Consider the following 42,537-nt stretch of genomic DNA (forward strand, 5'->3'; position numbering starts at 1 on the left):
CACGTTCACAAGCACAGTATCCACCATCCTTACGGGGGAACCACAGGTGGGGTGGCATTGACAGCGGGCGGCCGCGGCGGCCGCGGCGCTCGGCCGGGGGCTCCTCGGTGGGCGCCTGCTCGGCTTCGGGGGCGCGGGCGGGCCGTTCGTCGCCCGGGCCGTCCGGTCCGCTCGGTCCGGCCGGGGCGCCGGCGGCGGTCGGGGTGCTCCCGGTGTCCTCGGCGACGTCGCCGCTGCTGGGCAGCGGGGGGATGCCCGGCAGCTCGGGCAGGACGGCGCTGTCGGTCTCCTTGGGCCGGTCGGAGCGGCCCTCGGCGGACGCGCGCTCGGCGGCGGCCTTCGCGGCGACCGGGTCCAACGGCAGCTCGACCACGTACGTGGTCCCGGCCTTGCCGGGCAGCTCGTGCGGCTGGAGCACGCCACCGTGGCGCTCGACCACCGCGCGGGCTATCGGCAGGTGGACGGCGCTGCCGCCGATGCCGGGACCGCGGATCTCGACCCGGGCGACCTCGCCGCGCTGGGCGGCGGCCAGGACGACGGTCGGTGGTTCGGCGGGCGTGGCCGGGGTGGGCGGGCCGCCCAGTCCGGGCGTGGTCAGGCCGGGGACGGCCAGACCGGGGGAGGGGGCGACGGGCGGGTCCAGCGAGAGGCCGGTGCCGCTGACGTCGGCGACCAGGTGGGCCAGCGCCTGGGCGAGCCGCCGCTCGTCGGCGATCACCTCGACCGCGGCGGCGTGCACCGAGAAGCGCACCCGGCCGGGGCCGACCAGCTCGCCGGCCTCCTCGACGGCCCGGCGGACCACCTTGTCCAGGCCGACCGGCACCCGCTGCTCGGCCTGGCGCCCGGTCTTGCCGTCCTTCGCGTCCCTGCCCTCGGCCGGCCCGTTCTCGCCGGCCTCGGAGCGCTGGTGTTCGAGCACCCCGTCGATCAGCTTCCCGAACCGGCGGCACTCGTCGGCGAGCCGGCGCAGGGTCCAGTTGGCCTCCGGCCAGAGCTGTCCGGCGGGGTCGGCGGCGAGCCGGTCCAGCCGCTGGTTCAGCGCGCTCAGCGCGCCGCCGAGCTCGCTCTCCAGGACGGCGGTGAGGTGCTCGTTGCGGGCGATCAGGGCGAGTTCGCGGCTGCGGTCGGTGAAGGTCATCACCGCGCCGACCAGCTGGTCGCCGTCCCGGACCGGGGCGGTGGTGAGGTCGACGGTGACCGGGCGGCCGTCCTTGCGCCACAGCACGGTGCCGCGCACCCGGTGCTTGCGCCCGGAGGTCAGGGTGTCCAGCAGTGCGGACTCCTCCAGCGCCAGCGGGGTGCCGTCGGCCCGGGAGTGCTGGATCAGCGGGTGCAGTTCGCGCCCGCCCAGCTCGCTCGCCCGGTACTCCAGGATGTGCGCGGCGGCCGGGTTGACCAGGACGCAGCGGCCTTCGAGGTCCACGCCGAGCACGCCCTCGGCGGCGGCCCGCAGGATCATCTCGGTCTGCTTGTGCTGGCGGCGCAGCTCGGCCTCGACGCCCAGCCGTCCGGAGAGGTCGCGGACCAGCAGCAGGAGCAGGTCGGAGGACGAGGAGGCGCGGGGGCCGTCGCGGTAGGGGTCGTACGGGGAGCGCCCGTAGCCCTCGCCGCCGTCGGTGGCGAAGTCGTTGCCGGAGACCTCGACCGGGAAGGTCGTGCCGTCGGTGCGGTGGGCGGTCATCCGGACCGGGCGGTCGAGGGCGTCGCCGTCGCGGGTGGCCGGGCGCATCGAGCCGGGGATGCGGCTGGGGTCGAACTCGGGCAGCAGGCCGAGCACGCCCATGCCGACCAGCGAGGTGCCCGGCGCCTGCAGCGCCTGGACCGCCGCGCTGTTGGCGTCCACGACGGTGCCGTTGCTGTTCACCAGCAACAACGCGTCGGGCAGGGCGTCGAGTATGGCGTCGAGGCGAGCAGCGCCTCGGATCGGCCTGCTGCTCACGTCGACAGGTCTCCTCGGCTCAGGGCAGCTCCTCCGGAGTCGGCAGTATCTCATTCTTCTTTGCGGCGGGGGCGACCCGCCTAGTAACGTTGGCGGTGGTTGGTGCCGAGCCCCACGGTTGTGGCATCATCACTGACACACGGAACGGGTCCGCTTCGCGCGGGTGCGGTCCATGTGGGGAGGCTTCGCCTAGTCCGGTCTATGGCGCCGCACTGCTAATGCGGTTTCGGGGTTATTCCTGATCGAGGGTTCAAATCCCTCAGCCTCCGCAGCCGGGAGCCCCGTCGACGATCTTGTCGGCGGGGCTCTTCTGCATGTCCGGGGCGTGATCGCCAGCCGGCCCGGAGGGGCCGGATCAATCGATTTCGTCCTACGTCGCAGGTCATGTAATGTTGTCCCCGCAACGCCCCGAGGACAACGTCCACAGGGCGAGCGCTCATAGCTCAACGGATAGAGCACTTGACTACGGATCAAGAGGTTGCAGGTTCGAATCCTGCTGAGCGCACCAAACTCCGCAAGATCGGGTTCGCCCGTTCCTTGCGCTCATAGCTCAACGGATAGAGCACTTGACTACGGATCAAGAGGTTGCAGGTTCGAATCCTGCTGAGCGCACCAGCGAGAAGCCCCCGGCCACCGGCCGGGGGCTTTTCCGTTTTCCCGGCCCCGGCCCCTCCGTGACGCGGGTCACCCCGGGTCGGTGCGGTTGATCATCCGGGACGTCGCCGGCGGCCTCGGTCATGATCCGGGCGATCACGAGGTACGCCTGGTCGGACGCCGGTGTCCGGCGAATCGGCCGGAGTCCCCGGTTCTCGGCCGTTCCGGCGGTCCGGTCGTTCGGGCGGGATCCATCGCCGGCCAATGGGTGGAACACAGCCGTTCGGGTGCATCCCGTTCTGCTGTCGGGAGGGCTGCCGAACGGGTGGGACGCGGCCGGAACGACAGGTGTCGCGGTATGACCGGTCCGGGGTCGTGGTTCCGTTTTGTCGGATCTTGTGCCCGGACTGCCCGCCTCCCCGGCAGCCGACCGTGAAGGAGGGCCGGATGGGCCTACGGTTTCCCCGCACGGCAGCCGCCCTGGCCGTTCTCACGGTCGGAGCGCTGACCGGCTGGAACGCACCGTTCTCGGCCGCGCAGCAGTCCCCTGACGCCTGGTCGGGGGAGCGCCGGGCGGTGCTGCCGTCCGGGCTCGCCGTCCGGTTCGACTTCGCGGCCGCACCCGGTACGGGCGTCAACGCCGGGCCGGGCCAACTGGCGGACCGTTCCGGAGGGGGACATTCCGCAATGGTGTACGCGGACGGAATGTACCCCGGCGACCCGGCCCAGACCTTCGGAATCACCCCCGACCATCCGCAGGCGGACGGTTCCTGGCGCACCGTCGGTACTCTTCGGCTGGGTTTCTCCCGGCCGGTCCGCAATCCCCGGCTGCACCTGAGCGGACTGGCCGCCGTGGCCGCCGGGAAATCCGGCACCACCAGCACCGCGGTCCGGCTCTCCCTCACCGGCGGCGCACCGGCGGCCCCCACCCTGGTCCGCCGCACCGACTGGCCCGGCTGGACGGTCGACGGCGACTCGCTCGCCCCCGACGGGGCCGACGGCTCCTCCGACGGCACGGCCGGCTCCGCCGCCGAAGGCACCCTGGAACTCGCCGGGACGGTCCGCACCGCGGTGTTCCGGATCGAGCAGCGCTGCACCGCCCGGGCGGGTAGCGCCACCGCCCCGCCCGCGCTGCGCCAGGCCTTCACCGTCACGGTGGACGAGGACCTCGGCACCGCGCCGCAGTCCTACGGCAACGCCTCGCACGTGGTCTCCGACCTCTTCCTGGGCGCCGACGCCACCACCCCCTCCCATCGGGACCGGTCCCGGCCCGGCGGCCCCGCGGACGGCGAGCCGATGGTCGAGCTCGACCACGGCGCCGTGCGGCGCGGCAACCCCTTCACCCGCCCCGCCGGCAGTCAGCCGCCGCCCAGGCTCCGGCCCGGCCGCGGTGAGTACCAGGGCGCCGACCCCTCGATCGGCTTCCCCGACGAGGCCGCGGTCGGCCACTACTACCGGCTCAGCGTCCCGGTCGCGGTGGGCGACCAGCCCGCGACCCTGGCCGGCTGGATCGACTTCGACCACAACGGCCGGTTCGAGCCCGCCGAGCGGGTGCAGACCGAGATCCCGGCCGGCGCCGACACCGCGACCCTGGAGTGGACCGTGCCGCCCGGCGCAGCCTCCGGCGAGACCTGGGCCCGGCTGCGGATCGGCCGCGACACCAGCCAGCTCGTCCCCTCCGGCGGCTTCGCCGACTCGGGGCAGGTCTCCGACCAGCGGATCAGGCTCACCGTCGGTGCGGCGCGGCCCGAGATCGCCGAACCGGTCGACGGCACCGTACTGGCCGACGCCCGCCCGCAGGTCCGCGGCGAGGGCGCGGTTCCGGGTGCGTCGGTGGAGGTCCGGGAGGGCGACAGGACGCTGTGCAGGGCCGGGGTCGAGCGCGGCGGCGACTGGTCCTGCCGGCCCGCCGGGGCGCTCGCGGCCGGGGCGCACGGCCTGACCCCGGCGGAGACCACCGGCGGGGGCGTGGTGCTGCGCGGCGAGACCGTCAAGGTCACCGTGAAGACCGCCCCGCCGGCCGCGCCCCTGCTCACCCTCCCCACCCACACCAACGATCCGGCGCTGCGGCTCACCGGCACCGGCGAGGCGGGCAGCACCGTCTCGGTCGGCGACCGGACCACCTCCTCCGACCTGTGCAGCGTTGCTGTCCGGCCGGACGGCGCGTGGTCCTGTCTGCCGGTCGAGAACCTGGCGGACGGCACCCACCGGCTCACCCCGACCGCGGTCGACGCGGCGGGGAACCGGACGGTGGGGCAGCCGGTCGCGCTGGTGGTGGACACCGTGCCGCCGGACAAGCCGGTGCTCGGCTCGCCCGCCCCGGGGGAGGTGCTGCGGGTCAGCCGGCCGAAACTCGCCGGGCGGGCCGAACCGGGGGCGGACGTGCTGGTCACGGCGGCTGCGAGGGCGGGTGCCGGGCCGGGGGACCGTACGGTGCTGTGCGGGGTGACGGCGGCGCTGGACGGGAGCTGGAGCTGCACCGCCAACCGGGACCTGGCGGACGGGGAGCAGTGGCTGACCGTCACGGTGACCGACCCGGCGGGGAACGGAGCCGCGGCGGACCCGGTACGGGTGCGGGTGGCGGCCGCGGTGCCGACCCCGGCGGGGCCCAGCCCGAGTGCCCCGGTTGCGGCGACCGGCGGTTCGGCCCTGCCGTCCCGGCCGGCTCCCGCTTCCACTCCCGCTGCTACGGCGGTGGTTGGGGCGGGCGCGGGTGTGGGTGCGGGCGCGGGTGCGAGTGCGACGGCGTCGGTGGCGTCCTCGCCGAAGCCCTCCGGCCCGACCGAACTCCCGGAGGTCCGGCCCGTTCCGCCGGGGCTGCTGCCGGTCGTCGTCCCGCCGGTGGTGCCGTCCGTGCCCGTTGTACCCGCGGGCTCTGCCCCGTCGCCGCGTAGCGCCGTTTCGCTTCCGGACGCCGCCTCCACCGCCGGGCCCGCCGCGGCCCCCGCTCCGCAGGGCGGGCGTCCGGGCCGGGTGGCCGAGCCCCCGGCGGCCGTGGTGGTGGCGGCCGGTCGGCCCCGCAGGCACGGCCTGCTCGCCGGGGGCTGCTGGTGCTCGCCGGAATCGGGCCGATCGCCCGCCGGGTGTCCGCCCGTGGATCCGGCGTCCGGCGGCGCTGAGCTGCGCCGACCGCCCCGACCATCCGTTGATGTGCCTGCGCGGGCGCCGCGGCCGGGCAGGGCCGTCCGGGTGTCGACGCCCAGCCCGGGCTACTACCCGACCCACTTCGGGCGGCCGTAGCCGCGGAGCACGACCGGGCCCCCGGACAGCGGCGTGCTGTCCGGGGGCCCGGTCGTGTGCTCAGGCGGAGGCCTCGTCCAGCAGCGCGGTCTGCGCAGGGGTGAGCTCCAGCGTCGCGCCGGCCAGCAGCGGGGGCAGCTGGTCGACGGTGCGGGCGCTGGCGATCGGGGCGGCGACGGTCGGGCGGGCGGCGAGCCAGGCCAGGGCGACGCTCGCGGGCTCGACGCCGTGGTCGGCGGCGACCGAGTCCAGGGCGTCCAGGACCTTGGGGCCGCGCGGCTCGGCCAGGTAGCGGGCGGCGCCCTCGGCGCGGGCGCTGTCGACGCCCGTGCCACCCGGGCGGTACTTGCCGGTCAGGAAGCCGGAGGCGAGCGCGTAGTACGGCACGGTGGCGAGGCCGTGCTCGGCGACCACCTCGGCCAGCGGGCCCTCGAAGGTGGCGCGGGACACCAGGTTGTAGTGCGGCTGGACCGCGACGTACTTGGTCAGGCCCTCGCGCTCGGCGAAGGCCAGTGCCTCGGCGAGCCGCTCGGCGGAGATGTTGGAGGCGGCGACCGCCCGGACCTTGCCGGCGCGGACCAGCTCGTCCAGGGCGGTCACGAACTCCTCGACCGGGGTGTCGTCGTCCCGGTGGGTGTAGTACAGGTCGATGTGGTCCACGCCCAGGCGGCGCAGCGAGGCCTCGGCGGCGGCCTTGATGGTGGCCGCGCCCAGGCCGCTCGCCTCGGGGTGCAGGCCGACCTTGGTGGCGATCACGATGTCGTCGCGGTTGCCGCGGGTGCGCAGCCAGTTGCCGATCACCGTCTCGGACTCGCCGCCGGTGTTGCCGGGGGCCCAGGCGGAGTAGAAGTCGGCGGTGTCGACGAAGTTGCCGCCGGCCGCCGCGTAGGCGTCCAGCACGGCGAAGGACTGCTGTTCGTCGGCCGTCCAGCCGAAGACGTTGCCGCCGAGGGAGAGCGGGTGGACGGACAGGTCGGAGGTGCCGAGGCGGACCCGGCTGTGGTTTCCGGTGGTCATGCCCGCAGTCAACCCGCTTGCGCGGCAGTGCATTCCGTCGGTCACGCGGATTTCACGATCCCGTCGTGCCGCTGTCGCACGCCCGGGTGGTCCGTCGGGCGGGAGAGGGGTCCGGGGTGTGCCTGAGGTGGGCGGATTCGTTAGAGTCCGTGCCATGGCTGACAACGACTACGACCCCGCCGGTAGCACCCAGATGTTCCGGGCGTTCGTCGACGAGAGCCCGGCGCGTCAGGCACCGGGTTCCGTCTCCACCTACGGCAGCAGCAGCAAGAGCGGCGGTCGCACCGGCGTGATCGCGCTGGTCGCCGTCGTCGCCCTGGTCGTCCTGGGCGCCGTCGTCTGGCTGGCGGTCAAGTGACCCTCGCGCGGGTGGCTCCGCTCCGAGCCACCCGCGCGACGGGAGAGTCCGTCCTCAGCAGGGCTTGCGCCAGGCGTTGAGGTCGAGCTTCTTCTGCATCGAACTGAAGCCCAGCGCCTTGGTCTTGGCGCAGAACTGGTCCGTGTCGAGCTTGTACTCGACGTGGAAGACCGCCTTGCCCGCCTTGACGAACGGTGCGACGCGGTCGCACTCGTCGAACTGCGAGCACTCCTCGTTGACCGCGAAGTCGAAGTCCGGCAGCAGCGCGGGGATCTGGTCCAGGTCGTTCTTCAGGCCGATGGCCAGGCCGCGGTCGTGCGCGAGCTTCGCCAGCATGCGGTTGTACGCGAGCTGGTCGTCAGGGGTGAGCGGGAAGCCGCTGTTCTGGTTGTAGGCCTCGATGGTGTCCGGCTCGATGGCGTCGAAGCCCTTGCTCCTGCACATGTCGAAGCGGGCTGCCATCAGCGGCTTCAGCTGGTCGAGCTTGCGGATGTCGAACCACTTCTCGCCCTTCCAGCCGGTGTCCGAGCCCTGCAGGGCCTTGGCGAAGGCGGTGGAGTCGGGGCGGAAGTCCTCCCAGGAGCCCGCGTTGATGTAGCAGATCACCTTGCGGCCCTTGGCGTGCAGCGCGGCGACCACCGAGGCGTCGTTCTCGAAGCCGTCGATGTCGTAGACCGGTACGTCCACCGACTGGTCGACGGTGCCGCCGAGCTGCCACTGCCAGGCCAGGCCCGGGGTGGGCTGCCAGCGGGCGCCGGCCGGGGGCTGGGCGGTGCTGCCGGGCGGGGTGGTGGTGCCCGGGGTGCCCGGGGTGCCCGGGGTGTTCGGGGCGGTGGTGGTGCCCGGGGTGCCCGGGGCCGAGGTGGTGCCGGGGGCGCTGGGTGTGCCGGGGGTGGCGGAGCCGTCGCCGGGGGTGCTCGGCGCGGTGGCCGCGGGCGAGTTGCTCGGGGTGCCGTCGGCCGGGTCCTGGTCGTCCTCCGATCCCGAGCTGCTGCACGAGCTGACCAGCAGGGCGGTGACGGTGGCGAAGGCTATGGTGGCCGGCAGCAGCCGGTTACGGCGGTTCACGGTAGTCGAACTCCGGATCGGGTCAGGTCAGTTCAGCGGCGGTGAGACCGTAGGGCAGGGTGCGCCAGGGGTTCTCCCCGGCGCCCGGTACGGCACAGCCGACGCCGGCTCGCCGGGCGGTGATCAGTGCGGCGGCGTCCTGGGCGGACTCGGCCGGGACGTCGTAGACCAGGTGGCAGAAGCGGGAGGCCGCGTGGCGGCCGGTCCACAGCGGCAGGGTCATGGCGCGGTACGCGTCCCAGTCGCCCTCGAAGGTGACCAGCAGGTCGGCGAGGCCGACCTCGGCGTACCCGGGATCGGGGTGCTCGCCGTGGCCGAACACCACGGTGCCGCAGCCGGCCGCCCGGGCGGCCGTCGCGAGCCGTCGGTAGTGCGCCAGCGCGCCGGGGTGGGTGGCGACCTGGTCGAGGTACACGCCGGTGATGCCGTGCCGCTGGCGGTACGTCAGGATGTCGGCGACCACCGCCGCGTGCGGCCTGCGGCCGTAGTCGGTGTCGGCGTAGCCGACCAACGGCAGTCCGGCCGCGCGGAGTTCCTCGGCCGCGTCGGCGAAGACGTGGTCCGGCACCTCGCCGGGACCGTCCGCGAGGTTGAGCACCACGGCGGCGATCCGGGCGGGGTCGGCGGCGGCGACCGCCTGCCAGGCCGCCGGGTCCACCGCGGGGTGGACGTACAGCGGCACCAGCAGGCGGCCGTCGGGGGTGGTCCCGGCGGTCATGCGACCACCGGGGTCGACGCGGGCCCGTCGGTGTCGAGCCACAAGTCGCGCAGGGTGTCGGCGAGGACGGTCTCCGGGTGCCAACCGAGTTCCCGGGCGGCGGCCGACACGTCGGCCTGCTGCCAGGAGACCCCGGCCGAGCGCTCGGAGCCCGCTCCGCTCTCGTCGATCCGGCCGGTGAAGCCGGACGCCGCGACCAGGCCGTCGGCGATCGCCCGGACCGGCTGGGCCCGCCCGGAGGCGAGGTTGAGCACCCGGGGGAGCGGACGGTCGGCGGAGACGGCCAGACCGACCGCCCTGGCGATGTCCCGGGCGTCCACGAAGTCCCGGTAGGCGGAGAGGTCCCCGACCGTGACCACGCCGTCGGCGCCCTCGGGCGCCACCCGGCGCAGCTCGGCCGCCAGCCGGCCGGGCAGCGAGCCCGCCGGGGCGCCCGGGCCGACCGGGTTGAACACCCGCAGCACCACCGCGTCCAGCGGGGAGCCCGCGACCGCGAGGGAGCCGGCCAGCTTGGTCGCGCCGTACACGCCGACCGGGCGGGCGTCGGCCTGCTCGGTCAGGGACTCGCCCTCCGCGCAGACGCCGTACTCGCCGGCCGAACCGATGTGCACCAGCCGGGCCTTCGGGGTGCCCAGGGCGAGGGCCTCGCAGAGCACCGCGGGACCGCGGGCGTTCACCTCGGCGAGCTTGACCGCGCTGCCGGCCACCGCGCCGGCGAAGTTGACCACCACGTCGGGGGCCAGCGCGGCCAGTTCCTCGCCGAGCGGGCCGGCCTGGGCGGTGCCCAGGTCCAGCCGGAGGTCGTGAGCGGGCCGCCGGCCCGCGGTCAGCACGGTGGCCCCGGGCAGCGACCGCAGGACGGCGGAGGCGTGACGGCCCAGGAAGCCGTCGCCGCCGAGCAGCAGGATTCTCACGCGGCCCGTCCGTCGCTCTCGGCGCCCACGGCGGCGGGCTCCTCGGCCGCGTCGTCCGGGGCGGTGCGGGAGGCCGGGACCGGCAGTTCCGCGACGCCCGGCACGGTGGCGGCCGACTCGAAGGGCATCAGGACCGGGCGGATCGACGAGAACTCGGCGTTCGCCCGGTCGTAGTCGTCCGGGCGGCCGATGTCCAGCCAGTAGCCGCCGAAGTCGTAGGCGGCGGGCGGGGTGTCGGCGGCGAGCAGGTCGAGTACCAGCTCGTCGAAGCCCAGCGGGAGGCCCGGGGTGTACTTGGCGAGCGCCGCGCGGGAGACTCCGTACACGCCCATCGAGACCCGGTAGTCGATGCTGGGCTTCTCCTGGAAGCCGGTGATGGTGCCGGAGTCGGTGGTCAGCACGCCGAAGTCGATCTTCACCTGGCGGGCGTAGGTGGCGATGGTCAGCGGGGCGCCGGACGCCTCGTGGTGCTTGAGCACCCCGGCGAAGTCCAGGTCGGTGAGGATGTCGCCGTTCATCACCAGGAAGTGCTCCGGCAGCCGGTCCTGCATGGTGAGCAGCGGACCCATGGTGCCGAGCGGGCTGTCCTCGACGGCGTAGCCGACCCGCAGGCCCCACTGCGAGCCGTTGCCGACGTAGGCGCGGATGATGTGGCCGAGGTGGCCGATGGCCAGGGTGACGGTCTTGAAGCCCGCGGCGGCGAGCTGGCGCATCACGATCTCCAGGATCGCGTGCTGGTCGCCGATCGGGACGAGCGGCTTGGGAAGCGCGGTGGTGTACGGGCGGAGGCGGACGCCCTTACCGCCGGCCAGGATCACTGCGTGCATGGTGTTTCCCCCACGGAAAGGATGTGTAGGACACGAATCCCGGAGACCAGGACGAGCATGATCGTTACGGCGGTCAGACGTTGTAGATGTCGGTCTTGTAGCGCGCCAGGTTGGCCGGGTCGCGGAAGAACTCGATGGTCTGCTCCAGGCCCTGCTCCAGGCTGAACAGCGGGGCCCAGCCGGTGGCCTCGCGCAGCCGGGTGGCGTCCGCGACCAGGCGCATGACCTCGGAGTTGGTCGGACGGATGCGCTGCTCGTCCTCCTTCACCAGCAGGTCGACGCCCATCAGCTTGCCGACCAGGGTGACCAGGTCGCCGACCGAGATCTCGCCGCCGGTGCCGGCGTTGAAGGTCCGGCCGACCACCGTCTCGGCGGGCGCGGTGCCCACCGTGCGGAAGGCGTTGGCGGTGTCCTTGACGAACATGAAGTCGCGGGTCGGGCGCAGGTCGCCGAGGGTGATCTCGGTCTGGCCGGCCGCCACCTGGGCGATCACGGTCGGGATGACGGCGCGCATCGACTGGCGCGGACCGAAGGTGTTGAACGGGCGCAGGGTGACGACCGGGGTCTCGAAGCTGGCGTGGTAGCTGTCGGCCAGTCGGTCCCCGCCGGCCTTGGAGGCGGCGTACGGGGACTGGGTGTTGATCGGGTGGTCCTCGGTGATCGGCACGGTCTGCGCGGTGCCGTAGGTCTCGCTGGTGGAGGTGTGCACCAGACGCGGGATCTCCAGGTGGCGCACCGCCTCCAGCACGTTCAGGGTGCCGGTGACGTTGGTGTCCACGTACGAGTGGGGGGCGCGGTAGGAGTACGGGATCGCGATCAGAGCGGCCAGGTGGTAGACCGCCTCGGTGCCCTTGACCAGGCCGTTGACCGAGCCCGGGTCCCGGACGTCGCCGAGCACGATCTCGACCGAGTCCAGCACCTCCGGGGACAGGGTCTCCAGCCAGCCGAAGGAGGAGAAGGAGTTGTACTGGACCATCGCGCGGACGTGGTGCCCGTCGGCGACCAGGGTCTCGACGAGGTGGGAGCCGATGAAGCCCTCGGCTCCGGTAACCGCGACGCTGCTCATGCGGATTCGCTTTCTCGATTTCGGGAGCGGCCGAACGTCCCGTGACAGTCGGCCGATGGTGTTCTCGGTGGAGGCTGGCACTCAGCGGGGCTGAGGTGTCAGCGGTGTTGGGTGGTGCGGCCGAGCGCGGGCCCGGCGGTGGCGGTGAGGACGAGTGCGGCCGTCCCGCAGCCGATCAGCTGCAGGACGATCGGGTCCGCACCGGTCAGCAGCCCGACGCTCTCGGCGACCGCGGCGGCCAGACAGATGAGGGCGGTGCTCCAGCTGAACCCGAAGGCGTTCAGCAGCAGCGCCAGCCAGAGCGAGCCGCCCAGGAGCAGCATCGCGCCGAGCTGCGGCACGCCGAGCGACGGGGCGCCCGGCCACAGCACGGTCGCGGCGGCGTCCAGCGCGGCCACGGTGGTGAGGTAGATGAACAGGCAGCCGAGCAGGATTCCGCCGGTGCGGCGGGTGAACTGCCCGGTGGTGTGGCTGGTGCGCAGTGCGGCCACGGCCATCGCCCGGTAGCGGAACAGCAGCCACTCGGCGAGGCCGAGACTGAGTGTCAGCGCGATCATGGCGGGGCCGGTCGGGGTGGTCTTCACCTCCGCCACCGCGTGGGCGTGCCCGGGGTGGGCGTGCGCCACGTGGGAGGCGGCGTGCACGGCCTGGTGGATGGTCTCGCCGAGGCCGGCGATCAGCGTGAGCGCGCCGCAGGCCAGTCCGAACAGCAGGTGCGGGACCTCCTGGCGGATCGGCAGCCTGAGCTCCACGCCGTCCCGTTCGCCGCCGCGGGCCGCGACCAGGAGCTCCCGGACGGCCAGGCCGACCGCCAGCGCCACCGAGGCGAGCAGCACCACCGTACGGACCAGCTCCGGGACGTCGACCGCCAGCACCACGCCCGCGCCGACCGAGGCCGGGGCGAGCGCCAGCAGCAGGAACTTCTCCCGTCCGAGCACCAGCAGGGCGGTGGCCGCGGCCAGGTAGCAGGACTGCCCCGCGGCGAACCACAGGGCGCCGAGCGGTCCGCCGACCACGTACGCGGCGGCGGAGGCCAGCAGCGCGCCGATCGGCGCGCCGATCGCCAGGCAGACCGCGGCCTCCCGGCGGCGCAGCCGGCCCAGCCAGCGGTACGCCCGGTGCGCCAGGGCCTGGTTGAAGCCCCAGCTGACCAGCGTGGCGATGGACAGCGCGAGCATGCCCGAGGGAAGCCCGAAGCGCATCCGGGTGGTCGCGAACAGGTTGGCGCCCAGCAGGTAGCCGAGTCCGGGCAGGGCGAACACCAGGCCGCGCACCACGCAGCGCCAGGGGTCGGCCCGCCAGGGGTTGGCGAACTCGGAGCTCGGGCCGGGGTAGCGGCGCTCGACCTTCTCGAACAGCTCCTCGGCGACGGTGAAGGCGTCGGGGCGGCCGTACAGCAGGGCGGCCTGCTCGTCGGAGAGGCCGTCGGACTCCAGGAAGGCCGCGATCTCGTACGGGTGGACGGCGTCGGCGCAGATGTCGCGCAGCCGCTCGGCGAGCTCGTCCAGCGGGTCGTCGGACAGGCCGAGCTGCTCGGCGGGGTCGGGCTCGGCGGGGCGGCGGCGCTTCAGCGGCAGGGTGCGCAGCTGCATCGTCCGCTCGGAACCGCCCTCGTCAGGGACGAGGCGTATCGGACCGCTCATGCGCCCACCTCGCTGCGCTCGGCGGCCGCTTCGCGGGACACGCACCTCTCGATGGCTCGCTCGCTTCGCTCGCTCACGCCGCCCACCTCGCCGCGCTCGGCGGCCGCTTCGCGGGACACGCACCTCTCGATGGCTCGCTCGCTCACGCGCCCACCTCGCTGTGCTGGGGCGGCACGGCGGTCAGCCGCGGTTCCCAGTCCGGGCTGGGGACCTCGTCGGTGACGGCGACCACGCCGCCGGGCATCCAGCGGGCAGTGCCCAGGAGCTCGGTGTAGATGCCCCGGAAGCCGTCGATGTTCTGGCGGAGCGTGAACTGCTCGATGACGCGCAGCCGGGCCCCCTCGCCGAGCCGGGCGCGGCGCGCGGGGTCGCGCAGCAGCTCGATGGCGGCGGCCGCCATCGGCTCGGGCTCGCGCGGCGGGACGACCAGCCCGGTGTCGCCGACCGCCTCGCGCACGCCGCCGACGTCGGTCGAGACGGTCGCGCGGCCGCAGGACATGGCTTCGATCAGGGTGAACGGGAAGCCCTCGCTGATGCTGGAGAGCATGACCACGTTGCCCGCCGCGTACGCGTCGGTGATGTCGGCGACGCGGCCCTCGAAGGCCACCGAGTCGGCTACGCCGAGCTCGGCGGCCAGGGCTATGCAGCCGTCCCGGTACGCCTCGCCGCCCTTGGGGGTGCCCCCGAAGAGCCGCAGCCGCGCCTCGGGGATCTCACGGTGGACGATGGCGAAGGCCCGGATCAGCGTCTCCAGGTCCTTGATCGGGTCGACCCGGCCGGCCCAGCTGAGGGTCGGCGTCTCGGGCTCCGGCCCGGCGGGCGGGAAGGCGGCCGGGTCCACGCCGTTGTAGACGGTGCGGATGTGGGCGGAGGGGGTGCCGCCGCGCTCCTCCCAGCGCCGGTTGTACCGGTTGCCGGGGGTGACCAGCGCGGCCTGGCGGTAGCTCTCCTCGGCGAGCATCCGGTAGAAGCCGAGCAGCAGCGCCTTGACCGGCCAGCGGTACGGGCCGGTGCGGTAGCCGAGGTAGCGCTCGCGCAGGTAGATGCCGTGCTCGGTGAGCAGGAACGGTACGCCGTACTGCTGGGCGGCGATCAGCCCGGGCAGGGTGGCGAGGCCGCCGCTGGCCGCGTGGGCGACGCCGTCGGTGGGCGGGTTGACCGAGAGCGGCCGCAGCGCGTGCTCCAGCAGGTCGGTGGCGTTCAGCGCGTCGTGCAGGGTGGGCCGGGACACCGCGGTGGGCAGGTAGTCGCGGGTCCACACGTGCTGGAGGGTGCGCAGGGCGCGTTCGCTGCGCAGCGCGGGGCTGAGCAGGCCGCGCCGGGCGAGGTCGGCGAAGCCGTACAGCTCGGTGCCGAAGTGGGTGGTGTAGACCGGGTCGAGGATGGAGTGCAGGAAGCGCTCGTACGCGTTGAGGAAGCGCCGCATCTCCTTGCCGCGCGGCGGTCGGGCCTCCGAGGCGGGTCCCCACAGCGGTGCGGTGGTGACCGACCGTACGTTGGCGGGCAGTTCCCAGGCCAGTGGTTCCTGGCCGGTCCCGGTGACGGCGACGATGTCGAAGTCGACGTCCGGCATGCCCTGAACGAGCTGGTCGCACCAGACGCTCACACCGCCGTGCTGGTGCGGGTACGTCCCCTCGGTGAGCAGGGTGACGCGCATCTCCTGTCCCCCCTCCTGTTCTTGCGTCGTTTGTCCGTCCTGGGTGGCCGGAGCGGGAGCCGTGGCGGGGCCGGGCCGGGCGACCGGCCCGACCCCGCCAAGGGGTGTTGCGGGTTACTGCTTGCCGGAGTGCTGGGCGCCCTTGCCCTGGACGGCGGCCTTGCCGGGCACCGGGATTCCGCTGCCGGGCACGAGGGACTTGGCAGCGGGCTTGCGGGTGGTGTCGCCCGGCCCCGCCGGGACGGGGGTGGCGACGCCCTGCGGCACGACCTTCTTGTCCGCCGGCGCCGGTGCCGGGACGGACTTGGCCGCGACGCTCGGCGCGACGGCGGCCGGGGCGGCCGGCGCGGCGGCGGCCGGGAGCTGCAGGGTGACGCTGCTCTGCAGGGAGCCCGGGGACGCCCAGCCCGAGAGCGTACCGGCGTAGGCCGAACCGAAGGCGGCCGTACCGATGGCCATCTTCTGAGCAGTTCCGGTCGGCATGGTGGCCTGGATCTGAACACCGGCCGGCGCGCTGACGGTGACGGTGTTGCCGATCTTGTACGCGGTGACCTGGCCGGAGGCGAGGGCGTTGTTCCACGCCGCGCGCTTCTGGAACTCCTGGCCGATCTCGCGCTCACCGAGGTTCACGATCGGGGTGCTGTCGGCGTAGAGCGAGCGGTAGGTGCCGAGGACCTTCTCCAGCACCGGGTACAGGATGCGGCCCTCGGAGAGGTTCGACTGGTGCACGAAGTGCGGGCGCGGGTCGTTGTTCAGCACGTGGCCGAGGTCGATCCGGGCCTCGAGCGGCACGATGTACGACTGGTAACCGGTGGTGGTGTCCAGCGGCGCGGACAGGCAGGTGGAGTTGGCGTTGTTCTCGCAGACGCCGCTGCCGCCGTTGGCCTTGCTGGTGTAGATCCAGTTGTACTCGTCCGTCTCCTCCTGCGCCGAACCGGCGTTGTAGAAGACGTTCATCGGGTACCGCGGCACGGTCAGCGTGGACGAGCCGACGGCCCGCTGGGCGGGCTCGCGGGAGGCGTCGCTGCCGGTGAACCTGATGCCGTTGGCGGCCAGCGCCGGCGCCAGGTTCGGGTTGTCGCTGGTCTCCTGCGGGGCGGTGAGCAGACCGGAGTGCTCGCCGGTGACGAGCACCTGCGGGTCGACCTTGAGGCCGTTGGCGGTGGCCCAGTCGAAGTTCTGCTTGATCTGGGTGGAGATGGTGTTCTGGTCGGTCCAGACGGTGTTGCCCGAGGCGTCCTTGGTGCACTTCCACGGCACCACGCTGACGTCCTGCACGCAGCCCAGGTAGGGGTGGGTGTAGGTGTGGTTGACCCAGCGGTAGCTGTTCTGGTCGGAGATCATCTGGCTGGCGGTCGGGTCCACCGTGGTCTGGTGGTCGGACTTCCAGTCCTCGCTGCCGCCGCCGTTGAACACCATGTCCAGCGTGAAGTTGTTGGCGGTCTGCCACTGCTTGAGGTACTGCGCGTCCGCCTGGGTCATCCGGATCGGGTTGGCGGTGTCCGGGGTGCCGGGCGGGCAGGTGACGTCACCGGGGGTGCACTTGAGCACGGTGTCCCAGCGGTCGTCGGCCAGGAACACGTCGTCCACGTGGGTGGCGAAGTAGTTGCGGTCGTAGCCGAGGTGGACGCCCTGGGTGATCCAGTCGACCATGCCGCGGGCCAGCAGCCGGTACTGCTGCTGGTACTGGTTGTAGACGAACGTGACGACCAGTTCCTTGCGGCCGTCGTGGGTGTACTCGCCGACCAGCGAGCCGCGGCTGGTCGTGCCCGGTATCGCCGCGTCGACCAGCGGGACGAAGGAGGCACCGGTCGGCAGGTTGGCGAGCGGCGTCGCCAGGTAGCCGTAACTCTCGCTGACGTTGGGGTCGTTGTCCTCGAACGGGACGCTGCCCTTGAGGTACCCGAACGGACCGGAAGTCCCGGCCGTGGTGGTGGCCGCCTGGAATCCGTCGAGGGTGCCGACGAATCCCGGATTCTGGGCGTAGTTCAGTCCGACCGCCGGACTGGCCCACGTGTACGCGTCGATCTGCCGGACGTTGAAAGCGGCTTCGTACGTGGCGATCGCCGTCATCTCGGCGGCGCTGTTGGGGAAGGGGTTTTCGTTGGGCAGCACGATGCCCTGGTACTTGCCCCGGGGGAGCCCGTTCACCGTGTCGCTCAGGAAAGCCGAGTTGATCACGGGACGGTTGGGGTCATTGAGACTGACGACCTTGTACGGCGTGCCCTGGCTCTTCAGCTCGGCGGTGATCGCCGCGACGGACGGACCCCCGTCGTCGATGACCAGGACGGTGAGGTCGATCCTGGGCGGCGTGGTGTCGCCGTGGGCCAGGGTGGTCTGCAGGCCGCTGGCCAGCAGAACTGCCGCTGCGCAGGCGGCAACTCTTCGGGTCGTTTGACCCATGTCTGATCCTCCCCTTGGGCAGGCCCCGCGCTGCTCGGCGCTCGCCTGCCCGTGTAGCTGTTCGCGGGCAGCAGGCTGCCCGGCGCCCATCCTGGTCGAGCGTCGACGGTGCGAGGGACCAATTGGGCGAGAGTGCAGCGAACCTGTTACCAACGTTCATGGTGAAGCCATGGAGGCGCTGATTGTGACCGCAACCGGACCGCCCGCGCAAATAATGAATTGAAAATGAAAAACCGGAAGCCGAGTGCTACAGCTGGTTACCGACTGTGCGGCTCACACGGATCCGTGGGGCACCTACACTGTCGTCGTTGCGCCTGACACTCTTGCACATCATGTCGCTGCAATGGGCAGGTTCATGCAATATCGGGCACCGCTGTGCCATGTGACAGTTCGAATTTGCAATGGAGGCTCGCGGGTGACCGATGGGCGGATCGCATCCGAGCGAATCGGGGACGTACGGAATGCGCTCCCGAAGCCGGGCCGAGCGGTCCTGGTCGGGCGCAGTCTCGGTCTGCGCGGCGCGGTCAACGCTCGCGACCTGGGTGGCTACCGGACGGCCGGGGGGCGGGTGGTGCGCGGTGGCGTCGTCCTGCGCAGTGACGGCCTGAACCGGGTCACCGCCGAGGACGTCGACCCGCTGGGCGCGCTCGGCCTGCGCGCGGTGGTCGACCTGCGCAGCTCCGACGAGATCCGCGAGGCCGGTCCTGACCTGCTGCCGGACGGCGTGACCTCCCACCACCTTCCGTTGCTGGCAACGGACTTCGACATCAACACCACGCTGCGCGGCGCCCTCTCCGACCGCAGCGCGCGCAAGCAGCGCGGCCTGCTCGGCAACGGCCGGGCGGCCGCGATGATGACCGGGCTCTACCGCTGGTTCGTCACCGACCCGGTGGCCCGCGAGCGCTTCGCCGCCCTGCTGCGGCTGCTGGCCGACCCGGGCGGCGTGCCGCTGCTGTTCCACTGCTCGGCCGGCAAGGACCGCACCGGCTGGGCGGCCGCGCTGGTGCTGACCGCCCTGGGCGTGGACCGCGAGACCGTGCTCGCCGACTACCTGCTCACCAACGAGCGCTCCGCCGCCGTGGTCGAACGGGTGCTGGAGGACTTCGGCAGCCGGGGCCTGATGCGCGAGCCCGAGCTCCTCCTGCCGGTCTTCCGGGCCGACCGCGGCTACCTGGACGCGGCCTTCGCGGAGGTCGAGGCCGGCTGGGCCGGCTTCGACGCCTTCTGGCGGGAGGGGCTCGGGCTGGACGAGGAGGTACTGGCCGGACTGCGCGCCAACCTGCTGGACGGCGGGACGGACTAGGGCCTGCCCGGCGGTCAGCCCTCGCTGATCAGCCCCTCCCGGAGCTGGGTGAGCGTCCGGGTGAGCAGCCGGGACACGTGCATCTGGGAGATGCCGATCTCCTCGCCGATCTGGGACTGGGTGAGGTTGCCGAAGAACCGCAGCATGATGATCCGGCGCTCGCGCGGGGGCAGCTTGGCCAGCAGCGGCTTGAGCGACTCCCGGTACTCCACGCCCTCCAGCGCGAGGTCCTCGTAGCCGAGCCGGTCGGCCAGCGGCCCCTCGCTGTCCTCCTCGCCGGGGCTGGAGTCGAGCGAGCTGGCGGTGTAGGCGTTGCCCACCGCGAGGCCCTCGACCACGTCCTCCTCGCTGACCCCGAGGCAGGCGGCCAGCTCGGCGACGGTGGGGGAACGGTCCAGCCGCTGGGACAGGTCGTCCCCGGCCTTGGTGAGTGCCAGCCGCAGCTCCTGGAGCCGGCGCGGCACCCGGACCGACCAGCTGGTGTCCCGGAAGAAGCGCTTGATCTCGCCGACCACGGTCGGCATCGCGAAGGTGGGGAACTCCACCCCGCGCTCCGGGTCGAAGCGGTCGATCGCCTTGATCAGGCCGATGGTGCCGACCTGGACGATGTCCTCCATCGGCTCGTTGCGGCTGCGGAAGCGGGCCGAGGCGTACCGGACCAGCGGCAGGTTGAGCTCGATCAGGGTGTCGCGGACGTAGGTGTGCTCCTCGCTGCCGGGCTCCAGTGTGGCCAGCCGCAGGAACAGCGAGCGGGAGAGTGTCCGGGTGTCCAGCCCGGAGCCGGGCGGTGCCTCGGCGGGCGTCCCCTGGGCGGGTGCCCCCTCGGTGGGCACCCCCGGGCCGACCCGTTGGAGCGGGATCCGGTCCTCGGCGACCGCCGTGCCCTTGGCCTGACCAGCGTGGATCTCCGCAGTGCCCAGCTCTCCGGACATGCACCCACCCCCTTGTGACTGACAGTTGAACGGGGGCCGTCGCACGGAGGTTCCCGGCGGGGGCCCAACCCCCTCCATACCGGAACACGGCCCACGGCAAACCCGAACGTCGCGAGTTGTCACACGGGGGTAACGCGCTGCAACCTCACTCTTCCCAGGAGTTGCCGGTCCGAAGCCTCGTCAGGATCCGGGAGAGCAGCCGGGAGACGTGCATCTGGGACATCCCCAGCTCGGTGCTGATCTGCGACTGGGTGAGGTTGGCGAAGAACCGCAGCATCACGATCCGCCGCTCCCGTTCGGGGAGTTGCACCAGCAGGTGGCGGACCATGTCGCGGTGCTCGACCTCGGCCAGCGCGGAGTCCTCGTAGCCGAGCCGGTCCAGCAGGGCGAGGCCGCCCTCGTGCTCCTGGGCGGCCTCCAGGGAGGCCGCGTTGTAGGCGCGCCCGGCGTCCAGGCAGGCCCGGACGTCCTCCTCGGGGATCCGCAGGCTGGCGGCGATCTCGGGCACCTTGGGGGCCCGCCCGTGCAGTACCGTCAGCTCCTCCATGGCGCCGCTGACCTGCACCCACAGTTCCTGGAGCCGGCGCGGGACGTGCATGGTGCGGACGTTGTCCCGGAAGTAGCGCTTGATCTCGCCGAGGATGGTCGGCAGCGCGTAGGTGGGGAACTGGACGCCCCGGGTCGGGTCGAAGCGGTCGATCGCGTTGATCAGACCGATGGTGCCGACCTGGACGACGTCCTCCATCGGCTCGCTGCGGCTGCGGAAGCGGGTGGCCGCGTAGCGGACCAGCGGGATGTTCACCTCGATCAGCGCGGCCCGGACCCGCTCCCGCTCGGGGGCGTCCGGGGGCAGCTCGGAGAGCCGCTCGAACAGCACCCTGGTGAGCGTCCGGACGTCCACGGCGGGCCGGCCACCGGGGCCGCGAAGCCCGTCCGGGCGGAGCTCGCCGGCCGGGCTGATGATCGCCGCCAGTACCTCGTCCACGGACACGTCACCCCTCCCATAGTCGACAACGGCGGGCCCTGCGGATCGGGTGTCGCTGGCTGGTTCACACCTCGCCATGTCCGGCAAAACCGGTCATAGCATCACAAGGTGGGCGCAGGTCGGGCAAGCACCCGGTGGAGGTGTGTTGGTGGGGTGCCCGAACTCCCCGGCGCCCGCCGGCGAGGCGCCGCACGGGTCGTTCCCGGACAGAGCAGGACGCCCCGCCCGGAGGCCGGGCGGGGCGACGCGGGCCGTCCGGGGGACGGCCGGGCGGGATCAGACCTCGATGTCGGCGATCACCCAGGTCGCGAACTCGCGCCACTGGCCCGCCGCGGCCTGGTGCGCGGGGTGGGTCAGGTACGCCTGGAGGGACTCGCGGTCCTCGACCAGGCTGTTGATCGCGTAGTCGTACGCGATGTCGCGCTCGGTGGTGTTCCAGCCGCACTCCCACTCGCGCAGCTCGGGGATCAACGAGCCGAGTTCGGCGAACGCCTCGGCGCCGGCGAGCGCGCGCTGGTCGTCCTTGGCGACGCCCTCGTTGAGCTTGAAGAGGACGAGGTGGCGGATCACGATGGCCGCTCCTTACTTGATCAGACCGGTCATGAAGGTACCGACCGCCTTGGCCGCGTTCGAGATGCCCTCGAAGCCCAGCTGGACGAGTTCGGCGGACCGGGCCGGTGAGGTGATGATCGAGTAGAGCACGAAGATGAGCAGGAGGACCATGCCGATCTTCTTCGCCTGCGCCATCGTGACCTTCCTCCCTGCGGTGGGCCGCCGTCATCCGGGTCCCCGAGCGGCCCTGCAGGGCAGCTTATCCACCGGACGGGCTATCAAGTGTGCGGCGCGTTGGCCCGGCGGGACGAAGGTCCCCGCGAGTGGGGCCTTTCTCCGGGTGCCCCGCCGTCGGCCCGGCGGCAGGATAGACGGCGTGCCCGGGGTCTGGCAGGAATCCCCGGCATGTGGATCCGGAGTTCCCCGCTGTGGGACCGGCCGTCGCGGCTCCCCCCCGGACGCGGCACCGGTTGTGGGACTCCGCCGGGGGAGCGGTCGGCCCCCCGAGCCGCTCCCCCTCCAGGCTCCGTACGGGCCGGGCCGTGGTGGTCACGGGCCCGGAGTGCGGGGCCCTTTCCGCGTCCGGGGGTGCGCGCAAACGCCGAGGGCCCGTCCGGATCGGACGGGCCCTCGGGCTTTCCAGCGGTAGCGGTGGGATTCGAACCCACGGTGGAGTTGCCCCCACACACGCTTTCGAGGCGTGCTCCTTTGGCCGCTCGGACACGCTACCGAGGGGAACTCTACCGGACGGGTGGCGCGGTCACGAAATCCGTTCCCGGGGGCGGCTCGCCGACGGGAACGGCGGCGTGGTCGGCGGCGGGATCACGGGATCAGCGGTGGGTGTCGAAGAAGGCGCGCAGCTGCTCGCCGCACTCCTCGGCGAGGACGCCCCAGATCACCTCGGGCCGGTGGTTGAGCCGGCGGTCGCGCATCACGTCGAAGAGCGAGCCGGCCGCGCCGGCCTTCTCGTCGAGGGCGCCGTAGACCACCCGGTCGATCCGGGACAGCACGATGGCGCCTGCGCACATCGTGCACGGCTCCAGGGTGACCACCAGGGTGCAGCCGCCGAGCCGCCACTCCCCGGCCTTCCCGGCGGCCTGCCGGATCGCGACCACCTCGGCGTGCGCGGTCGGGTCGCCGACCGCCTCGCGCTCGTTGTGGCCGCGCCCGAGCACCTCGCCGTCCGGGCCCAGGACGAGCGCCCCGACCGGGACGTCCCCGGTGGCCGGCGCCAGGGCGGCCTCGGCGATGGCGAGGCGCATCGGCGCCGCCCAGCGGTCGCGGACCGGGTCGGGGCGGACGGGGGCGGGCAGTGGGGGGACGTACGGGACGGTCAGCGGGGTGGATGCGGGCTGCATGGCATCCAGTGTCGGGCATCCGGTGGTGGACACCGGCCTGACCGGTGCCGCTACCGGACCGCCTCCAGGACCTCGCCGCAGCCCAGCGCCTCGGCGATCTCCTCCAGGGCGTCGCCCGGCACCGCGCCCTCGCCACTGAGGGCGAGCAGTTCGTCGGCGGCCAGGCCGAACTCGGTGAGCAGGTGGGCGTCGCCCAGCGGGCCGACCGGGACGCCGCCGCGGCCGTCCGCGTCCTCGTCGTCCTGCTCCTCGGCCTCGGCCTCCTCGTCCAGCAGGTGGTCCAGGTCGCCGAACTCGCTCTCGCCGGCCTGGTCGACCAGCTCGTCGGTGAGGACGGAGCCGTAGGAGCTGCGGGCGGCGGCGGCGCCGTCCGACACGAAGATCCGCGGGTCGTCCTCACCGTCCACCCGGACGATGGCGAACCAGGAGTCCTCCTGTTCGATGAAGATCAGGACGCTGTCGTCGTCCTGGGCGGAGCCGCGGGCCAGGTCGGCCAGATCGGCCAGGGTTTCGACGTCGTCGAGCTCCGTCTCGCTCACATCCCACCCGTCCTCGGTGCGAGCAAGCACTGCAGCGAAGTACGCCACCAGGGACACTCCCAAGATCATCGGTCTCGGCTGTCGGCGCGCTCGGGCGACGCGAAAATCTGGCCGCCCCCGCGCCAGAGGCGGTCCGCTTGTTCGGACCGTCCCATCGGAATCGTGACAGAAAGCCCGCCCTTGCGGGGGCTGTTCGGCAGCGCGTCTTTGCAGGTCGTGTCGGAAGGGCCGGGCGGCCGGCGGCCGAGCCGGGCCGGGGCCCGCCGACGCCGGTCGAATTTTGGCCCGAACGCCTGTCGGGTCGGTGACGGGCCGGGCCGGGGTCGGATCGCAGGGGTGGGGGAGCCGGGCCGGGCCGGCTCAGATGCGGAAGGTTCGCATCCGCATCGCTTCGCGCATCCGGCGTTCCTTGGTCCGTCGGGGCTGGACCCGCTCCCTCAACTCGCGGGCCTCGGTGAGCTCGCGTAGGAAGACGGCCCGCCGCCTGCGGCGCTCCGACTCGGTCTCCGGGGGGTCCTGCGGCGGGCCGGCGTGAAGGGCCGCCCCGCCGACGGGCTCGTCCGCCGAGCCGTCCCCGGCTTTCGGGTTGCTCGTCATAAGACGTGACATTCCCAGAAGCGCCGGGTTGATACCACAGGAACCGGTTCCGTCCGGACATCCGCCGCTCGTCACGGCGTGTCACCGAAAGGTGACCGCGGCCGGTGGGCGGCCTGGCACGGCGTGTCGTACAGGCGTCCAGGACCGGGCTAACCTCGGTACATGCGTCTCCACGTCGTCGACCACCCCCTGGTCGCCCACAAGCTCTCCACCCTGCGCGACGAGCGCACCGACTCGCCGACCTTCCGTCGCCTGACCGACGAGCTGGTGACCCTCCTCGCCTACGAGGCCACCCGGGACGTCCGCACCGACGAGGTGGAGATCACCACCCCCGTGGCGGTCACGCTCGGCACCCGGCTCAGCTACCCGCGTCCGCTGGTCGTGCCGATCCTGCGGGCCGGTCTCGGCATGCTGGACGGGATGACCCGCCTGCTGCCGACCGCCGAGGTCGGCTTCCTCGGCATGGTGCGCAACGAGGAGACCCTGGAGGCCTCCACGTACGCCACCCGGATGCCCGACGACCTCTCCGGCCGCCAGGTCTACGTGCTGGACCCGATGCTGGCCACCGGCGGCACCCTGGTCGCGGCGATCAGGATGCTGATCGAGCGCGGCGCCACCGACGTCACCGCCGTGGTGCTGCTGGCCGCGCCGGAGGGCGTCGAGGTGATGAAGCGCGAGCTGGCCGACCTGCCGGTCACCGTGGTCACCGCCGCGCTGGACGAGCGGCTGAACGAGAACGGCTACATCGTCCCCGGCCTGGGCGACGCGGGCGACCGGCTGTACGGCACGGCCGGCTGACCTTCCGAACGTCCGAGAGCCCCCGGCCGCGCGGCCGGGGGCTCTGCTCTTCCCCGCCGTGCGGTCAGCAGCTGCCGGTGGCGCTCGGGGTGGGGGAGGGCTTGATGGCCAGGGCGAGGGCGGCGGCCGCCTGGGTCTCGTCCAGTAGGGCGTTGTAGCTGTCGCCGATCACGAAGTCCACGCTGGCGTCGGTGCGGGCGTCGGCGGTGACGGTGGCCCCGGCGATCTGGGAGCTGACCAGCGTGCCGGCGGCGGCGCCGGTCGGGCCGGCGATCACCTGGGCGGTGCCGGGCACCTTCTTGTCCAGTTCGGCGGGCGCGTTGCCGACCTTGCCGATGACGAAGCCGCGCTTCTTGAGCTCGTCGGCGGTCCGCCCGGCCAGGCCGGCCTTGGTGGTGGCGTTGTAGACGTTCACCGTGACGGCCGTGGGCGCGGGTACGGCGTGCGGGTCCAGCGCGGCGGCCGGGGCGCCGGAGGCCGCGGGGGTGCCGGGGGTGGCGCCCGGGGTCGGGGCGGCCAGCGGCTTGCCGGACGGGTCGGCGCAGGCCTGCGCGGAGGCGTTTCCGGTCCTGCCGCGGAAGATGTCGTACAGCTGCACGCCGCCGAGGCCGATCAGGGCCAGGGCGAGCAGGGCCGCGAGCGCGGCGATCACCTTGCGACTCTTCTTCGGGGGCCGGCCAAGCCGCGGGTAGGCGTTGCCGGTGATGCGGTACTGCTTCCCCTTGAGGCCTTGGGGAGTCAACATGCTCACGGTTTGTCTCCCCCTCGTGCCGGGGCGGGGTCGGGATGACGGGCGGCCGGGCAGAGGCGTCCTCCCGGTGCGGGCGGATCCCCTGGTCGCGGCCGTAGTCAGCAGCGTAGTGCCGGACAGCTGGGAAGGTACTAAATGATCATCATCTGGCGTACCCCGGCACCCGAAAGGAGGTACCCGGGTACGCGCGGACCGCCCTCCGCCGGGTGGCGAGGGGGCGGTCCGGGAAGTCGCCGTGCGGCCGTCAGTCCATTTCGAGGACACGGGCGTGCAGCACCTGGCGCTGCTGCAGCGCGGCCCGTACGGCCCGGTGCAGCCCGTCCTCCAGGTAGAGGTCGCCGTGCCACTTCACCACGTGGGCGAAGAGGTCCCCGTAGAAGGTCGAGTCCTCGGCCAGCAGGGTTTCCAGGTCGAGTTGGCCCTTGGTGGTCACCAGCTGGTCGAGCCGCACCGGACGCGGGGCGACGTCAGCCCACTGGCGGGTGCTCGTCCGGCCGTGATCCGGGTACGGCCGCCCATTGCCGATGCGCTTGAAGATCACACGGAAAGCCTACCGTTCGGACGGCGGATGGCCCAGCAGCCGCGGGGGCGCCACGCGCACGGTTGTGGGCTGGGGGTGGGTGATTGCGGCTGTTTGATGGGAAATGTCGTGAACATCGCCCGGTCGCGGCCGGGTTCAGGCCGTGTTTTTGGCGTCTGATCCCGTCCGGTCGCGTGCACCGATGTCCTCCGCCCCGCCCCGCAGACCGTCCGGGAGGTCAGGGGGACGTCTCCGGCCGCTCGGCCGGGTGGCGGCTCGGGCAGGAGATCCCGCGCAGCCTGTTCGGGACGTCCAGTGGCGGCGGTGAGTCAGCTCCCGAGCGCGGCGCCGATCCGGTCGAGGGAGGACAGCCGCATCAGGCCGTAGTGGTAGAACTCGACCTCGGGGACACCGAGGCCGCGCAGCACCCCGATCTTGGCGGCGAGGTTCTCCGGTCCGTCGCAGTCCGCGGCCATCGGGCGAAGGATCACCGCCATCCGCTCCGGCCGGACGCCGTGCAGGGCGAAGGCGGCGAGCTTCTCCCGGACGGCCTCCGGGGTCCCGGCGTAGCCGAGGGTCTCGATCTGGTCGGTGGCCGCGGCGAGGGCGGGCAGGTCGATTCCCGCCAGCCAGCCCCTGCCGGGGCCGCCGCCGTCCATGAAGCTCAGCCGCATGCCGTGGTGGCGGGCGCGTTCGGTGAGTTCGGCGGCGAGCGAGGTGACGGTGGCGGCGGAGGCGTCCACGTAGCCGGCGAAGGCGCCGTCGGCGAGGGCGCTCAGGTCGGCGGGCTCGGCGGCGGCCTCCTGATCGGCCAGGCGGCGGCGCAGTTCGGCCCGGACGGCCTCGGCCACCTGCTCGGCCGGGACGCCCGTGCGGGTGGCGGCGGCGCGGCAGTGCGGGCAGAAGCAGACGCCGAGCAGGGCCTCGGCGGTCGGGCCCAGCTCCTCGAAGTAGCGCTCGTGGTGGTAGCCGTGGCGCAGGCCGTGGAAGTGCAGGGACTCCGCGCGGATCGCGTCCACGCCGTACCGCGCCAGCTCCTCGACCAGGGTCAGCGCGTACTCCCGTACCTCGGGGTGGGCCGGGCAGAGCTCGGTGAGGTGGCGGTCGCCGAAGGCGTTGGCCGGGGCGCAGTCGGGGTGGGCGAAGCCGAGCCGATCGTTGTGGCAGAAGACCGTCCAGGCGTGCAGCCTGAGGCCGCGGCGGCCGGCCTCGGCGGCGGCCTCGGCGAAGGGGTCGCGCGCGCCGATCGCGGTGGACGGGACGGGCGCCAGGCGACGACCCGCCCAGCGGGCCGGGTCGGGGCGGAAGTACGCGGCGCCGGGCTCCAGGTAGCGGATCACCTGGCGGGGGTTGTGCGGGAAGACGTCGCGGGCCTCGTGGTAGACCGAGGCCAGGGTGACGCCGCCGACGCCGGCGCGGTCGGTGAGGTTGCCGAAGAAGGTGTCGGCGCCCTCGTCGAGCAGGTCGGTGGCGAAGGCGAGGACGGACGACTCCACGGTGCGGCTCCGGAGCTGGGGACGGGTGCGTCGTTCACGCTAGCCGGAGGGCCGGTAATGGTCTATACCTGGTGCGCCCGGTCGGGTCACAGGCCCAGGTCGTCCAGCTCCTTGAGTAGGGCGGCGTTGGGGCTGCCCGGGGCGGGAGCCGCGGGGACGGGCTTCGGTGGCTCCTGGTTGCGGAGCCGCGCCGGGTTGCGGAGCAGGTAGGCGGCGGCCAGTCCGCCGATCAGCCCGCCGAGGTGGCCCAGCCAGCTGACGCCGTGGGCGATCGGCAGCACGCCGATCAGGATCGTCCAGTAGACCGCGGCGACGCCGACGCCGACCACCGCGTCCAGCAGGTTGCGGTCGAGGACGCCGCGCAGCACCACGTAGCCGAGGTAGCCGTAGACCATGCCGCTCGCCCCGGCCGTCACGGTGTTCGAGCTCTCCAGCAGCCAGATGGTGAGCCCGCCGGACACCGTGATCACGAGGCTGGCCAGCAGGAACTTCCGCATGCCGCGGTAGGCGGCCAGGAAGCCCAGCACGAACAGCGGCCAGGAGTTGGAGATGATGTGGTCCCAACTGAAGTGCAGGAACGGCATGGTGAACATCTCGGGCAGGTCGTCCACCCGCTCCGGGCGCAGGCCGTACTCCTTGGACAGGTCGTAGTCGTCCAGCCAGTTGACCACCTGGACGGACCAGATGACGGCCTGGATCCCGAGCATGGTGAACAGCGCGCGGCGGGAATCCGAGAACAACTGGGCGAGTTTCGAGGCCATGTCGTCGACTGTAGGGGCGGCCGGATCGGTCGTGCACCCCATTACAGTGATCCGTGTCATTCCGAGCGTGAGAGGTGCACCCCATGAGTGTTCGTCCGCCGTTGCCGTACGAGTTCCTGCCGCGGGTTCCGTCCTTCGAACTGAGCAGCCGGGACATCACCGAAGGCGGCACGCTGGGTCAGGAGTTCATCCACGGCGGCGGCAACCTCTCGCCGCAGCTGTCCTGGTCGGGCCTGCCGGAGGGCACCCGGAGCATCGCCGTCACCTGCTACGACCCGGACGCGCCGACCGGCTCCGGCTGGTGGCACTGGCTGGCCCTCAACCTGCCCGCCGACACCACCGAACTGCCGCGCGGCGCCGGCTCCTCGGACGAGTCCCTGCCGGGCGCGGCCTCCTTCCACGGGCGCAACGACTTCCCGGACAACAAGTACGACGGCGCCGCCCCGCCGCCCGGCGCCCCGCACCGGTACGTGTTCGCGGTGCACGCGCTGGACGTGGAGAAGCTGGACGTCACCGCCGACACCCCGGCCGCCCAGATCGGCTTCAACCTCACCTTCCACACCCTCGGGCGGGCGCTGCTGACGGCCGAGTACGGGGTCTGAGCCTCCTTTCCGCCGGGGCCCGCCGTCCAGAGCGGCCCCCGGCTCAGCCCCCCGGCTCAGCCCCCCGAGGCGCCGCGCGGTCGGCCCGGTCCGCGATCGTGCGCAGGTGCTCGCGCAGCTCCGGCGGCTCGTGCACCTCGAAGTCGCAGTCCAGCATCAGCAGTCCGGCCGCCAGCCACTTCAGCGAGTCGGCCCGGGAGCGCAGACGGCAGCTGTGGTCGTCGATCGGTTCGAGCTCGTAGTCGCCGGTCCAGGGCATCCAGCCGTCGACCTCGGCGGCGGGGCGGTGGACGGTGGCCACCATGGTGTGCGTCGGTGAGTGGCGGCGCAGCCGGCTCGCGACGAACCCGGCGGCGTCCTCGGCCGGGAGCGGGCGCGGGGTGAAGCGGGCGCCGGTGGCGAACGGTTCGGTGATCCGGTCGACCCGGAAGAGCCGCCAGTCGTCCCGGTCCAGGTCGTAGCCGATCAGGTACCAGCGGCGGCCGGTCGAGACGAGCCGCTCGGGCTCGACGTTGCGCCGGGTCTCGGCGCCGTCGCGGGCCCGGTAGGCGAAGCGCAGCCGCTCGTGGTTGGTGACGGCGCCGGCGAGCAGGGTCAGGGCCTCCGGGTCGACGGTCGGGCCGTCCCCGGTGAGCAGCGGCACGGTGGCCGTGTTCAGGGTGCCCACCCGGTGCCGCAGCCGGCCCGGCAGCACCTGGAGCAGCTTGCCGAGTGCCCGTACCGAGGCCTCCTCGATGCCGACCACGGCGTGCCCGGCGGCCGCCCGCAGGCCGACCGCGATGGCCACCGCCTCCTCGTCGTCCAGGAGCAGCGGCGGCATCGCGGTGCCCGCGACCAACCGGTAGCCGCCGACCGCGCCCATGGTGGCCTGCACCGGGTAGCCGAGGTCGCGCAGCCGGTCGATGTCCCGGCGGATGGTGCGCGGGCTGACGCCGAGCCGCTCGGCGAGTTCGCTGCCGGGCCACTCGCGCGGGGTCTGCAGCAGGGACAGCAGGTTCAGCAGCCGGGCCGGCGTGTCACTCATGCCCTCCAGCATGCCGGAGGAACTGGGACAGGGTCTGACCTACATGACCCGTACCGTTCCGGACGTGCAGCAGCGGACGAGTGAGGAGAACGGAATGACTACGGCGGGAGCCGACCGGCGGAGGTGGATCGCGCTGGCGATCGTGATGGTCGCCTCCTTCATGGACCTGGTGGACGTCACCATCGTCAACATCGCCATCCCGAGCATCCAGCAGGACACCGGCGCCTCCTTCAGCGCCATCCAGTGGGTCACCGGCGGCTACGCGCTGGCCTTCGCGATCGGCCTGATCACCGGCGGGCGGCTCGGCGACATCCACGGCCGCAAGCGGCTCTTCCTGATCGGCATCGGCGGCTTCACGCTGGCCTCGGCGCTGTGCGGGCTGGCCTCCGGCCCGGAGATGCTGGTCGCGATGCGGATCCTGCAGGGCGGGACGGCGGCGCTGATGGTGCCGCAGGTGCTGTCGATCATCCACGCGACCTTCCCTGCGGAGGAGCGCGGCAAGGTGTTCGGGATGTTCGGCGCGGTGGTCGGGCTGGGCGCGGTGTCCGGTCCGATGATCGGCGCGCTGCTCACCGAGTGGAACCTGCTGGGCCTCGAGTGGCGGCCGATCTTCCTGATCAACCTGCCCGTCGGCATCGCCGGGCTGCTGCTCGGACGCCGCTTCATCGACGAGTCCAGGGCCGAGCACGCGCTCAAGCTGGACCTGGTCGGCGTGGCGCTGGCCAGCCTCGGCCTGCTGATGCTGATCTACCCGCTGACCCACGGCCGGGAGGCCGGCTGGCCGCTCTGGGGCTACCTGTCGATGGCCGGCAGCCTGCCGGTGTTCGTGCTCTTCGTGGTGTACGAGAAGGCCAAGACGCGGCGGGACGGCTCGCCGCTGGTCGAGCTGTCGCTGTTCCGGGTGAAGAGCTTCGCGGCCGGGATCTGCGTGCAGCTGGCCTTCGGCGTCGCGCTCGGCATCTTCTTCCTGGTCTGGACGCTCTACATGCAGGTCGGCCTCGGCTGGAGCCCGCTCAAGGCGGGTGCCACCGGCATCCCGTTCTCGCTCGCGGTCTCCACGGCGGCCGGGCTCTCGGTGCAGAAGCTGGTGCCGCGGTTCGGGCGCAAGGTGCTCCAGGCGGGCGCGCTGATCATGGCGGTGGGCGTGCTCGTCTACATCGGGGAGGCGCACCGGTACGGGACGGGCATCGCGCCCTGGCAGATGGCGCTGCCGCTGGTGGTGATGGGCCTCGGGATGGGGCTGATCGTCGCGCCGATCACCGACGCGATCCTCTCCGAGGTGCCGCGCCGGCACGCCGGGTCGGCCTCGGGGCTGATCAACACCGTGCAGCAGGTCGGCAACGCGCTCGGGCTCGGGCTGGTGTCGGTGGCCTTCTTCGGGGCGATGGACGACGTGGTCGCGCCGGACGCGCTGGGAACGGCCTTCGGCGGGGCGTTCGTGCACGCGATGTGGTGGGTCGCGGGGGTGCTGCTGGCGGTGTTCCTGCTGATGTTCGCGCTGCCGCGCAAGCGCGGGGTGGCGGTCGAGGCCGGTGCCCCGGACGGCGCGGAGCAGCGGGAGTCCGTCCTGGTGTGACGGCTCCGGGCTTCCGGTCCCGGGTTTTCGGTTCCGGGTTTTCCGATCTCGGGGGGGAGGGCCTCGGTCGCGCTGCGCGGCCGGGGCCCTCGTCGCTCACGGGGAGGGCCGCATCCGCGGGCGGTACGCCTACGCGCTGGTGCCCGCCAGCCGGTAGTCGCGGCCGCTCCCGGCCGGGGCCGGCCGGCGGCTCAACGTGCGCCGGAGACGGCCGCGGTGGCCGTCCGGGTGGTGGTGCGGGGCTTGGCGGCGGCCTTGGCCTCCTTCGCCGCGCGCTTCGTCTCCTGCTTGAACTCCCGTACCAGAGCGAGGGATTCTGGACCGGTGATGTCGGCGACCGAGCGGTGCGCGCCTTCCTCGCCGTAGACTCCGGCGGCCTCGCGCCAGCCCTCGGGCCGTACCCCGTACTGCTTGCCGAGCAGGGCGAGGAAGATCTGCGACTTCTGCTTGCCGAAGCCGGGGAGGGCGTTGAGGCGGCTGAGCAGTTCCTTGCCGGTGCGGGCGTCCTTCCACAGCGCGGCGGCGTCTCCGTCGTACTGCGCGACGAGGAACTGGCACAGCTGCTGCACCCGTTTGGCCATCGCGGCCGGGTAGCGGTGGACGGCCGGTTTCGCGGAGAGCAGGGCGACGAACTCCTCCGGGCTGTAGGTGGCGATCTCGTGGGCGTCCAGGTCGTCCCGGCCGAGGCGCTGGGCGATGGTCAGCGGGCCGGTGAACGCCCATTCCATTGGCACCTGTTGGTCCAGCAGCATGCCGACGAGCGCGGCGAGCGCACTCCGTCCGAGCAGTTCGTCGGCCTCGGGCTGCTGGGCGAGCCGGACGGTGACGTTCATGAGGTGTGGCCTCCTCGGAGTTGACGTCGGTCGGCGCCCAGTCTGGATGACGTGACGTGGACGGACGCGGTCAACACGCCCGTACCTGGGGAAGTCTTGGTGATTCCAGCCCTTGTCAGACAGGCTTTGTTCGTTGGCGGAGCGGTTGTTGGCCGTTTCCCGGCGGCGGTGCGGAAACAATTTTGTCCGCGGCTGTCACATCCGCCTGGTGCTCCGGGTCAGTGCTGTGTCCGACCGGATCCGATCGACTCGGATCGACCAGCCATCGAACGGGGAGTGCTCCAATGTCCGTCGCCCACATCGTCGTCACCGTCCTCGGCGCCCTCATGGTCGGCTTCTCGGCGTACTCGGTCTTCGCCAAGGCCGAGTACGTCGTGGGGCCGCTCGCCGAGTACGGCGTTCCGCGCGCCTGGTGGACCTGGCTCGGCGTCGCCAAGGCGGCCGGGGCGCTCGGCCTGCTGGCCGGCTTCGCCGTCCCGGCCGTCGGCTACGCGGCCGCCGTCGGCATCGTGCTCTACTTCCTCGGCGCCGTGATCACCGTCGCCCGTGCCGGCGCGTACGCCCACATCCCCTTCCCCCTGATCTACCTGGCCCCGGCCGCCGCCTCCCTCACCCTGGGACTCGCGGCCTGACCGGCCTCCCACCGCGGGGGTGGGTCGGTCGTCGGCGCGGGAGTCGGCCTGGAGTTCGACCGGGGGGTCGGGCCGGTGGTTCGAGCAAGTGGGTCATTTCATATGACTGTTTGGGTTGCGGCGGTGGGTCGAGGTGGCTGGGGTCATCCTTTCTCCAATCGACGCGTCCAGAAAGGCTCGCCCGCCGTGACCCAGCCGTTCGAACTGCCGTCCTTCTACGTGCCGCACCCGGCGCGACTCAATCCCCATCTGGACGAGGCGCGGGCCCATTCCTCGGAATGGGCCCGGGAGATGGGGATGTTGGAGGGGTCCGGGATCTGGGAACAGGCGGACCTGGACGCCCACGACTACGGACTGCTCTGCGCCTACACCCATCCCGACGCCTCCGCCGAGGCGCTGTCGCTGGTCACCGACTGGTACGTCTGGGTGTTCTTCTTCGACGACCACTTCCTCGACATGTACAAGCGCACCAACGACCGGCGGGCCGGCAAGGCACACCTCGACCGGCTGCCGTTGTTCATGCCGGCCGACCCGGCCGCTCCGATGCCCGAGCCGGAGAACCCGGTCGAGGCGGGCCTGGCCGACCTGTGGCGCCGAACCGTGCCGGTGATGGGGGAGGACTGGCGGATCCGGTTCGCCGAGAGCACCCGCAACCTGCTCAACGAGTCACTGTGGGAGCTCGCCAACATCGACGCCGGCCGGATCGCCAACCCGGTCGAGTACATCGAGATGCGCCGCAAGGTCGGCGGGGCGCCGTGGTCGGCGCAGCTGGTCGAGTACGCGGCCGGGGCCGAGGTGCCGAAGGAGGTGTCCGGCTCGCGGGCGCTGCGGGTGCTGATGGACGCCTTCTCCGACGGTGTGCACCTGCGCAACGACATCTTCTCGTACCAGCGCGAGGTCGAGGACGAGGGCGAACTGAGCAACGGCATCCTGGTGTTGGAGCGGTTCCTGGAGTGCTCCACCCAGGAGGCCGCCGAGGCGGTCAACGACCTGCTCACCTCGCGGCTGCAGCAGTTCGAGAACACCGTGTTCACCGAACTGCCGGTGCTGTTCGCGGAGACCGGGCTCGACCCGGAGGGCCGGGCCCGGGTGATGGCGTACGTCAAGGGGCTGCAGGACTGGCAGTCCGGCGGGCACGAGTGGCACATGCGGTCCAGCCGTTACATGAACGGCGGTGGATCGGCGGCCGGTTCGGCCGGTGAGGTGGCGCCGGGCTCGGGCGGAGCACTGCCCGGGATGCCCGGGGACGGCAACTGGTGGGACCGGTACGCGATCGGCGGGATCGGGACCTCGGCGCTGGACATCCTGCGCAAGGGGGCCGGGACGGCGCAGGACCCGGCGGCGCCGGCCGTACGGCGGGCGCGGTCGCACGCGCACGTGCCGTTCCAGCCCGTCGGGCCGTCCCGGCTGCCGGAGTTCGAGCTGCCGTTCGCGCTGTCGCTCAGCCCCCACCTGGACGGCGCGCGGGAGCGGGTGGTCGAGTGGGCCGAGCGGGTGGGCCTGCTGGCCGAGCACCCCGGCGTCCCCGGATCGGGCATCTGGGACGCCGAGTCGATGCGCGACTACGACCTGCCGCTCTGCGCGGCCGGCATCCACCCCGACGCCAGTGCCGACCAACTCGACGTCGCCTCGGCCTGGTTGGCCTGGGGCACCTGGGCCGACGACTACTACCCGAGGGTCTTCGGCAGCACGCGCGACCTGGCCGGGGCCAAGGCCGCCAACGCCCGGCTGCCGCTGTTCATGCCGCTGGACGGCGAGCCGGTGCCGGAGCCGGTCAACGCGCTGGAGCGCTCGCTCGCCGACATCTGGGAGCGGACCGTCGACCCGATGACCGTCGAGGCCAGGGGCGCGCTGCGCGAGTCGATCGAGGTGATGACGGCCAGTTGGATCTGGGAGTTGAGCAACCAGATCCAGAACCGTGTCCCGGATCCGGTCGACTACCTGGAGATGCGCCGCTCCACCTTCGGCTCCGAACTCACCACGATGCTCGCCCGGCTCGGCCACGGGAGGACCGTCCCGCCGGAGGTGTACCGGCACGGCTCGATGCGCGCGCTGGAGAACTCCGCGATGGACTACGCGTGCATGATGAACGACGTCTTCTCGTACCAGAAGGAGGTCGAGTACGAGGGCGAGCTGCACAACGCCGTGCTGGTGGTGCAGAACTTCTTCAACTGCGACTACCCGTCGGCGCTGCGGATCGTCGGCGACCTGATGCACTCGCGGCTGGACCAGTTCCGGCACGTCGCGCAGAACGAACTCCCGGTCATGTACGAGGACTTCGCGCTCGGCGCGGAGACCCGGGAGACGCTCGACGGGTACGTGAAGGAGCTGGAGAACTGGCTCGCGGGCATCCTGAGCTGGCACCGGGGCTGCCGCCGGTACCGCCCCGAGGACCTGGAGCGGCACTTCGGCGCCGAGCGGGACCTCGCGGGCGCGGTCCGGGCCCGGGCGGAAGCGGCGGCCGCGACCGGGGCCGGGGCCGGGGTGGGCGTGGGGAGCGGAACGGGCGCGGTGCCGCTCGGCCCGACCGGCCTGGGCACCGCCTCGCTGCGCGCGCCGGTGAGCGGGGCCGTACCGGTGAGCTGAGCCGTACGCCATTGCCGGAGCGGCGCACCCGTGCGGGCCATCCCGCGCGGGTGCGCCGAGCCGTGGCTAGGCTGACCAGTCGGGGGCCGTGCGCGCCTTCCGGCGCGCGTCCGCACCGTCATGGACGAGGGCTGAGAGATGGCTGCGCTACCTGAGGGCACACCCTGTTGGGCCGACGCGATGTTCACCGACCTGGAGGGCGCCAAGGCCTTCTACGGCGACGTCCTGGGCTGGACCTTCGGCGAGAGTTCGTCGGAGTTCGGCAACTACACCCAGGCGTACTCGGACGGCAGGGCCGTCGCAGCGATCGTGCCGCCGATGCCGGGGAGCCAGGCGCAGTCCGCCTGGTGCCTCTACCTGGCCTCGCCGGACGCCGCCGCCACCGCCGAGCGCATCCGGACCCACGGCGGCGAGGTGGTGATGGGGCCGATGCAGGTCGGCGACTTCGGCACCATGGTGATCGCCAGGGACCCGGGCGGGGTGGTGTTCGGCGTCTGGCAGGCCGGGACCCACGAGGGCTTCGAGAAGCAGGACGAGCCCGGGGCGTACAGCTGGGCCGAGATCGTCACCCGCGAACCCGGGAAGGCCGACTCCTTCTTCCCGGCGGTCTTCCCTTACGGCACGCGGAAGATGGACTCCGAGCAGATCGACTACCGGATGTTCCTGGTCGGCGGCCGGCCGGTGCTGGGCCGGATGGGGGCGCAGGGCGACTTCCTGCCGCCCGAGGCGCCCTCGTACGTGAGTGTCTACTTCGCCGTGGACGACGCCGACGCCGCGATCGAGCGGCTGAAGAAGAACGGCGGCGCGGTGTACTTCGGGCCGATGGACAGCCCGTTCGGCCGGTTCGCGGCGGTCGGCGACCAGCAGGGCGCGGCCTTCGGGCTGATCGACCTCGGCCGGAGGGTGGGCGCGCAGCCGCCGACCGCGGACGTCTGACGGGCCGGTGGGGTGGTCCGGGTGCGCTCCTCGAAGGAAGCCCGCGGGAGAGCTCAGGACACCTCAGGACACCTCGACGCCGAGCAACTCGCGCAGCGCCCGGCAGCCGTCCGGGGTGATTTTCAGGGCCCGGCCGGTGCCGATCCGCTCGACCCAGGCGCGGTCCAGTGCGGTGCGGCACAGGGCCGCGCCCAGCGCGCCGCCGAGGTGGCTGCGGCGCTCCGTCCAGTCCAGGCAGCTGCGCACCACCGGGCGCCCGCCCGGGCGGCCGGCGTGCGGCGGCAGTTCGATCGCCTGCGCGGCCAGCCAGTGGTGACCGCGCTCGGTGACGGCGAGCCCGGCGTGGTCGGTGACCAGGCCGTGGTCGAGCAGGGCGTCGGCGAGGGTTACGCCGAGGCGGCCGGCCAGGTGGTCGTAGCAGGTGCGGGCGCGGGCCTCGGCGCTCTGCCGGGTGGCCTCGCCGAGGTTGCGGGGCGCCGACCGCACGGCGGGGGCGGGAGCGTCGCCGGCGGGGGCGTCGGCGGTGGGAGCGGCAGCGGCGCCGGTGGACACGGCGGCCTCGGCCGTGGCCTGGGCGAAGACGGCGAGGTCCTCGATCACGGTCGCCACGGCGGTGGAGGCCAGCCGGACGTACCGGTGCCGCCCCTGCCGTGCCTCGGCCAGCAGCCCGCCCGTGATCAGCCGGGACAGGTGCTCGCTGGCCGTGGATGGCGCGACGCCCGCCGAGCGGGCCAGCTCGCCCGCCGTCCAGGCGCGGCCGTCCAGCAGCGCGCAGCAGAAGGCGGCGCGGGTGGGGTCGGCGAGCAGCGCGGCGAAGGCGGCGAGCGCCGAGCCCCGTGGGTCCACTGTCATGCGTCCATGGTCGGCCATGCCTCCAGGGTCGACCCGGCACTGTTCGGCCGGCGCCGAAACGACCCGGGACCACGATGGCGGCATGAGCGATCCGTGGCCCCAAGACCCGACGTCCCCTGAAGTGACGTCCCCCGAACTGACCTTCTCCCGCTACGAGGACGTGACCGCGGCCCTGGCCGACCCGGCACTGGTCCCGCCGCCCGCGACGCCCGGCCCGTACGGCACGGTGGCCTGGCTGCGCTCCGCCGTCGCCCGGTTCAGCGCGGGCGAGCCGCACGCCTGGCGCCGGGCGCTGGTGCTGGCCGACCTGGAACGGCTGGACCCGGGCGAGCTGCGGGTCCTGGCAGCGGGCGGCTTCGACCCGGACCTGCGGCTGCGGGTGGTGCGGACGCTCGCGCGGGCGCTCGGCCTGGCGGACCCGGAGGCCGTCGCCCGGGACGTGAAGGCGGTGGCCCGGGCGTACTTCGAGCCGGCACCGGACGATCCGGCGGCGGACGCCGCGGTGGCCCGGCTGCTGCCCGCGATGGGCGACGACGACCCGGAGACGGCCGCGAACCGGATCGGGCTGCTCGTCCAGGCCTGCGAGGCCACCGCCACCCTGGTCGAGCACGCCCGGCGCAACGGCGGCGGACCGGCCGCAGCCCTGCGGGACGACCCGCCGATCCGGGCGATGCGCCGCTCCGCCGCCCGGCCTACCGAGGTCGGCGGGACCGTCGTCCCCGCGGGGGTGCAGGTGCTGCTCGACCTCGACGCCGCCCGGGAGCCGGGTCGCGAGCCGCTGGCCTTCGGCGCCCCGCCCCGGCTGTGCCCGGGCCGCTCGCAGGCCCTGGTGATCGCCGAGGGCATCCTGTACGGCTCCTCCGACCCGGCGGACACCTCCCGGCCGCCCGCCGAGGAACCCTGCTCGCAGGCCGAACTGGCCGCCCTGATCCCGCAGATGATCGACCACGTGCTCGCCCTGGCGGCCACCTGGACGGCCTGGGACGGCCGCCCGTTCCTCAACGCCGACGGCCGAACCTACACCCCGCACAAGGCGATCCGCCGGGTCACCGACCATCTCCTCGACCACTGGGCCGAGTTGGAGGCGCGCCTGGCGGGCGAGCCGGCCACCGCCGACCACTGGCACGCCTCCAACGTCACCACCCCGGCCGACCTGGTGCCGTTCACCGTCGCCGACCTGGACGAGGCCCGCAGCCGCCTCACCCGACTCGGCCGGATCTGGTCCCTGCGGGTCGCCGCGCTGCCGGAACGGCAGTTGGACGACTCGCCGGGGGCGGGCTGGAGCTTCCGGCACATCGTCTGCCACGTCGCCCGGTCCGGCTCCTACTACGTGGACTCGGTGGGCCCGATCGGACAGCAGGGCGCAGTATGACCCCGCCCGCCGCGATGAACCGGCCCGCCGCGATGACCCCGTTCGCCGCCCTGCACCACCGCCCCGGCCGTCCGCTGCTGCTCCCGAACGCCTGGGACCACGCCTCGGCCGCCGCCCTCGCCGCCGCCGGCCACCCCGCGATCGGCACCACCAGCCTGGGGGTGGCGGCCGCCGCCGGACTGCCCGACGGCGCCGCCGCCACCCGGGCGGAGACCGTACGGCTGGCCCGGCGGCTGGGCCGCGACGGCTTCCTGCTGAGCGTCGACGCGGAGTCCGGCTTCAGCGACGATCCGGAGGAAGTGGCTGCGCTGGCGGTGGAGTTGGCGGAGGCCGGCGCGGTCGGCATCAACCTGGAGGACGGCCGGCCGGACGGAACCCTGGCGCCGTCCGCCGTCCACGCGGCGAAGGTCGCGGCGGTGAAGGCCGCCGTGCCGGAGCTGTTCGTGAACGCCCGCACCGACGCCTACTGGTGCGGCACCGAGGGCCCCGAGCCGGAGGCCGTACGGCGGCTGGACGCCTACCAGCGCGCGGGCGCGGACGGGGTGTTCGTGCCCGGGCTGGGCGATCCGGCGGTGATCGCCCGGCTGGTCGACGGACTGTCCGTCCCGCTCAACATCCTCTGGTCGCCCGGCGGTCCGGGCCTCGCCGAGCTGGCCGGGCTGGGAGTGGCGCGGGTCAGCCTGGGCTCGCTGCTGTACCGCTCGGCGCTGGCGGCGGCGGTGGAGACGGCCGCCGCCGTGGCCTCGGGCCGGCCGGTCGGTCCGGTGCCGGGTTACGCCGAGGTCCGGGCACTGAGCGGGAGTTGAGGGTCGGGCGGGCCGCGGGCGGTCCGGGTTCAGCGCCCGGGCCACCGCCTCGCCTCGATCCCGTCCAGGATCACGTTGAGGCCGCGGAGGAAGCCGCTGTCCCGGCCGGCCTCGATCTCGTCCGGCACCTGGGTGGTGTACAGCCGGTGCAGTCGCGGGTGCGTCCTGGTGGCTTCGACGACGGCGGGCAGCAGCTGGTCCAGGAACTCCTGCTCACCCCGCCCGCTCCTGCTCAGCGCGCTCAGCCAGGCGGCCTCCACGCTGGCGGTGCCGATGGTGTAGCCCACGACGACGCCCATCACGTCGTTGGCCTCGGCGAGTCCGAAGCCGGCCGCCTCCATCAGGGCCAGCAGGGCCTCGGAGAGCCGCATCCAGTTGGGGCCGAGGTAGACCATCCCGACGTCGCCCATCACGGTGACCATCCAGGGGTGGCGCACGACGGCCGCGCGCATGCCCTCGGTGCACTCGACGATGACCGCACGCCAGACCGCCGGGTCCTCGGCGCCCTCGGCGCGGGCCAGCGGGAGTTCGCCGAAGACGTGGTCGACGACCAGGGCGAGCAGTTCCTCCTTGTTGGCGACGTGGGTGTAGAGCGAGGTCGCGCCGGCGTTGAGGCGGGCGCCGAGCTTGCGCATGCTCAGCGCGTCGATGCCCTCGGCGTCCAGCAGGGCGAAGGCCTCGGCGACGATCTGCTCGCGGCTGAGGGCGGGCTGGGGCCGCCGTTTCTGCGGACGGTTCCACGGCGACGCGATGCCCGGCTGGGTGCCGGTCCGGTGCTCCGGCGGGGTGTCCTCCGACTTGGCCGTCATCAGGCTCTCCATTCCACGTGCCCCCTGGTCGGGTGCGGTCCGTCCAGCATAGGCCCCGGCGCCGCACACCGTACGGCCTTGCGAACAGTGTTCGGTCTCCGTACAGTGTTCGGCGTGGCGCACACCGTTCGGTCGGGGACGGGTGAACGGTGTGCGCCGCGAGGGACTTCCGCGCGGCTCGTCGCCGACGCGAGGACGTGCGCGGGGCCGCGGCCGACGCGCCGAATCACAAGGGGGGATCGCGGTGGACCGTCACCCGCGTCGCTGGCTCATCCTGGTCGTGCTCTGCCTCAGCAGCCTGGTGCTGGTGATCGACAACATGGTGCTCACGGTGTCCGTCCCGCCGATCGCGGAGGACCTCAAGGCCGGGGCACAGGACATCCAGTGGATCATCGACTCGTACATCCTGGTCTTCGCCGGGCTGCTGCTGACCTCGGGAAGCCTGTCCGACCGGTTCGGGCGACGAAAAGTGATGATCATCGGGCTGGCGCTGTTCGGCGCCGCCTCACTGGTCGCGGCGGTCGCCGCCAGTCCCGGTGAGCTGATCGCCGGCCGGGTGCTGATGGGCGTCGGCGGCGCCCTGGTCATGCCGAGCACCCTCTCCATCCTGATCACCGTCTTCGACGACGAGGAGCGGCCCAAGGCGATCGCCGCCTGGAGCGCGGTGGCCATGATCGGCCTGGTCGGCGGCCCGGTGCTGGGCGGCGCGCTGATAGCGCACTTCTGGTGGGGCGCGGTGTTCCTGCTCAACGTGCCGGTCGCGGCGGTGGCCATCGTCGCGGCGGGCGTGCTGATGCCCGAGTCCAAGGGCCCGTGGCGCAAGCCCGACCTGCCCGGCATGCTGCTCTCGATGGTCGGCATGACCGCACTGGTCTGGTCGATCATCGTCCTCCCGCGGGACGGCTTCGCCCACGTCGGCACCCTCGCCTCGATGGCCGTCGCGGTCGCCGCGCTCACCGCCTTCGGCATCCGCCAGGTCCGCACCGACTCGCCGATGGTCCCGCTCAAGCTGTTCCGCAACCGGGTCTTCACCGGTGCGAGCTTCTCCCTCGTGCTGCTCACCTTCGCCACCGGCGGCCTGATGCTGGTGCTCACCCAGTACCTGCAGTTCGTCCTTGAGTTCACCCCCACCGACACCGGCCTGGCCTTCATTCCGCTGGCCGTCGCCTCGCTCGCCTTCAACGTGATCGGCGCCGCGCTCGGCAAGAAGCTCCCGGCGCGGGTGCTGACCGCCGTCGGCATGGTGATCATCGCGGCCGGGTTCGGCCTGCTGGCCACGCTGTCGGTCGGCGACGGCTTCACCAAGGTCGCCCTGGCCATGCTGGTGCTCGGCATCGGCTCCGGCCTCGGCATGCCGGCCGCCGCCAACGCCCTGATGGGGGCGATCCCCGGCGAGCACGCCGGCGTCGGCTCCGCGCTCAACGACACCATCCAGCAGTCCGGCGCCGCGCTCGGCGTGGCCATCCTCGGCACCGTGCTCTCCAGCACCTACACCGGCTCGATGCCCGCGGACGCCCCCGCCTCCGCCCGGCACGCCATCACCGACGCCCTCGCCCTCTCCGCCGGCAGCGGCGACACCGGCCTGGCCCGGGCCGCCCGGGAGGCCTTCAACACCGCCACCTCCACCACCTTCACAGTCAGCGGGATCGCCGTCCTGGCAGCGGCGGTGCTCACCCTGGTGCTGATGCGGGGCACGGCGGCCGCCCAGGCCCCGGCCGAGCCCGCCGAAGCCGCCGAGCCCGCCGTCGAGGCGGTGGTCTGAGCCCCTCCGAAGCGGCCGGTACCCCGCCGGCCGTGACCCCCCACCGGCCCCGGCTGCCCCGCGCAGCCGGGGCCGGCGGGCTTCCCGGGCGCGGGCTTCCGAGGGCCGCGGGCTTTCCCGGGGGCCGCAGGTTTTCAGGGCGCACGCCCCGTCCGGCCCGCGTAGCCTTCGGACCATGTCCACCCACTACGCGGAGCGCCCGTCCCGTTTGCCGGGGGCGGTGCTGTGGACGAAGGGCGGAGGCGGGGCGGCGGCCGACGGTGCAGCGGGCGGGCTGGTGCTGCCGGACGGGTGCATGGACCTGCTGTGGACGGAGGGCCGGCTGCTGATCGCCGGGCCGGACACCCGGGCGTTCCGGCCCGGGCCGGGGCTGGGCGGGCCGTGGGCGGGCGTCCGCTTCCGCCCCGGGGCGGGGCCCGCGCTGCTCGGCGTACCGGCGCACGAACTGCGGGACCGCCGGGTCGAGTTGGCGGACCTGTGGCCCGGCGGCGAGGCGCGGCGGCTGACCGAGCGGATCGACGCGGCACCGGACCCGGCCGCCGCACTGGAGGAACTGGCGCTGCGCCTGGCGGCCGCGGCGCCGCCCGAGGACCCGCTGGTACGGGCGGTGGCCGCTGCACTCGCGGCCGGGCGCGGCGTCGCGGCGACCGGTCGGCGAGCGGGCCGGCGCATTGCGGGAGATGTACCGGCCGCTGGAGGGCGCGATGTCCC

At 73.0% G+C, this 42,537-nt stretch carries 38 protein-coding genes, 4 tRNA genes and 1 pseudogene; 16 read left to right on the plus strand and 27 right to left on the minus strand.

Annotated features, from left to right (window positions below; all coding sequences use genetic code 11):
• The coding region (locus tag HS99_RS29830) for a PAS domain-containing protein (protein WP_141763846.1) at window positions 1–1,939 on the minus strand (1,939 nt) is incomplete at its 3' end.
• A gap of 178 nt (window positions 1,940–2,117) precedes the next feature.
• On the opposite strand from HS99_RS29830, the gene HS99_RS29835 reads away from it, so the two are divergent.
• The 4 genes from HS99_RS29835 to HS99_RS29850 all read left to right on the plus strand — a co-directional run bounded on the left by HS99_RS29835 (window position 2,118) and on the right by HS99_RS29850 (window position 5,773).
• Window positions 2,118–2,208 (plus strand) — tRNA-Ser (locus HS99_RS29835).
• 163 nt (window positions 2,209–2,371) lie between these two features.
• Window positions 2,372–2,447: transfer RNA gene (locus tag HS99_RS29840), tRNA-Arg, on the plus strand.
• Between the two features lie 31 nt (window positions 2,448–2,478).
• Window positions 2,479–2,554 (plus strand) — tRNA-Arg (locus tag HS99_RS29845).
• 426 nt (window positions 2,555–2,980) lie between these two features.
• Window positions 2,981–5,773, plus strand: a complete 2,793-nt coding sequence (locus HS99_RS29850) for an Ig-like domain-containing protein (RefSeq protein WP_030552006.1) — start codon at window positions 2,981–2,983, stop codon at window positions 5,771–5,773.
• A gap of 60 nt (window positions 5,774–5,833) precedes the next feature.
• Here the strand turns inward: HS99_RS29850 and HS99_RS29855 are convergent, their stop codons facing one another.
• Window positions 5,834–6,790, minus strand: coding sequence for an aldo/keto reductase (locus HS99_RS29855; protein WP_030278465.1), 957 nt, complete (start codon window positions 6,788–6,790; stop codon window positions 5,834–5,836).
• Between the two features lie 154 nt (window positions 6,791–6,944).
• Here HS99_RS29855 and HS99_RS29860 point away from each other — a divergent pair, with 154 nt between their 5' ends.
• Complete coding sequence (locus HS99_RS29860) at window positions 6,945–7,148, plus strand: hypothetical protein (RefSeq protein WP_030278467.1); 204 nt, start codon at window positions 6,945–6,947, stop codon at window positions 7,146–7,148.
• Between the two features lie 54 nt (window positions 7,149–7,202).
• Here HS99_RS29860 and HS99_RS29865 read toward each other — a convergent pair whose 3' ends face one another.
• The 9 genes and pseudogenes from HS99_RS29865 to HS99_RS29900 all read right to left on the minus strand — a co-directional run bounded on the left by HS99_RS29865 (window position 7,203) and on the right by HS99_RS29900 (window position 17,444).
• Entirely contained in the window at window positions 7,203–8,216 is a 1,014-nt protein-coding gene (locus HS99_RS29865; protein ID WP_030552004.1) for an endo alpha-1,4 polygalactosaminidase, read from the minus strand.
• Window positions 8,217–8,238: 22 nt separating this feature from the next.
• Window positions 8,239–8,934 carry a spherulation-specific family 4 protein gene (locus HS99_RS29870; RefSeq protein WP_030278471.1) on the minus strand — a complete coding sequence of 232 codons (696 nt, stop codon included), beginning with the start codon at window positions 8,932–8,934 and terminating at the stop codon, window positions 8,239–8,241.
• Window positions 8,931–9,848, minus strand: coding sequence for an NAD-dependent epimerase/dehydratase family protein (locus HS99_RS29875; protein ID WP_046386938.1), 918 nt, complete (start codon window positions 9,846–9,848; stop codon window positions 8,931–8,933). Before HS99_RS29875 ends, HS99_RS29870 begins: the two co-directional genes overlap by 4 nt.
• A 125-nt stretch (window positions 9,849–9,973) precedes the next feature.
• Window positions 9,974–10,675, minus strand: a pseudogene (locus tag HS99_RS29880) (nucleotidyltransferase family protein); the annotation flags it as partial.
• 73 nt (window positions 10,676–10,748) lie between these two features.
• Window positions 10,749–11,741 carry an SDR family NAD(P)-dependent oxidoreductase gene (locus tag HS99_RS29885; protein WP_030278478.1) on the minus strand — a complete coding sequence of 331 codons (993 nt, stop codon included), beginning with the start codon at window positions 11,739–11,741 and terminating at the stop codon, window positions 10,749–10,751.
• 98 nt (window positions 11,742–11,839) lie between these two features.
• Window positions 11,840–13,384: a hypothetical protein gene (locus HS99_RS29890; RefSeq protein WP_030278480.1), complete on the minus strand. Its 1,545-nt coding sequence runs from the start codon at window positions 13,382–13,384 to the stop codon at window positions 11,840–11,842.
• Entirely contained in the window at window positions 13,381–13,530 is a 150-nt protein-coding gene (locus HS99_RS45365) for a hypothetical protein (RefSeq protein WP_157846550.1), read from the minus strand. The genes HS99_RS29890 and HS99_RS45365 overlap by 4 nt, the downstream gene beginning before the upstream one ends.
• Window positions 13,527–15,041, minus strand: a complete 1,515-nt coding sequence (gene pelF / locus HS99_RS29895) for a GT4 family glycosyltransferase PelF (RefSeq protein WP_046386937.1) — start codon at window positions 15,039–15,041, stop codon at window positions 13,527–13,529. Before pelF ends, HS99_RS45365 begins: the two co-directional genes overlap by 4 nt.
• Before the next feature lie 114 nt (window positions 15,042–15,155).
• Entirely contained in the window at window positions 15,156–17,444 is a 2,289-nt protein-coding gene (locus tag HS99_RS29900) for a hypothetical protein (protein WP_063737960.1), read from the minus strand.
• A 415-nt stretch (window positions 17,445–17,859) separates the two neighbouring features.
• Between HS99_RS29900 and HS99_RS29905 the strand changes: the two genes are divergently transcribed.
• Window positions 17,860–18,747: a tyrosine-protein phosphatase gene (locus HS99_RS29905; protein ID WP_050366690.1), complete on the plus strand. Its 888-nt coding sequence runs from the start codon at window positions 17,860–17,862 to the stop codon at window positions 18,745–18,747.
• Between the two features lie 14 nt (window positions 18,748–18,761).
• Here the strand turns inward: HS99_RS29905 and HS99_RS29910 are convergent, their stop codons facing one another.
• The 8 genes from HS99_RS29910 to HS99_RS29940 form a co-directional block, all read right to left on the minus strand.
• Window positions 18,762–19,679, minus strand: coding sequence for an RNA polymerase sigma factor SigF (locus tag HS99_RS29910; protein WP_030278488.1), 918 nt, complete (start codon window positions 19,677–19,679; stop codon window positions 18,762–18,764).
• 145 nt (window positions 19,680–19,824) lie between these two features.
• Window positions 19,825–20,670, minus strand: a complete 846-nt coding sequence (locus tag HS99_RS29915; protein WP_370863317.1) for an RNA polymerase sigma factor SigF — start codon at window positions 20,668–20,670, stop codon at window positions 19,825–19,827.
• A 270-nt stretch (window positions 20,671–20,940) separates the two neighbouring features.
• Window positions 20,941–21,234 (minus strand): Dabb family protein, encoded by a 294-nt coding sequence (locus HS99_RS29920; RefSeq protein WP_030278492.1) that lies wholly within the window; start codon window positions 21,232–21,234, stop codon window positions 20,941–20,943.
• Window positions 21,235–21,246: 12 nt separating this feature from the next.
• Window positions 21,247–21,411, minus strand: a complete 165-nt coding sequence (locus HS99_RS45370) for a hypothetical protein (RefSeq protein ID WP_167344920.1) — start codon at window positions 21,409–21,411, stop codon at window positions 21,247–21,249.
• A 448-nt stretch (window positions 21,412–21,859) separates the two neighbouring features.
• Window positions 21,860–21,946: transfer RNA gene (locus HS99_RS29925), tRNA-Ser, on the minus strand.
• Window positions 21,947–22,046: 100 nt separating this feature from the next.
• Entirely contained in the window at window positions 22,047–22,574 is a 528-nt protein-coding gene (gene tadA, locus HS99_RS29930; RefSeq protein ID WP_078866975.1) for a tRNA adenosine(34) deaminase TadA, read from the minus strand.
• Window positions 22,575–22,624: 50 nt separating this feature from the next.
• Window positions 22,625–23,182, minus strand: coding sequence for a tRNA adenosine deaminase-associated protein (locus HS99_RS29935; RefSeq protein ID WP_030278496.1), 558 nt, complete (start codon window positions 23,180–23,182; stop codon window positions 22,625–22,627).
• A gap of 291 nt (window positions 23,183–23,473) precedes the next feature.
• Entirely contained in the window at window positions 23,474–23,710 is a 237-nt protein-coding gene (locus HS99_RS29940) for a hypothetical protein (protein ID WP_030278498.1), read from the minus strand.
• Between the two features lie 162 nt (window positions 23,711–23,872).
• Between HS99_RS29940 and upp the strand changes: the two genes are divergently transcribed.
• On the plus strand, window positions 23,873–24,508 hold the full coding sequence (upp, locus tag HS99_RS29945; protein WP_030278500.1) for a uracil phosphoribosyltransferase: 636 nt from the start codon (window positions 23,873–23,875) through the stop codon (window positions 24,506–24,508).
• Between the two features lie 64 nt (window positions 24,509–24,572).
• Here the strand turns inward: upp and HS99_RS29950 are convergent, their stop codons facing one another.
• The 4 genes from HS99_RS29950 to HS99_RS29965 form a co-directional block, all read right to left on the minus strand.
• The gene (locus HS99_RS29950) at window positions 24,573–25,253 is read right to left on the minus strand and encodes a LytR C-terminal domain-containing protein (protein ID WP_094742895.1); all 681 of its coding nucleotides are present in this window, start codon (window positions 25,251–25,253) and stop codon (window positions 24,573–24,575) included.
• Window positions 25,254–25,503: 250 nt separating this feature from the next.
• Window positions 25,504–25,800 carry a type II toxin-antitoxin system VapB family antitoxin gene (locus HS99_RS29955; RefSeq protein WP_030273186.1) on the minus strand — a complete coding sequence of 99 codons (297 nt, stop codon included), beginning with the start codon at window positions 25,798–25,800 and terminating at the stop codon, window positions 25,504–25,506.
• Window positions 25,801–26,108: 308 nt separating this feature from the next.
• Entirely contained in the window at window positions 26,109–27,275 is a 1,167-nt protein-coding gene (locus tag HS99_RS29960) for a hypothetical protein (protein ID WP_030551997.1), read from the minus strand.
• Window positions 27,276–27,361: 86 nt separating this feature from the next.
• Window positions 27,362–28,036 (minus strand): rhomboid family intramembrane serine protease, encoded by a 675-nt coding sequence (locus tag HS99_RS29965; RefSeq protein ID WP_030278506.1) that lies wholly within the window; start codon window positions 28,034–28,036, stop codon window positions 27,362–27,364.
• Window positions 28,037–28,119: 83 nt separating this feature from the next.
• Between HS99_RS29965 and HS99_RS29970 the strand changes: the two genes are divergently transcribed.
• Window positions 28,120–28,638 carry a YbhB/YbcL family Raf kinase inhibitor-like protein gene (locus HS99_RS29970; RefSeq protein ID WP_030278508.1) on the plus strand — a complete coding sequence of 173 codons (519 nt, stop codon included), beginning with the start codon at window positions 28,120–28,122 and terminating at the stop codon, window positions 28,636–28,638.
• 43 nt (window positions 28,639–28,681) lie between these two features.
• Here the strand turns inward: HS99_RS29970 and HS99_RS29975 are convergent, their stop codons facing one another.
• A complete protein-coding gene (locus HS99_RS29975) occupies window positions 28,682–29,662 on the minus strand; it encodes a helix-turn-helix transcriptional regulator (protein WP_030551994.1) in 981 nt (326 codons plus the stop codon).
• A 94-nt stretch (window positions 29,663–29,756) separates the two neighbouring features.
• On the opposite strand from HS99_RS29975, the gene HS99_RS29980 reads away from it, so the two are divergent.
• On the plus strand, window positions 29,757–31,238 hold the full coding sequence (locus HS99_RS29980) for an MFS transporter (protein WP_030278511.1): 1,482 nt from the start codon (window positions 29,757–29,759) through the stop codon (window positions 31,236–31,238).
• 191 nt (window positions 31,239–31,429) lie between these two features.
• On the opposite strand, the gene HS99_RS29985 is transcribed toward HS99_RS29980, so the two are convergent.
• The gene (locus HS99_RS29985) at window positions 31,430–32,071 is read right to left on the minus strand and encodes an HhH-GPD-type base excision DNA repair protein (protein ID WP_046386337.1); all 642 of its coding nucleotides are present in this window, start codon (window positions 32,069–32,071) and stop codon (window positions 31,430–31,432) included.
• Window positions 32,072–32,355: 284 nt separating this feature from the next.
• Between HS99_RS29985 and HS99_RS29990 the strand changes: the two genes are divergently transcribed.
• The 3 genes from HS99_RS29990 (at window position 32,356) to HS99_RS30000 (ending at window position 36,225) form a co-directional block, all read left to right on the plus strand.
• A complete protein-coding gene (locus HS99_RS29990; protein WP_030597610.1) occupies window positions 32,356–32,703 on the plus strand; it encodes a DoxX family protein in 348 nt (115 codons plus the stop codon).
• A 186-nt stretch (window positions 32,704–32,889) separates the two neighbouring features.
• Window positions 32,890–35,289: a terpene synthase family protein gene (locus tag HS99_RS29995; RefSeq protein ID WP_030551990.1), complete on the plus strand. Its 2,400-nt coding sequence runs from the start codon at window positions 32,890–32,892 to the stop codon at window positions 35,287–35,289.
• Between the two features lie 138 nt (window positions 35,290–35,427).
• Window positions 35,428–36,225 (plus strand): VOC family protein, encoded by a 798-nt coding sequence (locus HS99_RS30000; protein WP_046387195.1) that lies wholly within the window; start codon window positions 35,428–35,430, stop codon window positions 36,223–36,225.
• 63 nt (window positions 36,226–36,288) lie between these two features.
• On the opposite strand, the gene HS99_RS30005 is transcribed toward HS99_RS30000, so the two are convergent.
• Window positions 36,289–37,077: an ArsR/SmtB family transcription factor gene (locus tag HS99_RS30005; protein ID WP_030551986.1), complete on the minus strand. Its 789-nt coding sequence runs from the start codon at window positions 37,075–37,077 to the stop codon at window positions 36,289–36,291.
• Window positions 37,078–37,159: 82 nt separating this feature from the next.
• Here HS99_RS30005 and HS99_RS48205 point away from each other — a divergent pair, with 82 nt between their 5' ends.
• Window positions 37,160–38,449 carry a cytochrome P450 family protein gene (locus tag HS99_RS48205; protein ID WP_305953129.1) on the plus strand — a complete coding sequence of 430 codons (1,290 nt, stop codon included), beginning with the start codon at window positions 37,160–37,162 and terminating at the stop codon, window positions 38,447–38,449.
• Window positions 38,446–39,255, plus strand: coding sequence for an isocitrate lyase/PEP mutase family protein (locus tag HS99_RS30015; protein ID WP_078939002.1), 810 nt, complete (start codon window positions 38,446–38,448; stop codon window positions 39,253–39,255). Before HS99_RS48205 ends, HS99_RS30015 begins: the two co-directional genes overlap by 4 nt.
• Window positions 39,256–39,284: 29 nt before the next feature.
• On the opposite strand, the gene HS99_RS30020 is transcribed toward HS99_RS30015, so the two are convergent.
• Window positions 39,285–40,064 (minus strand): TetR/AcrR family transcriptional regulator, encoded by a 780-nt coding sequence (locus HS99_RS30020; protein ID WP_046387007.1) that lies wholly within the window; start codon window positions 40,062–40,064, stop codon window positions 39,285–39,287.
• Window positions 40,065–40,308: 244 nt separating this feature from the next.
• Here HS99_RS30020 and HS99_RS30025 point away from each other — a divergent pair, with 244 nt between their 5' ends.
• Both HS99_RS30025 and HS99_RS30030 read left to right on the plus strand, forming a co-directional pair.
• The gene (locus HS99_RS30025) at window positions 40,309–41,826 is read left to right on the plus strand and encodes an MFS transporter (protein ID WP_043388086.1); all 1,518 of its coding nucleotides are present in this window, start codon (window positions 40,309–40,311) and stop codon (window positions 41,824–41,826) included.
• A 175-nt stretch (window positions 41,827–42,001) separates the two neighbouring features.
• Window positions 42,002–42,537, plus strand: a 536-nt coding sequence (locus HS99_RS30030; RefSeq protein ID WP_211295904.1) for a DUF6597 domain-containing transcriptional factor, incomplete at its 3' end; no start/stop codon positions are given.

This window comes from Kitasatospora aureofaciens, from assembly GCF_001188955.3.
Lineage (GTDB): Bacteria > Actinomycetota > Actinomycetes > Streptomycetales > Streptomycetaceae > Kitasatospora > Kitasatospora aureofaciens.

Coding starts and splice junctions, on each gene's coding strand:
- HS99_RS29850 (WP_030552006.1), top strand. CDS start 2,981: ATGGGCCTACGGTTTCCCCGCACGGCAGCCGCCCTGGCCGTTCTCACG.
- HS99_RS29855 (WP_030278465.1), bottom strand. CDS start 6,790: ATGACCACCGGAAACCACAGCCGGGTCCGCCTCGGCACCTCCGACCTG.
- HS99_RS29860 (WP_030278467.1), top strand. CDS start 6,945: ATGGCTGACAACGACTACGACCCCGCCGGTAGCACCCAGATGTTCCGG.
- HS99_RS29870 (WP_030278471.1), bottom strand. CDS start 8,934: ATGACCGCCGGGACCACCCCCGACGGCCGCCTGCTGGTGCCGCTGTAC.
- HS99_RS29885 (WP_030278478.1), bottom strand. CDS start 11,741: ATGAGCAGCGTCGCGGTTACCGGAGCCGAGGGCTTCATCGGCTCCCAC.
- HS99_RS29890 (WP_030278480.1), bottom strand. CDS start 13,384: ATGAGCGGTCCGATACGCCTCGTCCCTGACGAGGGCGGTTCCGAGCGG.
- pelF (WP_046386937.1), bottom strand. CDS start 15,041: ATGCGCGTCACCCTGCTCACCGAGGGGACGTACCCGCACCAGCACGGC.
- HS99_RS29900 (WP_063737960.1), bottom strand. CDS start 17,444: ATGGGTCAAACGACCCGAAGAGTTGCCGCCTGCGCAGCGGCAGTTCTG.
- HS99_RS29910 (WP_030278488.1), bottom strand. CDS start 19,679: ATGTCCGGAGAGCTGGGCACTGCGGAGATCCACGCTGGTCAGGCCAAG.
- HS99_RS45370 (WP_167344920.1), bottom strand. CDS start 21,411: ATGGCGCAGGCGAAGAAGATCGGCATGGTCCTCCTGCTCATCTTCGTG.
- tadA (WP_078866975.1), bottom strand. CDS start 22,574: ATGCAGCCCGCATCCACCCCGCTGACCGTCCCGTACGTCCCCCCACTG.
- HS99_RS29935 (WP_030278496.1), bottom strand. CDS start 23,182: ATGATCTTGGGAGTGTCCCTGGTGGCGTACTTCGCTGCAGTGCTTGCT.
- HS99_RS29940 (WP_030278498.1), bottom strand. CDS start 23,710: ATGACGAGCAACCCGAAAGCCGGGGACGGCTCGGCGGACGAGCCCGTC.
- upp (WP_030278500.1), top strand. CDS start 23,873: ATGCGTCTCCACGTCGTCGACCACCCCCTGGTCGCCCACAAGCTCTCC.
- HS99_RS29950 (WP_094742895.1), bottom strand. CDS start 25,253: ATGTTGACTCCCCAAGGCCTCAAGGGGAAGCAGTACCGCATCACCGGC.
- HS99_RS29965 (WP_030278506.1), bottom strand. CDS start 28,036: ATGGCCTCGAAACTCGCCCAGTTGTTCTCGGATTCCCGCCGCGCGCTG.
- HS99_RS29970 (WP_030278508.1), top strand. CDS start 28,120: ATGAGTGTTCGTCCGCCGTTGCCGTACGAGTTCCTGCCGCGGGTTCCG.
- HS99_RS29975 (WP_030551994.1), bottom strand. CDS start 29,662: ATGAGTGACACGCCGGCCCGGCTGCTGAACCTGCTGTCCCTGCTGCAG.
- HS99_RS29980 (WP_030278511.1), top strand. CDS start 29,757: ATGACTACGGCGGGAGCCGACCGGCGGAGGTGGATCGCGCTGGCGATC.
- HS99_RS29985 (WP_046386337.1), bottom strand. CDS start 32,071: ATGAACGTCACCGTCCGGCTCGCCCAGCAGCCCGAGGCCGACGAACTG.
- HS99_RS29990 (WP_030597610.1), top strand. CDS start 32,356: ATGTCCGTCGCCCACATCGTCGTCACCGTCCTCGGCGCCCTCATGGTC.
- HS99_RS30000 (WP_046387195.1), top strand. CDS start 35,428: ATGGCTGCGCTACCTGAGGGCACACCCTGTTGGGCCGACGCGATGTTC.
- HS99_RS30005 (WP_030551986.1), bottom strand. CDS start 37,077: ATGACAGTGGACCCACGGGGCTCGGCGCTCGCCGCCTTCGCCGCGCTG.
- HS99_RS48205 (WP_305953129.1), top strand. CDS start 37,160: ATGAGCGATCCGTGGCCCCAAGACCCGACGTCCCCTGAAGTGACGTCC.
- HS99_RS30015 (WP_078939002.1), top strand. CDS start 38,446: ATGACCCCGCCCGCCGCGATGAACCGGCCCGCCGCGATGACCCCGTTC.
- HS99_RS30020 (WP_046387007.1), bottom strand. CDS start 40,064: ATGACGGCCAAGTCGGAGGACACCCCGCCGGAGCACCGGACCGGCACC.